The sequence below is a fragment of the Variovorax sp. RO1 genome, from assembly GCF_002849325.1.
Lineage (GTDB): Bacteria > Pseudomonadota > Gammaproteobacteria > Burkholderiales > Burkholderiaceae_C > Variovorax.
Genome location: NZ_PKMT01000001.1, coordinates 1,059,025 through 1,114,725, shown reverse-complemented (window position 1 = coordinate 1,114,725; position 55,701 = coordinate 1,059,025). Strand labels below are relative to the sequence as shown.

Annotated in this window: 58 protein-coding genes (2 of these 58 cut by a window edge); 28 read left to right on the top strand and 30 right to left on the bottom strand. The window is 67.7% G+C overall.

The window, feature by feature from the left end:
* Both CY658_RS05445 and fliE read right to left on the bottom strand, forming a co-directional pair.
* Positions 1-710, bottom strand: the start of a protein-coding gene (locus CY658_RS05445; protein ID WP_101489202.1) for a flagellin N-terminal helical domain-containing protein. The gene continues 943 nt to the left of window position 1, outside the view; 710 of the gene's 1,653 nt are visible here — the first part of the coding sequence; it begins with the start codon at positions 708-710; its stop codon lies beyond the left edge, outside the window.
* Positions 711-874: 164 nt separating this feature from the next.
* On the bottom strand, positions 875-1,195 hold the full coding sequence (gene fliE, locus CY658_RS05440) for a flagellar hook-basal body complex protein FliE (RefSeq protein ID WP_101489201.1): 321 nt from the start codon (positions 1,193-1,195) through the stop codon (positions 875-877).
* 282 nt (positions 1,196-1,477) lie between these two features.
* On the opposite strand from fliE, the gene fliF reads away from it, so the two are divergent.
* The 14 genes from fliF (at position 1,478) to CY658_RS05370 (ending at position 13,507) form a co-directional block, all read left to right on the top strand.
* Positions 1,478-3,163: a flagellar basal-body MS-ring/collar protein FliF gene (gene fliF, locus CY658_RS05435; RefSeq protein WP_101489200.1), complete on the top strand. Its 1,686-nt coding sequence runs from the start codon at positions 1,478-1,480 to the stop codon at positions 3,161-3,163.
* The gene (gene fliG / locus CY658_RS05430; protein WP_062469343.1) at positions 3,156-4,157 is read left to right on the top strand and encodes a flagellar motor switch protein FliG; all 1,002 of its coding nucleotides are present in this window, start codon (positions 3,156-3,158) and stop codon (positions 4,155-4,157) included. Before fliF ends, fliG begins: the two co-directional genes overlap by 8 nt.
* A complete protein-coding gene (fliH, locus tag CY658_RS05425) occupies positions 4,144-4,908 on the top strand; it encodes a flagellar assembly protein FliH (protein WP_101489199.1) in 765 nt (254 codons plus the stop codon). Before fliG ends, fliH begins: the two co-directional genes overlap by 14 nt.
* Complete coding sequence (gene fliI, locus CY658_RS05420; protein WP_374221087.1) at positions 4,874-6,337, top strand: flagellar protein export ATPase FliI; 1,464 nt, start codon at positions 4,874-4,876, stop codon at positions 6,335-6,337. The genes fliH and fliI overlap by 35 nt, the downstream gene beginning before the upstream one ends.
* Entirely contained in the window at positions 6,334-6,792 is a 459-nt protein-coding gene (gene fliJ / locus CY658_RS05415; protein WP_101489198.1) for a flagellar export protein FliJ, read from the top strand. Before fliI ends, fliJ begins: the two co-directional genes overlap by 4 nt.
* A 19-nt stretch (positions 6,793-6,811) precedes the next feature.
* The gene (locus tag CY658_RS05410) at positions 6,812-8,137 is read left to right on the top strand and encodes a flagellar hook-length control protein FliK (protein ID WP_101489197.1); all 1,326 of its coding nucleotides are present in this window, start codon (positions 6,812-6,814) and stop codon (positions 8,135-8,137) included.
* A 118-nt stretch (positions 8,138-8,255) separates the two neighbouring features.
* Entirely contained in the window at positions 8,256-8,771 is a 516-nt protein-coding gene (fliL, locus tag CY658_RS05405) for a flagellar basal body-associated protein FliL (RefSeq protein ID WP_101489196.1), read from the top strand.
* A gap of 30 nt (positions 8,772-8,801) precedes the next feature.
* Positions 8,802-9,803 carry a flagellar motor switch protein FliM gene (fliM, locus tag CY658_RS05400; RefSeq protein ID WP_101489195.1) on the top strand — a complete coding sequence of 334 codons (1,002 nt, stop codon included), beginning with the start codon at positions 8,802-8,804 and terminating at the stop codon, positions 9,801-9,803.
* Entirely contained in the window at positions 9,796-10,224 is a 429-nt protein-coding gene (fliN, locus tag CY658_RS05395) for a flagellar motor switch protein FliN (protein WP_101489194.1), read from the top strand. Before fliM ends, fliN begins: the two co-directional genes overlap by 8 nt.
* Positions 10,221-10,703, top strand: a complete 483-nt coding sequence (gene fliO, locus CY658_RS05390) for a flagellar biosynthetic protein FliO (RefSeq protein WP_101489193.1) — start codon at positions 10,221-10,223, stop codon at positions 10,701-10,703. The genes fliN and fliO overlap by 4 nt, the downstream gene beginning before the upstream one ends.
* A 23-nt stretch (positions 10,704-10,726) precedes the next feature.
* The gene (fliP, locus tag CY658_RS05385) at positions 10,727-11,458 is read left to right on the top strand and encodes a flagellar type III secretion system pore protein FliP (protein WP_370680129.1); all 732 of its coding nucleotides are present in this window, start codon (positions 10,727-10,729) and stop codon (positions 11,456-11,458) included.
* Positions 11,455-11,724: a flagellar biosynthesis protein FliQ gene (gene fliQ, locus CY658_RS05380; RefSeq protein ID WP_099792007.1), complete on the top strand. Its 270-nt coding sequence runs from the start codon at positions 11,455-11,457 to the stop codon at positions 11,722-11,724. Before fliP ends, fliQ begins: the two co-directional genes overlap by 4 nt.
* The gene (gene fliR / locus CY658_RS05375) at positions 11,721-12,518 is read left to right on the top strand and encodes a flagellar biosynthetic protein FliR (protein ID WP_101489192.1); all 798 of its coding nucleotides are present in this window, start codon (positions 11,721-11,723) and stop codon (positions 12,516-12,518) included. The genes fliQ and fliR overlap by 4 nt, the downstream gene beginning before the upstream one ends.
* A 110-nt stretch (positions 12,519-12,628) precedes the next feature.
* Positions 12,629-13,507, top strand: coding sequence for a hypothetical protein (locus CY658_RS05370; protein ID WP_143713612.1), 879 nt, complete (start codon positions 12,629-12,631; stop codon positions 13,505-13,507).
* A 76-nt stretch (positions 13,508-13,583) separates the two neighbouring features.
* On the opposite strand, the gene CY658_RS05365 is transcribed toward CY658_RS05370, so the two are convergent.
* From CY658_RS05365 to CY658_RS05355, 3 genes are all read right to left on the bottom strand, one after another.
* Positions 13,584-13,955: a hypothetical protein gene (locus CY658_RS05365; protein WP_101489190.1), complete on the bottom strand. Its 372-nt coding sequence runs from the start codon at positions 13,953-13,955 to the stop codon at positions 13,584-13,586.
* A 187-nt stretch (positions 13,956-14,142) separates the two neighbouring features.
* Positions 14,143-14,937: a LytR/AlgR family response regulator transcription factor gene (locus CY658_RS05360; RefSeq protein ID WP_257884712.1), complete on the bottom strand. Its 795-nt coding sequence runs from the start codon at positions 14,935-14,937 to the stop codon at positions 14,143-14,145.
* Positions 14,934-15,998, bottom strand: coding sequence for a sensor histidine kinase (locus CY658_RS05355; RefSeq protein ID WP_257884711.1), 1,065 nt, complete (start codon positions 15,996-15,998; stop codon positions 14,934-14,936). Before CY658_RS05355 ends, CY658_RS05360 begins: the two co-directional genes overlap by 4 nt.
* A gap of 238 nt (positions 15,999-16,236) precedes the next feature.
* On the opposite strand from CY658_RS05355, the gene CY658_RS05350 reads away from it, so the two are divergent.
* Positions 16,237-17,424, top strand: a complete 1,188-nt coding sequence (locus CY658_RS05350; RefSeq protein ID WP_180838875.1) for an alpha/beta fold hydrolase — start codon at positions 16,237-16,239, stop codon at positions 17,422-17,424.
* Between the two features lie 36 nt (positions 17,425-17,460).
* On the opposite strand, the gene CY658_RS05345 is transcribed toward CY658_RS05350, so the two are convergent.
* The 4 genes from CY658_RS05345 to CY658_RS05330 are packed head-to-tail and all read right to left on the bottom strand — an operon-like array spanning position 17,461 to position 22,234.
* Positions 17,461-18,588, bottom strand: coding sequence for an FAD-dependent monooxygenase (locus tag CY658_RS05345; RefSeq protein ID WP_101489187.1), 1,128 nt, complete (start codon positions 18,586-18,588; stop codon positions 17,461-17,463).
* A gap of 47 nt (positions 18,589-18,635) precedes the next feature.
* Positions 18,636-20,465 (bottom strand): gamma-glutamyltransferase family protein, encoded by a 1,830-nt coding sequence (locus CY658_RS05340; RefSeq protein WP_101489186.1) that lies wholly within the window; start codon positions 20,463-20,465, stop codon positions 18,636-18,638.
* Positions 20,466-20,471: 6 nt separating this feature from the next.
* Complete coding sequence (locus tag CY658_RS05335; protein WP_101489185.1) at positions 20,472-21,407, bottom strand: VOC family protein; 936 nt, start codon at positions 21,405-21,407, stop codon at positions 20,472-20,474.
* Positions 21,398-22,234 (bottom strand): alpha/beta fold hydrolase, encoded by an 837-nt coding sequence (locus tag CY658_RS05330; protein ID WP_101489184.1) that lies wholly within the window; start codon positions 22,232-22,234, stop codon positions 21,398-21,400. The genes CY658_RS05335 and CY658_RS05330 overlap by 10 nt, the downstream gene beginning before the upstream one ends.
* A 344-nt stretch (positions 22,235-22,578) precedes the next feature.
* On the opposite strand from CY658_RS05330, the gene CY658_RS05325 reads away from it, so the two are divergent.
* From CY658_RS05325 to kdsA, 4 genes are all read left to right on the top strand, one after another.
* A complete protein-coding gene (locus CY658_RS05325; protein ID WP_101489183.1) occupies positions 22,579-23,415 on the top strand; it encodes an IclR family transcriptional regulator in 837 nt (278 codons plus the stop codon).
* 160 nt (positions 23,416-23,575) lie between these two features.
* Positions 23,576-24,454 (top strand): Bug family tripartite tricarboxylate transporter substrate binding protein, encoded by an 879-nt coding sequence (locus CY658_RS05320; protein ID WP_180838874.1) that lies wholly within the window; start codon positions 23,576-23,578, stop codon positions 24,452-24,454.
* 118 nt (positions 24,455-24,572) lie between these two features.
* A complete protein-coding gene (locus CY658_RS05315; RefSeq protein WP_101489181.1) occupies positions 24,573-25,229 on the top strand; it encodes a dihydrofolate reductase family protein in 657 nt (218 codons plus the stop codon).
* A 98-nt stretch (positions 25,230-25,327) separates the two neighbouring features.
* On the top strand, positions 25,328-26,179 hold the full coding sequence (kdsA, locus tag CY658_RS05310; protein WP_101489180.1) for a 3-deoxy-8-phosphooctulonate synthase: 852 nt from the start codon (positions 25,328-25,330) through the stop codon (positions 26,177-26,179).
* Between the two features lie 15 nt (positions 26,180-26,194).
* On the opposite strand, the gene CY658_RS05305 is transcribed toward kdsA, so the two are convergent.
* The 18 genes from CY658_RS05305 to flgB form a co-directional block, all read right to left on the bottom strand.
* A complete protein-coding gene (locus CY658_RS05305) occupies positions 26,195-27,088 on the bottom strand; it encodes a DMT family transporter (RefSeq protein ID WP_101489179.1) in 894 nt (297 codons plus the stop codon).
* 133 nt (positions 27,089-27,221) lie between these two features.
* The gene (gene flgL / locus CY658_RS05300) at positions 27,222-28,433 is read right to left on the bottom strand and encodes a flagellar hook-associated protein FlgL (RefSeq protein WP_101489178.1); all 1,212 of its coding nucleotides are present in this window, start codon (positions 28,431-28,433) and stop codon (positions 27,222-27,224) included.
* Positions 28,434-28,467: 34 nt separating this feature from the next.
* Complete coding sequence (gene flgK, locus CY658_RS05295) at positions 28,468-30,420, bottom strand: flagellar hook-associated protein FlgK (protein WP_257884710.1); 1,953 nt, start codon at positions 30,418-30,420, stop codon at positions 28,468-28,470.
* 126 nt (positions 30,421-30,546) lie between these two features.
* A complete protein-coding gene (locus CY658_RS05290; RefSeq protein WP_101489176.1) occupies positions 30,547-32,265 on the bottom strand; it encodes a methyl-accepting chemotaxis protein in 1,719 nt (572 codons plus the stop codon).
* Positions 32,266-32,275: 10 nt separating this feature from the next.
* Positions 32,276-32,782 carry a chemotaxis protein CheW gene (locus CY658_RS05285; protein ID WP_101489175.1) on the bottom strand — a complete coding sequence of 169 codons (507 nt, stop codon included), beginning with the start codon at positions 32,780-32,782 and terminating at the stop codon, positions 32,276-32,278.
* A gap of 16 nt (positions 32,783-32,798) precedes the next feature.
* Complete coding sequence (locus CY658_RS05280; RefSeq protein WP_101489174.1) at positions 32,799-34,421, bottom strand: methyl-accepting chemotaxis protein; 1,623 nt, start codon at positions 34,419-34,421, stop codon at positions 32,799-32,801.
* A gap of 16 nt (positions 34,422-34,437) precedes the next feature.
* Complete coding sequence (locus tag CY658_RS05275) at positions 34,438-36,012, bottom strand: methyl-accepting chemotaxis protein (protein ID WP_101489173.1); 1,575 nt, start codon at positions 36,010-36,012, stop codon at positions 34,438-34,440.
* A 187-nt stretch (positions 36,013-36,199) separates the two neighbouring features.
* A complete protein-coding gene (locus CY658_RS05270; RefSeq protein WP_257884709.1) occupies positions 36,200-36,481 on the bottom strand; it encodes a hypothetical protein in 282 nt (93 codons plus the stop codon).
* Positions 36,482-36,488: 7 nt separating this feature from the next.
* Positions 36,489-38,054 carry a methyl-accepting chemotaxis protein gene (locus tag CY658_RS05265; RefSeq protein ID WP_101489172.1) on the bottom strand — a complete coding sequence of 522 codons (1,566 nt, stop codon included), beginning with the start codon at positions 38,052-38,054 and terminating at the stop codon, positions 36,489-36,491.
* A gap of 75 nt (positions 38,055-38,129) precedes the next feature.
* Positions 38,130-39,122: a flagellar assembly peptidoglycan hydrolase FlgJ gene (gene flgJ / locus CY658_RS05260; RefSeq protein WP_101489171.1), complete on the bottom strand. Its 993-nt coding sequence runs from the start codon at positions 39,120-39,122 to the stop codon at positions 38,130-38,132.
* 10 nt (positions 39,123-39,132) lie between these two features.
* Complete coding sequence (locus tag CY658_RS05255) at positions 39,133-40,254, bottom strand: flagellar basal body P-ring protein FlgI (RefSeq protein WP_374221084.1); 1,122 nt, start codon at positions 40,252-40,254, stop codon at positions 39,133-39,135.
* Complete coding sequence (locus tag CY658_RS05250) at positions 40,254-40,946, bottom strand: flagellar basal body L-ring protein FlgH (protein ID WP_101489170.1); 693 nt, start codon at positions 40,944-40,946, stop codon at positions 40,254-40,256. Before CY658_RS05250 ends, CY658_RS05255 begins: the two co-directional genes overlap by 1 nt.
* Complete coding sequence (gene flgG / locus CY658_RS05245; protein WP_101489169.1) at positions 40,946-41,728, bottom strand: flagellar basal-body rod protein FlgG; 783 nt, start codon at positions 41,726-41,728, stop codon at positions 40,946-40,948. The genes CY658_RS05250 and flgG overlap by 1 nt, the downstream gene beginning before the upstream one ends.
* A 24-nt stretch (positions 41,729-41,752) precedes the next feature.
* Positions 41,753-42,499 (bottom strand): flagellar basal body rod protein FlgF, encoded by a 747-nt coding sequence (locus CY658_RS05240; RefSeq protein WP_101489168.1) that lies wholly within the window; start codon positions 42,497-42,499, stop codon positions 41,753-41,755.
* Positions 42,500-42,512: 13 nt separating this feature from the next.
* On the bottom strand, positions 42,513-43,727 hold the full coding sequence (gene flgE / locus CY658_RS05235) for a flagellar hook protein FlgE (protein ID WP_101489167.1): 1,215 nt from the start codon (positions 43,725-43,727) through the stop codon (positions 42,513-42,515).
* A 79-nt stretch (positions 43,728-43,806) separates the two neighbouring features.
* The gene (locus CY658_RS05230) at positions 43,807-44,493 is read right to left on the bottom strand and encodes a flagellar hook assembly protein FlgD (RefSeq protein ID WP_101489166.1); all 687 of its coding nucleotides are present in this window, start codon (positions 44,491-44,493) and stop codon (positions 43,807-43,809) included.
* A 44-nt stretch (positions 44,494-44,537) separates the two neighbouring features.
* A complete protein-coding gene (flgC, locus tag CY658_RS05225) occupies positions 44,538-44,933 on the bottom strand; it encodes a flagellar basal body rod protein FlgC (RefSeq protein WP_070061526.1) in 396 nt (131 codons plus the stop codon).
* Entirely contained in the window at positions 44,930-45,337 is a 408-nt protein-coding gene (gene flgB, locus CY658_RS05220; RefSeq protein WP_101489165.1) for a flagellar basal body rod protein FlgB, read from the bottom strand. The genes flgC and flgB overlap by 4 nt, the downstream gene beginning before the upstream one ends.
* Positions 45,338-45,622: 285 nt before the next feature.
* Between flgB and flgA the strand changes: the two genes are divergently transcribed.
* The 5 genes from flgA (at position 45,623) to CY658_RS05195 (ending at position 48,498) form a co-directional block, all read left to right on the top strand.
* Positions 45,623-46,255, top strand: coding sequence for a flagellar basal body P-ring formation chaperone FlgA (flgA, locus tag CY658_RS05215; protein WP_257884708.1), 633 nt, complete (start codon positions 45,623-45,625; stop codon positions 46,253-46,255).
* Between the two features lie 96 nt (positions 46,256-46,351).
* A complete protein-coding gene (gene flgM / locus CY658_RS05210) occupies positions 46,352-46,648 on the top strand; it encodes a flagellar biosynthesis anti-sigma factor FlgM (RefSeq protein WP_101489164.1) in 297 nt (98 codons plus the stop codon).
* Positions 46,645-47,100 carry a flagella synthesis protein FlgN gene (locus CY658_RS05205; RefSeq protein ID WP_257884707.1) on the top strand — a complete coding sequence of 152 codons (456 nt, stop codon included), beginning with the start codon at positions 46,645-46,647 and terminating at the stop codon, positions 47,098-47,100. The genes flgM and CY658_RS05205 overlap by 4 nt, the downstream gene beginning before the upstream one ends.
* A gap of 8 nt (positions 47,101-47,108) precedes the next feature.
* Positions 47,109-47,540 carry a YadA-like family protein gene (locus CY658_RS05200; protein ID WP_101489163.1) on the top strand — a complete coding sequence of 144 codons (432 nt, stop codon included), beginning with the start codon at positions 47,109-47,111 and terminating at the stop codon, positions 47,538-47,540.
* A 121-nt stretch (positions 47,541-47,661) separates the two neighbouring features.
* Positions 47,662-48,498 (top strand): response regulator transcription factor, encoded by an 837-nt coding sequence (locus CY658_RS05195; RefSeq protein ID WP_101489162.1) that lies wholly within the window; start codon positions 47,662-47,664, stop codon positions 48,496-48,498.
* Between the two features lie 342 nt (positions 48,499-48,840).
* Here CY658_RS05195 and CY658_RS05190 read toward each other — a convergent pair whose 3' ends face one another.
* Positions 48,841-49,731 carry a LysR family transcriptional regulator gene (locus CY658_RS05190; protein ID WP_101489161.1) on the bottom strand — a complete coding sequence of 297 codons (891 nt, stop codon included), beginning with the start codon at positions 49,729-49,731 and terminating at the stop codon, positions 48,841-48,843.
* Positions 49,732-49,855: 124 nt separating this feature from the next.
* On the opposite strand from CY658_RS05190, the gene CY658_RS05185 reads away from it, so the two are divergent.
* Positions 49,856-50,857: a Bug family tripartite tricarboxylate transporter substrate binding protein gene (locus tag CY658_RS05185; protein ID WP_257884705.1), complete on the top strand. Its 1,002-nt coding sequence runs from the start codon at positions 49,856-49,858 to the stop codon at positions 50,855-50,857.
* 332 nt (positions 50,858-51,189) lie between these two features.
* A complete protein-coding gene (locus CY658_RS05180; protein ID WP_101489160.1) occupies positions 51,190-53,991 on the top strand; it encodes an ImpA family metalloprotease in 2,802 nt (933 codons plus the stop codon).
* A gap of 314 nt (positions 53,992-54,305) precedes the next feature.
* Here the strand turns inward: CY658_RS05180 and CY658_RS05175 are convergent, their stop codons facing one another.
* Both CY658_RS05175 and CY658_RS05170 read right to left on the bottom strand, forming a co-directional pair.
* Entirely contained in the window at positions 54,306-54,968 is a 663-nt protein-coding gene (locus tag CY658_RS05175) for an SOS response-associated peptidase (protein WP_101489159.1), read from the bottom strand.
* Positions 54,969-54,970: 2 nt separating this feature from the next.
* Positions 54,971-55,180: a hypothetical protein gene (locus tag CY658_RS05170; RefSeq protein ID WP_101489158.1), complete on the bottom strand. Its 210-nt coding sequence runs from the start codon at positions 55,178-55,180 to the stop codon at positions 54,971-54,973.
* Between the two features lie 86 nt (positions 55,181-55,266).
* Here CY658_RS05170 and CY658_RS05165 point away from each other — a divergent pair, with 86 nt between their 5' ends.
* On the top strand, positions 55,267-55,491 hold the full coding sequence (locus CY658_RS05165) for a hypothetical protein (RefSeq protein ID WP_101489157.1): 225 nt from the start codon (positions 55,267-55,269) through the stop codon (positions 55,489-55,491).
* Between the two features lie 16 nt (positions 55,492-55,507).
* Positions 55,508-55,701, top strand: the 5' portion of a protein-coding gene (locus tag CY658_RS05160; protein ID WP_101489156.1) for a hypothetical protein. Its footprint extends 127 nt past the window's final position; 194 of the gene's 321 nt are visible here — the first part of the coding sequence; it begins with the start codon at positions 55,508-55,510; its stop codon lies off the right edge, out of view.

The following is a 55,701-nucleotide window of genomic DNA, read 5'->3' as shown; positions in this document are numbered from 1 at the left end:
TAGGTGGCCGCACCGATGGCGACCGTGCCCTTGTCCTGCATCTTGCCGAGCACGTCGTTGGCCGTGGCAGCCACGGTGTTCTTCGTGTATGCGGTGTTGCCGTTGGTGGTGGCACCCTTGGCCCAGCCGGCGACCAGCAGGTCGGCTTCGGTGGCGGCCTTGTTGGTGGCGCCCTTGCCGTTCACGTTGAAGTTGTCCAGGCCCAGGGTCTTGGCGCTGATTTCCTTCAGGTCGATGTCGATGGTTTCACCATCGTTCGCGCCCACTTGCACCGTCAGCTTGCCGGCGTCGGCCGACAGGACCTTCACGCCGTTGAACTGGGTCTGTTCCGAGACGCGGTTGATTTCGTCCAAGCGCTGGCCGATTTCCGACTGGATCGAGTCCAGGTCGGTGGCCGAGTTGGTGCCGGTGGCGGCTTGCACCGACAGATCGCGGATGCGCTGCAGGTTGTTGTTGACTTCGGTCAGCGCGCCTTCGGTCGTCTGGGCGATCGAGATGCCGTCGTTGGCGTTGCGCGAAGCTTGCGTCAGGCCCTTGATGTTGGCGGTGAAGCGGTTGGCGATGGCCTGGCCGGCCGCGTCGTCCTTGGCGCTGTTGATGCGCATACCGGAAGACAGGCGCTCGATGGCCGTGTTCAGTGCCGATTGCGACTTGTTGAGGTTGTTCTGCGTGAGAAGAGAAAGGCTGTTCGTATTGATGACTTGCGCCATGTTCGACTCCTGATTGACAAAAGGTTGTGGACTCCGGCCATCGGCCGTAACGCTGGACCCGCTTCCACGGTGAGACTCAAGCCATCGTTGAAGGGGATATCGGCGGGTGTCCGCAAACCTTTAGGGCGACGACGAAAAAAGTTTGACGTCGCCACCCTGCCTCGTCATGCCTGCATGCTCATGATTTCCTGATAAGCCGACACCAGCCGGTTGCGCACCTGCAGCCCGGTCTGGAACGCCACGTTGGCCTTCTGCAGGTCGACCATCACGTCGTTGAGTGCCACGCCGGGCTTGCCCAGCTCGAACGATTCGGCCTGCGCATAGGCCTGCTGCTGCGCGCCGCTGATGTTGGCGAGCGAGCGCTGCAGCTCGGCCGCGAAGCTGCCCGCGCCAGCCGGCGCAGAGGTCGCAGGCCCCATGCCGCTGGCGAGCGCGGTGGCGCGCATCTGCTGCAAAACGGATTCGATGGCATTGATGGAGGACATGGGGAAAAGTTCACTTCCAGCTGACTTGACACGGAGCGCGCGAGCGCCCCAACCGGCAGGCAGCGTACCAAGGGACAACCCCGATTCAAACGCGCAACTGAGGGCAAAACCCCCGGCTGTTCGACCGATCGAATTTGGGGGTGCCTGCTGAAAATCGTTCGCGAAACGAACAGGCCTTGGCCGAGATCGCCGGCCCCCTGGAATGACATCCCCCTACCGAATCCTCTCTCTCACCCCGGCGCCGGCCCTGTACGGCGCGACGGCCGCAGCGAAGGCGCGCCGATGAGCACGGCCGCGCCCACGGGCAGCCTGCCGGCGGGCGGCAACGGCCTGCCTCCGATGCTGGAGCGCATGCGCGCGCAACCGCGCCTGCCGCTGATCATCGGCGCCGCGGCGCTGGTGACGGTGCTGGCCGCAGCCCTGCTGTGGAGCCGCGGCCCCGACTACAAGGTGCTCTACACCAACGTGTCGGACCGCGACGGCGGCGCGATCATCGCGTCGCTGCAGCAGATGAACGTGCCCTACAAGTTCGCCGAGGGCGGCGGCGCGATCCTCATCGCGGGCGACAAGGTCGCCGAAACGCGCCTGAAGCTCGCAGCGCAGGGGCTGCCCAAGGCCGGCGGCGTGGGCTTCGAACTGATGGACAACCAGAAGTTCGGCACCAGCCAGTTCGCCGAGCAGGTCAACTACCAGCGCGGGCTCGAAGGCGAGCTGGCGCGCTCCATCGAATCGATCGGCACCATCGAAGCGGCGCGCGTGCACCTGGCGCTGCCCAAGCCGTCGCTGTTCGTGCGCGACCAGAAGAAGCCTTCGGCCTCGGTGGTGCTCACGCTGATGCGCGGGCGCAGCATCGACGAGGGCCAGGTGAGCGCCATCGTGCACATGGTGTCCAGCAGCGTGCCCGACCTGGACGCCAAGAACGTGACGGTGGTCGACCAGCGCGGCAACCTGCTGTCGTCGGCGCGCGGCACCAGCCAGGGGCTGGACGTGAGCCAGCTCAAATACGCGCAGGAGATCGAGCAGGGCTACGTGCGCCGCATCGAAGCCATTCTTCAGCCGCTGGTGGGTGCGAGCAATGTGCGCGCGCAGGTCGCGGCCGACATCGACTTCTCGGTGGTGGAGCACACCGACGAAAAGTACAAGCCCAACCAGGACCCGACGCAGGCCGCGATCCGCAGCCAGCAATCGAGCGAATCGGCACAGCAGAACGGCGCACCGCCGGGCGGCGTGCCGGGCGCGCTGTCGAACCAGCCGCCGGTGAACCCGGCGGCGCCGATCACTGCGCCCAGGCCACCGAACGCACCGGGCGCGCCGAACACGCCCGCCGTGCCCGCCGCTGCACCAGCCGGTCCGAGCAACACACGCAAGGACGTCACGACCAACTACGAACTCGACCGCACCATCCGCCACGTGCAGCAGGCCGCCGGCGGCGTGAAGCGCCTGTCGGTCGCCGTGGTGGTGAACCACCGCGACACGGTCGATGCCGCGGGCAAGGCCGGCACCCACGCCCTCACGCCGGCCGAGCTGGAGCAGATCCGCAACCTCGCGAAGGAAGCGATGGGCTTCAGCACCGAGCGCGGCGACTCACTCAACGTGGTCAACAGCGCCTTCGCCCGCGACGCCGAGGCCGGCCCCGCGCCCGAGCTGCCGTTCTGGCGCGACCGCGACAACCTCGCGCTCGGCAAGGCGCTGGGCCCGTACCTGCTCATCGGCCTGCTCGCGCTGTTCGCATGGTTCGCCGTGGTGCGTCCGCTGATGCGCCGGCACCTGGCGCCGCTGCCGCCCGCACAACCTGCGACGCCCGTGGCCGCTGACGCCGCCGCGCCTTCCGCAGAACCCGAAGAAACACTGCAGCAGCGCGAGTCCACACGCCAGAAGGCCGACATGGACTACGCCCAGCAGACTGCCGACAAGGACCCCAAGCTCGTGGCCGCCCTGATCCAGCACTGGATGCACACCAATGACTAGCAGCGAGGCAGGAACCCGCAAGAGCGCCATCCTGCTCATGGCGCTGGGCGAAGACCGTGCCGCCGCCGCGCTGCACCTGCTGCCCACCTCCGAGGTGCAGGCGCTGGGCCTGGCCATGTCGAAGCTCAGCGCAGTCTCACGCGACGAGCTGGCCTCGGTGCTGGCCGAGTTCCGCCAGGAGACCGAACAACTGTCGGCACTGCACCTGGGCTCGACCAGCTACATCCGCGCCGTGCTCAAGAAGGCGCTCGGCGACGACCGTGCCAGCAACCTGCTCGAAGACATCCTTCAGCCCGACGAGCCGCACGGCGGCATCGAGCGGCTGAACGAACTCGAGGCCGGCGAGGTGGCCGAACTCATCCGCGACGAGCACCCGCAGATCCTTGCGACGCTGCTGGTGCACCTGGACCGCATGAAGGCGTCGGAGGTGCTCGAGAAGCTGCCCGCGCGCCTGCGCCACGACGTGATCATGCGCGTGGCCACCTTCGGCGGCGTGCAGCCGTCGGCGCTCAACGAGCTGACCGAGGTGCTGACCGAAATGCTCGCGGGCCAGGGCCTGCGCCGCAGCCGCCTGGGCGGCGTGCGCACTGCGGCCGAGATCGTCAACCTGATGAGCACCACGGTGGAAGAAGAAGCCATTGCCCACGTGCGCGAGCAGGACGAGGCGCTGGCCCAACGCATCGTCGACGAGATGTTCGTGTTCGAGAACCTGCTGGGCCTGGAAGACCGCAGCATCCAGCGCCTGCTCAAGGACATCGAGTCCGACTCGCTCATCATCGCGCTCAAGGGCGCACCGCTGGAGCTGCGCGACAAGTTCCTCAGCAACATGTCGCAGCGCGCGGCAGAAACGCTGCGCGAGGACATGGAGCTGCGCGGCCCCGTGCGCGTGTCGCAGGTCGAGACCGAGCAGAAGGCCATCCTGCAGGTGGCGCGCCGGCTGGCGGACGCCGGCGAAATCGTGATCGCGGCGCCTGGCACCGATGACTTCGTCTGACCCCGGCGCCTTCGGAGGCTCGCGCGAGCGCCTCGCCGCCATCCACGCCGCCGCGCGCCAGGCGGGTGCCGGCACGCCCGCGCTCTCGGCGTGGGAGCGCTGGGAGATGGGCACGCTCGATGGCAAGGCGCCGTCGGGCACCGCCCTCTCGCGCCAGACAGCCCAACGCCCTGCACCGCCGCCTGCGCCCGCAGCGCCCAAAGTCGACCTCGCCGAGCTGGCCCGCATCCGCAAGGAAGCGCGTGCCGCAGGCGAAGCCGAGGGCCGCGCCGCCGGGCTGGCCGAAGGCCGACAGGTCGGCCACACCGAAGGCCTGGCCACCGGCCTCGCCGCCGCCAGCGTGCACGCCGAACGCCTGCGCGCATTGGTCCGCTCGCTGCCCGAGGCATTGCGCGGCGCCGAAGCCGAACTGGCCGAGACCGTGCTGGCCCTCGCGCTCGACGTGGCGCGCCAGGTCGTGCACCGCACCTACCAGGCCGAGCCCGAGTGGGTGCTGCCGCTGGTGCGCGACCTGCTGCACGCCGAACCCGCGCTGCGCGGCGAACCGCGCCTGCTGCTGCACCCCGACGACATCGCGCTGGTGAAGAACAGCCTGGGCAGCGAGATCGAGGCGGCCGGCTGGCAACTGCGCGCCGACGACAGCCTGGCACGCGGTGGTTGCCGCGTGCAGTCGGCCACGGGCGAGCTGGACGCCAGCCTGGCCACGCGCTGGGCGCATGTGGGTGCGGCGCTGCATGGCGACGCCCCCTGAGCCGATGCAGACCGCCGACACCAATCCTCATCTGAACAGCGTGCGGGCCGCGCTGGAGCAGGCGCGCGCCGACGTCGCCCGCTGCACGACCACGACCGCCTCGGGCCGCCTCACGCGCGCCGTCGGCCTCGTGCTCGAAGCCGTGGGCCTGCAGCTGCCCGTGGGCAGCGACTGCCTCATCGAGCTGCCGCCCGGCCATCCGCAGCGGCATGCCGAAGCCGAAGTGGTGGGCTTCGCAGGCGACCGTCTTTTCCTCATGTCGCAGACCGAAGTGGCGGGCCTGCTGCCCGGTGCGCGCATGTTCGCACGGCCGGGTCTGCGCGAACCCGACGCGACCGGCGACGCGCACACCAAACGCCTGCCCGTGGGCGAAGGCATGCTCGGCCGCGTGGTCGATGCGGCCGGCCGCCCGCTCGACGGGCTCGGCCCGCTCGACGTGGCGCGCCAGGTGCCGCTCGCAGCGCCGCCGATCAACCCGCTGTCGCGCGCGGCCATCGACTCGGTGCTCGACGTGGGCGTGCGCGCCATCAACGCGATGCTCACCGTCGGCCGCGGCCAGCGCATGGGCCTGTTTGCCGGCTCGGGCGTGGGCAAGAGCGTGCTGCTGGGCATGATGGCCCGCTACACCAGCGCCGAAGTGATCGTGGTCGGCCTCATCGGCGAGCGCGGGCGCGAGGTGAAGGACTTCATCGAGAACACGCTGGGCGAAGAGGGCCTGGCCCGCGCGGTGGTCGTGGCCGCGCCGGCCGACAACTCGCCGCTGCTGCGCCTGCAGGGCGCGGCCTATGCCACCTGCCTGGCCGAGTACTTTCGCGACCAGGGCAAGGACGTGCTGCTCATCATGGATTCGCTCACGCGCTATGCGATGGCGCAGCGCGAGATCGCGCTGGCCGTGGGCGAACCGCCTGCCACCAAGGGCTACCCGCCTTCGGTGTTCGCACGGCTGCCCGCACTGGTCGAACGCGCCGGCAACGGCGCGCGCGACGCGCAGGGGCGCGGCGGCTCGATCACGGCCTTCTACACCGTGCTGTCCGAAGGCGACGACCAGCAGGACCCGATCGCCGATTCGGCGCGCGCGATTCTCGATGGCCACATCGTGCTCTCGCGCACGCTGGCCGAGGCCGGGCACTACCCGGCCATCGACATCGAGGCGTCGATCAGCCGCGCGATGACGTCGCTGATTCCGTCCACGCAGTTCGACACCGTGCGCCGCTTCAAGCAGATGCTGTCGCGCTACCAGCGCAACCGCGACCTGATCAGCGTGGGCGCGTATGCGCCCGGGCACGACCTGCAGCTGGACCAGGCGATCGCGATGTACCCGCGCATCGAGGCCTTTCTGCAGCAGTCGATGCACGAACGCACCGGCTACGAGGAGGCCATCGCCCACATGGACAGCCTGTTCACCACCCCATCTCACGGACGCCCATGAGCAGCAGCAAGCTCCCCCTCGGCATGCTCATCGACCTGGCGCAGAGCCAGACCGACGACGCCGCGCGCCGACTGGGCGCACTGCAAAGCGCGCACCTGAGCGCGCAGCAGAAGCTCGATCTGCTGCTGCAATACCGCCAGGACTACCACGCGCAGCTCGACGCGCTGATGCGCGGCGGCCTGCCGTCGTCGCAGTGGCGCAACTACCGTAACTTTCTCGGCACGCTCGACCACGCGATCGCACAGCAGCGCGCCATCGCCGAGCGGGCCGGGCACCAGCTCGATCGGGGCCGCACCGACTGGCAGCGCGAGAAGCGCCGCCTCAGCTCGTTCGACACGCTGGCCGATCGCGTGCGCACGCAGGAGCTGATGGCCCAGGCCAAGCGCGAACAGCGCGACAGCGACGAACGCGCCGCCCGCCAGTTCTTCGACCGCGCCTCGCACCCCACCCACTGAATCTCCTCCAGGAACCGACATGCCTCCCATGATCCCACCGTCCGTCACGCCTGCCGCCACCTCGCCGGTGGCGCAGGCCGGCGCACGTGGCCGCAGCAGCGCCGACGAGACGCAGGGCCGCGCGTTCGGTGCTGCGCTGGAGCGTTCGCGCGCGAGCCAGGCCGAGAAGACATCGGATGCCGACACCGTGGTCGCAGATGCCAAGCCGGCGCGCAAGACCGAGCTTGCGGAAGAACTGCGGGATGCGCAGCCTGCGGAACCGGATCTCGCTTTCCTCGCTGCGGCTGTCACGCCGCAACAAGCGTTGACTCTTGCGGGACGCGCCACCACGCAGAGCAGCGGTGCGCCAGAAACTGTCCTGACGCCCGATGCGCAAGTCGCCCAGCCTGCGGGCCCGGCTCGCCCGAGCAGCGACGCAGCAACCGCGCCCGAGCCAGCCCTCGCCACTGGAGACGCTTCCACTCCCACGGCAACCGCCGCCGCGCAGAGCGCAGCGCCCGAAGCCGACAACGCAGCCCCACCCTCGCTGTACGAGATCGTGCGCGCCGCGGTGGCCGCGCAGCCGATGGCTGTCGATGGAAAGAAGCCGGCTGCTGCACCTGCAGGCCCACCCGTCGGCACCGCCGCACCGGGCCGCGCAGGCGCACCGCGCACCGTGAGCACCACCACCACCGAACAACTCGCAGCCGCTGCGCAAGCCCAGCCCGCTGGCGACGCGAAGCCCGTGACAGCAGAAACCGCACCTGTCGCCGCAGTGCCCGCCACCGCTTCAAGCGACGACGCGGCAACCCCCGCAGCTTCTTTCGCACTTCAACAACCCGCCGCCGCTTCCACCGAACGCACGGCCGAGAGCCCCGCCGCACGTCCCCTCGTGCATACGCTCGCCCCCGAAGTCGGCAGCGAGAAATGGGCACCCGCGCTCGGCCAGCAGCTCGCGCGCATGAGCCTCACCGGCACGCACACGGCCGAGCTGAACCTCAACCCCGCAGGCCTCGGCCCGCTGAAGGTCACGCTGTCGATCGGCGAGCACCAGGCGCAGGCCGCGTTCGTGTCGGCGCACGAGAGCGTGCGCAAGGCCGTCGAGGCTGCGCTGCCGCAGCTGCGCACCAGCCTGTCGGAGCAGGGCATCACGCTGGGCCAGACCTCGGTCGGCGCGGACACGCGCGCACCGTTCGGCCAGGACGCCGCGTTCGCGCAGCAACAGCAGCAGCAACAACACCAGCGACAGGGCGCGTGGCGACCGCAGGGCACAGCCGCCGCAACCGACATCGCCCGCACGACCACGGCAGCACCCCGCCCCGTTGCCACCCCACGCACGGGCCCGGGCGTCGACACCTTCGCCTGAAACCGCCCCCGCCCGCCTCTCGCAATGAACGGATGTGAAGCGCCTTTGTGCGCTTGTTCGGCCGTTCGCTCGCGGGGGACTTCGCAAAGAATAGATCGGACCCGTCCACCGTTTCACCATGGCTACCTCTTCTCCTGCCGCCACCGCGGCTGCGTCGGTCGCGACCGACCCGCCGGCCTCGCGCCGCACCTCGAAACTGCTGATCGGATGTGTGGCCGCCCTCGGCCTGGCCGCGGCCGGCGCGGCTGCGTACGTCTTCGTGCTTCCCCGCTTCAACGACCACGCCGCCGCCGAGACGGCCAAGGCGCCGGTGCCCGAGAAGCCCATCTTCCTCATGCTGGAGCCGCTGACCGTCAACCTGCAGTCCGAAGGCCGCTCGCGCTTCCTGCAGATCGGCTTGGCGCTGAAGCTGCGCGACGAGCAGGCCAAGACGCAGATCGTGGAGTTCATGCCCGAGCTGCGCAGCCGCCTGCTGGTGCTGCTGTCGAACCGCCCGCCCGAATCGCTGGTCACGTCGGAAGACAAGGCCCGGCTGGCCACGGAGATTCACAGCGCCCTGAACGCACCGCTGGCCGAGGGCCTGCCCGAGCTGGGCATTGCGAGCGTGTCCTTCAACTTCTTCGTCGTGCAGTGACGACGATGCCCGTTTGCGGACCCGCGATCCATGGCGTATGAACAGGTGCTCTCCCAGGACGAGGTCGATGCGCTGCTGCAGGGCGTCACCGGCGGCGACCTCGACCAGGCCGCCGCGCCCGCGCCGCCGCCCGACGGCTTGCCGGCCTACGACCTCGGTGCGCCCGACCGCGTGGTGCGCAACCGCATGCACACGCTGGAGGTCATCAACGACCGCTTCGCGCGCGGCCTGCGCAGCGCGCTGCTGAACTTCATGCGCCGCAGCCCCGACATCTCGGTCGGGCCGGTACAGATCCAGCAGTTCGGCGAGTTCGTGCGGCACCTGCCGGTGCCCGCGAACATCAACATGATCCACATGAAGCCACTGCGCGGCACCGCGCTCTTCGTGTTCGACCCGAAGCTCGTGTTCCTCGTGGTGGACAACCTGTTCGGCAGCGACGGGCGCTACCACGTGCGCGTGGAAGGGCGCGACTTCACGCGCACCGAGCAACGCATCATCAAGCGCCTGCTCGACCTGTCGCTGCAGTGCTACGGCGACGCGTGGCAGCCCGTGTTCCCGCTGGCCTTCGACTACGTGCGCGCCGAGATGCACGGCAAGCTCGCCAACATCGTCGCGCCCAACGAGGTGGTGATCAACACCACGCTGCAGATCGAGTTCGGCCCCATCGGCGGTTTTCTGCACGTGTGCCTGCCCTACTCGATGATCGAGCCGATCCGCGACCTGCTGTCCAACCCGATCCAGGACGAGGTCGAGGTCGACAAGCGCTGGGTCACGCAGATGTCGCGCCAGATGCAGGCCGCCGACGTCGAGCTCACCGCCGACTTCGTGACCATGCCCTCGACGCTGGGCGACGTGATGAAGCTGCGCGTGGGCGACGTCATTCCCATCGAGCTGCCGTCGACGGTGGTCGCCAAGGTCGGCGGCGTGCCCGTGATGGCTTGCGGCTACGGCACCTCCAACGAGCGCTACGCCCTGCGCGTGCAACACATGATCTCCCACCAAGACAGCGATTCGAAGAACGACCATGACTGACAACACCTCTGCCGCCAGCGACGCGGACGACTGGGCCAGCGCACTGGCCGAGCAGACCGCGGCCAGCACGCCCGCACCGGAGCCGGCCGTGGCGCCGGCCACCGCGCACGTCTTCCAGCAGATCCAGGACGCACCAGCCGCTTCGTCCACCACGCCCGTGGACATCGCGCGCGTGCTCGACGTGCCGGTGCAGCTCACCGCCGAGATCGGCCGCACGCGCATCACCATCAAGAACCTGCTGCAGCTGTCGCAGGGTTCGGTGGTCGAGCTCGACGGCCTGGCTGGCCAGCCGCTGGACGTGCTGATCAACGGCTACCTCATTGCGCAAGGCGAGGTGGTGGTGGTGAACGAAAAGTACGGCATCCGCCTGACCGACATCGTCACGCCCTCCGAGCGCATGCAGAAGCTCGCGCGCGCATGAACCTGGCGCGGGCGTCTTCGCTGTTCGCGCGGGCCATCGCGCTGCTCGCACTGGGCCTGCATGCGGCCCATGCCGCGCTGCCCACCGTGCCCACGCCGGTGCGCGAAGCCGCGCCGCCGTCCGCGGTCGGCGGTGCCGGTCTGCTGCAGGCGGGCTTCGGCATGGCGGCGGTCGTCGGCCTGATCTTCCTGTGCGCGTGGCTGGCGCGGCGCTTCGGCCTGCAGCGGCTGGGCGGCGGCCAGGTGGTGAAGGTGGTGTCCACCGCCATGGTCGGTCCGCGCGAGCGCGTGGTCGTGGTGGAAGTGGCCGGCCAGTGGCTGGTGCTGGGCGTCACCGGCAGCCAGGTCAACACGCTGCACACGCTGCCGGCGCAAGCAACGCCTTCAGTTGCAACGCCCATGTCTGCACAGAACCCGATGGGCCTGTTTGCACAGAAGCTGCGCGACTCCCTCGCCGGCAAGGCCCGCACCGCCCCATGACGCGCCCTGCCCTGCACCGCGGCCTGCGCACCGCCCTGCTGTTGCTCGCCGCCACGCTGCCCGCCGCCGCGTGGACGCAGGGGCTGCCCGGCCTCACGAGCACGCCCGGCCCCGGCGGCAGCCAGACCTGGTCGCTGAGCGTGCAGACGCTGGTGCTGCTGACCTCGCTCACCTTCCTGCCCGCGCTGCTGCTGTCGATGACCAGCTTCACGCGCATCCTCATCGTGCTGGGCCTGCTGCGCACCGCCATCGGCACGCAGACCTCGCCGCCCAACCAGATCCTGGTGGGGCTGTCGCTGTTCCTCACCTTCTTCGTGATGTCGCCGGTGTTCGACAAGGCCTACACCGAGGCCTACGTGCCGTTTTCCGAGAGCAAGCTCAGCGCCGAAAAAGCATTGGAGCGCGGCATCGCGCCCTTCAAGACCTTCATGCTCAAGCAGACCCGCGAGACCGACCTGGCGCTGTTCGCGCGGCTCGCCAAGGCGCCCGAAATGCAGGGCCCCGAAGACGTGCCGCTGCGCATCCTGCTGCCGGCCTTCGTCATCAGCGAGCTGAAGACCGCGTTCCAGATCGGCTTCACCATCTTCATTCCCTTTCTCATCATCGACCTCGTGGTGGCGAGCGTGCTGATGTCGATGGGCATGATGATGGTGCCGCCCGCATCGATCGCGCTGCCCTTCAAGCTGATGCTGTTCGTGCTCGCCGACGGCTGGCAGCTGCTCATCGGCGCGCTCTCGCAGAGCTTCTATTTATGACGCCCGAAGCCGTCATGACCATGGGCCACCGGGCCATGGAAATCTCGCTGCTGCTGGGCGCGCCGCTCTTGCTGGTGGCGCTGGTGATCGGCCTGGTGGTCAGCATCTTCCAGGCGGCCACGCAGATCAACGAAGCCACGCTGTCCTTCATTCCCAAGTTGCTCGCCGTGTTCGCGACGCTGGTGATCGCCGGGCCGTGGATGCTCGACCGCATGCTCGACTACATGCGCGCCCTGTTCGCCAGCATCCCGCAGATGCTGGCGTGACGCCCTCGGTTTTCTCCGTCACCTCGGGCCAGCTCGAAGCCTGGACGGTCGCCTTCCTCTGGCCTTTTGTTCGCATGCTGGCCATGATCTCCACAGCGCCGGTATTCGGCGAGCCCTGGGTGACGCGGCAGGTGAAAGTCGGCATCGCCGCCGTGCTGACGCTGGTGATCTCGCCCACCATCGGACCGCTGCCCGCAGTGCCCGTGGTGTCGGCAGGCGGCCTCTGGATTCTTGTGCAGCAAGTGCTGATCGGCGCCGCCATGGGCTTCTCGATGCGCCTGATCTTCACCGCCGTGCTGGCCGCAGGCGAGTACATCGGCCTGCAGATGGGTTTGTCGTTCGCGTCGTTCTTCGACCCCATGAGCCACGGCAGCACGATGGTGGTGTCGCGGCTGTTGAACATGCTGGCGATGCTGATCTTCATGGCGCTCGACGGCCATCTGCTCATGCTGGAAGCGCTGGCCGCGAGCTTCCACACACTGCCCATCGCCGACGCGCCGCTGGCGGCCGGCGGCTGGATGTTCCTGGTGCTGGCGGGCGGCGACATCTTCGCGACCGGCCTGCTGCTGGCGCTGCCGCTGATCACCGCACTGCTCACACTCAACCTCGCCATGGGCATCCTGAACCGCGCCTCCCCGCAGTTCAGCATCTTCGCGGTGGGCTTTCCGCTGACGCTGCTGGCGGGGCTGGTGATGCTGCAGTTGTTGATGCCGCACTTGGCGGCGTTTCTGGAGCCGCGGTTTGCGGAGTCGCTCTCGAACATGCTGCGATTCACGCAGGGGCTGCGGCGCTGAGGGCTGGACGTCTGCTTGCGGCCGGTCGGCGGTTTTGAAGAACAGCAGGGTCACTTGATGAAAAGCCACTCCCCCTGAGATCATTCCGGTCGCAACACGGAAGGTCGCGCATGTCACACCCTGTTTACCTGTCCAGCTCCTCCCTGCCCCGGATGCCGGAAGGCAGCCGCAACGAATGGCGCAGCTTCTTCGGCCATGGCGTCGAGCTGGAGGCCAACGCGTTCTTCCCGCTGTTCTGGCGGGCCCTCTTCAGCACCAGCGACCTCCGGTATGCGCGCTTCATCGACGAATACGACATGGATGACGAAGCCTCGGCCGTCGACCGCGAGGAATGCATGGACGATTTCGGCGCCGACGCAACCTATCCCTACCTCGTCATTGACAAGGCCGCGGCGGTTGCGCGGCTGACGGAACGGCGTGAAGCGATCCTCGGCGCCATTGGAGAACGCTACCGGCCGATCTACGCGTCCTTTGAAGCACTGATTGCGCAGCACTTCGGGGACTACCTCCTGCTGCGCACCTCTGGCTTGCCGGATGCGGCCGACGCCGAGCCATGGCTGCGCGCTGATCTTGATGGCATCGACGGTCTCCACGACAGCAAGGCGCTCGCAAGCCTGATGTCGGATCTTGCAAGGCACGATGCGGACCCGGTCTGGACCTTGAGCGGCATCGCGTCATCCAGCGATGGCGCGTGGCCCACGTCGGCGTTGCGAGAACACTTTCCCAACCCGCGACAAAGGAAGGCCCGCAGACCACCGACACCACAGCAGATCGACGAGCACGATCGCGCATTCGCGGAACCCAAGGCGCACGCGGCCAAGAGCTGGCTCGACCCCGCCCTGGAATGGCTGGGCGCCTTCGTGGCTGCGGGTGCGGCCTTGGGCGCCTATTACTTCACCCAATCCACCTGGCTGGCCGTGCTGGCCTTTTTGTGCGTCGCCGTGGCATTGGGCTTTGGCATCGCGAAATTGCGCGCCCCGAGGCGCTGACCATGCGGGAAGCAGGCCGTCGGTTTCGCGATGCGAACTTGCGCGTCGATCCACTCACGGACAGCCGTTGCCGGCATCAGTCACGCTCTTCGTAGTAGCGCTGGTGCTGCTCACGCTCCCATTGGCGGCGACGCCATTCACGGCGCTCCGCGCGGCGCTCTTCCCAGCGTTGCGCGCGACGCTCCTCCCAACGAGATCCAGGCTCGTAGTAGACAGGTGCCGGCACGGAGTAGACCGGCTGGGCAGGCTGGTAGTAGGTCGGGGCCGGCCGCGAGTAGACCGGCGCCGGCTCGTAATAGACCGGTGCGGGCTCGCTCACGACCACGCCGGGCAAGTTGACGCCAATGGACCAACTGGTGGCCGCGTTGGCCGATGCGGCGGTGAACAAGGCGCCGGCAGCCACGAGACCTGCGGCACCCAGCTTGAGAGCGGTTCGGGAAAAAGTCATTTCATCTCCAAGAGGGCAAGAAATCGCCCTGATGCATCACCAACGCCCGGCCTTGCGGCACCGCGTACATCGCCACGGTGAAGAACGTTCCCAAATGTCACATTCCCGACTGGCCGGGCGGGGGCCGGAAGCCCCCTGCGTGCAGGCGGTCGGCACCACGTCCGGCAACGCGGCCGTCGGGCTGCCGCTACATCGCGCGGAACAGGTGCCCGAACGCACGGCTGACCTTGAGCGATCGCGCCAGGCCCCGCACGGACAGGCTGTAGCGCCCGTTCTCGTCGCGGGTGGCGCTCACTATGCAGTGGGTGTTGACGAGCACGCCGCGATGCACCTGCGTGAAGTCGGCGGCGTCGATGCGCGACACCAGATCGCGCAGGCTCATGCGCACCAGCGCCTCGCCCTGGGCCGTGACGACATTGACGTACTTCTCGGCGGTTTCCAGACAGATCACCTCCGAGACCGGAATCATCCGCACGGTGTTGCCGACGCCGGCGCGGATGACCTTGATCTTTTCAGGCGCATCGGCCGGTTCCGTGATCGACTGAACGCGCTGCATCAGGGCCGCCATGCCACCGGCAGCCGGTGTCCGCGCGCGCTCTTGCAACCTCTGCTTCAGACGTTGCACGCAGACCTGCAGGCGTTCGAGCGTCGCCGGCTTGAGCATGTAGTCCATCGCCGCATGCTCGAACGCCGAGATCGCGAAGTTGTCGTACGCGGTGATGAAGACGAAGAGCGGTTCGGCCTGATCGTCGGGCCACTCGTCCGCGACGGCCTCGGCGACTTCCAGGCCGGTTTTGCCCGGCATCTTGATGTCCAGGAACATCACATCGGGCGCCAGGGTCTGCGCCAGCTCGATCGCCTTCAGGCCGTCTTCGGCGACGCCCGCAATCTCCAAATCGGGCCAGGCTTCGAACAGCAACCGCTGCAGTGTTCTCGACAGCACCGGTTCATCTTCGGCAATCACGGCACGCCACGCGTTCACGATGGAATCCTCACGACGGCGCGAACGCCGCATGGCGATCGCGCTTGCAAAGTCAGGGACGCGCGCACGCCATAGAGGGCCTGGAGGCGGTCACGCACATTCTTCAGTCCGGAGCCGCAGACCTCGCCACCGTCTCCACTTGAGGCGAGCGGGTGCGGCGACAAGCCCAGGCCGGAATCGTCTACCGCGACTTCGATGCCGCCCTCGATCGACCGCGCCAGCACGTCGATGCGTCCTGCGCCCAACTTCGGTTCCAGGCCGTGCCGGATCGCGTTCTCGACCAGCGGCTGCAACAGCATCGGCGGGACGGCGATTCGCGCCAGTTCGGCGGGCAGGTCGAGCCGGTAGGCCAGCCTGGGCCCCATGCGCAAGGACATGATGTCGAGGTACGCCCTCAGCTGGGCGAACTCCGACTGCAGCGTCGTCACTTCGTCGCGCGACGCTGCATGCGTGCTGCGCAAGTAGACGATCAGCTGGTCGATCATGCGCTCGGCCTGCGGCGGGTCTTCGCTGACGAGCGAGCGCAGGTTCGCCAGCGTGTTGAACAGCATGTGGGGTTCGAGTTGCGCGCGCAGCAGCCGCAGTTCCGATTCGGTGGCGAGGCGCTGGGCATCGGACCGGGCGATCGCCTCCTTGGCAAGCTGGTCACGCGTCGCGGCAACGTAGAGGACGAACACGGCCAGCACCAGGCCGAATGCGAACGCCACCATGTAGTCGCTTTCATGCCCCACGACGCGGCCGATCGGTTCGCCCAGGATCAGGAGCGCGACCAGGTGGCCCCCGAAGTACCCCGTCGGGATGGCGGTCGCGCCGGTCAAAAGCCAACGGGGCAGCGCCTGCATTTGCCGCAGCCGTCCTGAGCGGCCAAGCAGCGCGATGCACGCGATGAACACCATGCCGACGCATTCGATAAAAACGAACAGGCGCGCCGGCGTTCCGAGCGCAGGCGCGGCCCAGAAGAGCAGCCCCGTCGCGATCGCGCACAGCAGGAACGCGCCGGCCGTCAGCCGCGCTGCGCCCATCCAGCGGGCGGGAAGGGAGGACGAATCAACGCGGATCACGGGCGGGAGTCGGCTGCATGCATCGCGGCACTGTAGAGGTTGGCACGCCATGCCGCTACTGATGAAGGGCCCGTGGGGACGGGTTTGTCCTCGAACCGTCGTTTGGGCCGACCGAACGGCGACCGCTCGATGCCGCCTCACGACCGTTGGCACCCTCGGGCGAGCGTTTGGGCGCCAAACCGGATGCGCGCCTGGCAACGGCGGCCGACAGTGCGTGCCTCACCACTCGAGAGTCCCCATGCAACGATCTTCTTTTTCTCTTTCGAACACGCTGCTCTGCGCCGCGGCCGCCGTCTGTGCAGCCCTCGTCACGACGAACGCACAGGCCTTCGACGGCATCGTGGAAAAGCAGGTGTTCACCCTGCCCGCCTACACGACCGTGAACGGCCAGGCCATCAAGGGCGTGCGCATCGGCTATGAAACCTATGGCCGCCTGAATGCGGCGCGAGACAACGTGATCCTCATCAATCACTTCATCACCGGCACCTCGCACGCCGCCGGCCGCTATGCGGCGAGCGACGCCGCGCCGGGTTACTGGGACACGATCATCGGCGCCGGCCTGCCGATCGACACCGATCGGTTCTTCGTCATCGCGACCGACGCGTTATCCAACCCGAATCGCGCATCGGCCACCGTCATCAGCACCGGCCCCGCCAGCATCGACGCCGCCACCGGCAAACCGTATGGCCCGCGCTTCCCGGTGCTGGCGGCGCGGGACACGGTGGAGGTGCAGAAGGCCCTGCTCGATTCGTTGGGCATTCGAACCCTCTACGCCGTGGCAGGCGCGTCGGCCGGCGCCTGGATGTCGGTGGAATGGGCCTCGGCCTATCCGGAGCGCGTGCAGCGCCTGCTGTCCATCGTGGGACCTGGCGTCGACAGCCCGGCCTACGCCATCGCCAAGATGAGCTCGTGGGGCGCAGCCGTGAAGCTGGACCCGAACTGGGCCAACGGCGACTACCACGGCAAGGCCGAGCCGCTGGCCGGCATGACACAGGCCATGCGGCTGGTCACGCTCGACGCGCTCAGCTTCGCCTGGGCCGACAAGGCCTTCGGCCAGAAGTGGGCAGACCCGGGCAAGAACCCCGGCGAGGCGGCTGCGAATCAGTTTGCGGTCGATGCCACCCTCGAGAAGATCGGCGAAGCGCGTGCCAAGGGCATGGACGCCAACAGCTGGCTGTACACGCTGAAGGCCTTGCAGTTGCCCAGCGCCAAACCAGAACGCATCAAGGCCAGGTCGCTGTTCGTGGGCATCAGCTCGGATCAGATCTTTCCGCCGCTCCTGTCAAAACGCGCCGTGGAGATCCTCAAGGCGCAAGGCACGCCGGCAGAGTATGTCGAGATGAACAGTCCCAATGGCCATGCCGATGCACTGGGTGCCACCATCGGTCAGGCCGGGCCGGCGATTGCGGCACTCCTGGCGAAGTAGGCATGCGGTGAGGGGCTGCCCCCCCTCGAGGAATGACTAGGCGGTTTCCGCGAACTTCGCCGCGCAGTCACGAAGATTCTGATTGCGCTCGTCCAGCGCTTCCTGCGTGGCGGGCACCATCAGCGGCGCGCCGACCGTGGCGAATTGCTGGCAGTGCTCGACATAGGGGCGAAGGCGCTCGTGATACAGCGGGCTCGCCTGCGCCATCTGGCCGCCGCACTCGGTCCACGTGGTGGCCAGGATCTCTGCAGACACCATCGCCAGCGTGGTTCCCAGGCCGGACAGCAGTGCGGCGCAGTGACCGGCGTCGCCGATCACCGCCACGTTGCCGTTGATCCAACTGGGCATGCGCGTCTGGCTCACGGAATCGAAGTAGAAGCCCTCGGCGTCGGGCGCAGTGAAGGCGGCACGCATCTGCGGCACCTGCCAGGCGTCGACGCGCGACATGAAACGGTCCACCAAGCGGCGCTGCGATTCGATGTCGCGGAAGTCGTAGTCGACCTCCTCGCTCGCGACGATCATCATGCCCTGCGGGCCATCGCCCGAATCCCGCACCGAGATCTTCAGGCCCGGAACGTTCAGCATGGCCCGTTGCCACGTCCTGTCCTTCGGGAGGTCCACGAGCGCCACGTAGTGCCCGAAGTGCTTCACGTAGTCGCGCTCGGGTCCGAATGCCAGCCTGCGCACGTTCGAATGGAGGCCATCGGCACCGACGACGAGGTCGCAGTGGTGCTGCGTGCCATCGGCCAAGGTCACGTCCACACCGGCGCCGCTGTCGTTGATGGAAGCAATGGAAGACGCGAAGTGGAACGCGACGTCTTGCGGAATCGACCGCCGCAGAATCAGGTTCAAGCGATCTCGCGAGATTTCGACGTCGTCATCGGTCTGGTTTCCGAACCACCGCATGTCGAAGGTGGCGACCTGCGCACCGTTGCCATCCAGAATCGGCGAGGGTTCGCCCGGCACCACGCGCTCCGCGAGGATCTGCGGCAGGATGCCCATGCGCTCGGCCGCTCCGATCGCTTGGCCGCGCACATCGATGGGCGCGCCGCCGGGGCGCAATCCGTTCGAACGCTCGACCACGGTGACCTTGTGGCCCAGGCGGGCAAACCAGTGGGCGGCGGAAAGGCCAGCCATGCTGGCGCCAGAAATCAGGACGTTCATCGAATAGCTCCAGATGCAGTGAATCGTTGTTGTTGTGCCAGAGGGAATCAGCGCGCCGCGGCGTAGCCTTGCATGCCGCGCGGATTGGCTGCGGCCTTGAACATGAAGCGGCCGGGGCCGATGCGTTCACGCGCGCAAGCCGACAGTCGCCCTTCGGACCAGGCATCGCCGACGACCACCTCATGCCCACGGCGGCGCAACGCGTCGATGCTCTGCTGTGGAAATCGGCTCTCGACGGTCAGGCGCTGTCGTTCGACCAGGCGCGGCCAGAAGGACGCGGTGAAATGATTCATGTGCCAGGCAGGCGCGTCGATGGCTTCCTGCATGGTCATGCCCATGCGCAGATGGCGCACGGCAAATGCGGTTTGCCATTGGTCCTGCTGATCGCCGCCCGGCGTGCCGAAAGCCGCATAGGCCTGGCCTTGCTTGAATGCCAGGGACGGGCTGAGTGTCGTGAGCGGCCGGTAGCCCGGCCGCAGCGCGTTGCGCATGCGCCGATCGAGCCACGTCATCTGCAGGCGTGTGTTCAAGGAGAACCCCAGCCCCGGAACCACGGGGCTGCTGGACAGCCACCCGCCGCTGGGCGTGGCCGCGACCAGGTTGCCCCATCGGTCGGCGACGTCGATGTGGCAGGTGTCGCCCACGACGATCTCTTCGGTCGGTTGCCAGGCATGCGCTGGCAGTGCCGCGAACGTGGGTTCGCCGGCACCGAAGAGGAAGCCGCCTGCAGCCAATGCGCGCGAATGGTCTTCATGGAGCGACAGCTGCGGGGCCAGGCCACCCGGCCTGCCGGGACGGATCAGGGACGACGCCCTGTCGTCGATCAGTGGGCGGCGCGCAGCCGCGTACGGCATCGAGAGCAGTTCGTCCAGAGGAACATCGATCGCACGGGGATCGGCATACCAGGCATCGCGATCTGCAAAGGCCAGCTTGGCCGCCTCCACCATGCGGTGCACGAGCTCGTCGCCCATCGGGTCCAGCCCCTCGAGGGCATCGGCCTGCAGGAGATTGAGCTGCTGCAGCATCACGGGCCCCTGGCTCCAAGAGTCGCACTTGGCGATCGCGAAGTCGCCGTAGTCGCAGATGCGCGGCGCTTCATAGGTGGGCCGCCAACGCGCCATGTCCTCCCCGCGCAGGAGCCCCCGTTGCCGCTCGCCCGAGGAGTCCATGACTTCCGTTCGGTAGAAGGCGTCGATGCGATCGGCCACGAAGCCCTGGTACCAGCCGCGCAGTGCCGAATCGATCTGCTGCTCACGCTGGTGGCTCGCCTTCTCGGCCTCCTCGACCAGGCGCAGGTAGGTGTCGGCCAGCGCCTTGTTGGAGAACAGTTTTCCCAGCGAAGGCACGTCGCCCCCCGGCAGGTAGATTTGCGCCGACGACGGCCATTGGGTCTCGAAGAGCGTGCGCACCGCGACGATCGCCTGCACGATGCGGGGCACGAGCGGATAGCCGTCGCGCGCGTATTGAATGGCCGGCTCCAGCACCGTGCGCAAGGGCATCGTTCCGTGATCGCGCAGCAGCGTCATCCAGGCACCGAACGCGCCGGGCACGCACGCCGGGAGCAGGCCAATGCCGGGGACCAGCTGCAGGCCCAGCGACTCGAAGTGCTCGATGGTGGCAGCCGCCGGCGCCACGCCCTGCCCGCACAGCACCTGGGCGCGATGGCCCGACTCGTCCCAGAACAGGATCGGCACTTCGCCGCCCGGGCCATTCAGATGCGGCTCGACGACCTGCAGCACAAAGCCTGCGCAGGCGGCCGCATCGAAGGCATTGCCGCCGCGTTCAAGAATGGACATCGCGCTGGCCGTGGCCAGCCAGTGCGTTGACGAGGCAGCGCCAAACGTGCCCTTGAGTTCAGGGCGGGTGGTAAAGCTCATGGTGCGTCAGGCGGGGTCTGAGTCGGGCGCGGGCGCGGAATGCAACTGAAGCCCCGGGGCCAGAACGCCAGCCAATGTCTGCATGAGTTCGACTTGGTGCGCCAACACGGTGGGCTCGCGCAGCACGGCGTTCAGCACGCCGATGCAGATGCCGTCGGCGATGACGGGAACGTTGAGCAGCGACATTCCGCCGAGGTCCAGGATCCTCTCGTGGTCATCGAAGTTCTGCCGAATGGCCTCGGCGCCCTCGCTGCGCAAGACTTGTGCGCCCAACAGCACGGTCTCGCCGAAGTAGGTGCCCTCCTTGTTCTTCGTACCGCCCACGGGATACGCCTGTTCGTCGCTGGCGTACACACGCTGCAAGCGCATGGAACTGCCGACGCGCGCATTGATGCTGAACAGCACGGGTCGCAGATGCTCGTGCACGACCTCGGCGATCTTCCGATACCGGGTCGCCGGATCTTCGGCTTCGCTGAGCGCGGCCTTCAGATCGTCGTATTCACGGTCCGACAGCGTGCCTTGGGCACTGCCGAGCGCATCGGCGGGGAAATTCAATTCGATCGTGACCCCATCCGGATCGGTGACGAAGATCTGCTCCAGACTGGATTTCGGGATGCTTCGACGTCGGTAGGGAATCGACTGCTGCGTGAGCCGCTGTTCGAACTCCTGCAGGTCGCTGGCGAAAAAGGCGATGTGGTCGACGGCGCCGCTGCCATGCAGCGTCTCGCCAGGGCTGCGTCCGAAGTGATGAAGCATCGCCGGATCGTCATTGGCCTGCGCCAGGTGCAGGCAGACCTGCGAGCCAATGGCCAGCCACGCCCCCGGAAAGGGTGCCCATGGCCTGGGGGCATCGCGCATGCCCAGCGCCTCGATGTAGAAGCGCCGGGAAGCCTCGATGTCCTTGGTGAGCACGAGGAAGTGGTTCAGGTCGGTCAAGGGCATGTGACTGGTCCCTGGGAGTCGTCGGACGGAAGAAGAAACTGCGTGAGCGCCGCGGCGAGCTGCGCGGGGGCTTGCATGGCCGTGGCATGCCCCACGCCAGGCAGGACGACGGAACGGCAATCGGGAATCTCGCGCACGATCGAGAGCGCGACCTCCGGGGGAACCACGGCGTCGGCATCGCCCGTGAGGACCAGGGTGGGCGCGGCGATCGCATCGAGATTGGCATCGAGGCTCGACGCGACGGCTGCGGCGCGTCGCCGCGTGCCGTCATCCGCCGGTCTGACCTTCGAGAAGAAGCCGCGCAGCTCGGGGCGCTCGGCCAGCAAGGGCGCGGTGAAGAACAGGATCGCGAGCTCTTCGGCGCTCTCGGGCAAGGCCGCGCGCAATTGCGACAGCCGGGCCACGCCCGCAGGGTTGAGTTCTGCCATCGCATGAGGCAGCGGCCAGGTGCTTCCCAGCACCAGCCGATCGACCACTTCAGGATGCAGCAGCGCGAGCGCCTGCGCGACCCGGCCGCCGAACGAGGAGCCAAACACATGGGCGCGCTGGAATCCGAGATGGACGATCAGGCGATGGGCATCGTGAGCCAGCGCTTCCAGGCTGGCGGCGTGTGCGGGTGCCGTTGTCTCTCCGCACTCGCGCTGGTCGTAAGAGATGACCGTGAAGGCGGGGCTCAGCAGGGGCACCAGCTCGGCGAACATCTGCCGCGTGGCCTCGGCGCCATGCATCAGGAGGAGTGCCGGCCCCTGCCCTTGCAGCGCGTAGGCCGTGCGCACGCCCTCGTGATCGAAGAAGCCTTGCGTGGATCGTTGCAGGGGGTCGGCCATGGAGACAGTCTTTCAGCGAATTCAGTGCAGTGGATGTGTGCGTGGCGCATTGCGTCCTTGCAATGAAGTCTAGGCACGAACGCGCACCCGCAGAAGCCTGTTTTCTCCTGGATCGATCACATCGTGAGAATCCACGGCGCACGAGTATCGGCCCGACCTCCTCGCTCGTTCTTCATTCGGAACAACGGTCAGAATTTGATTCTCACCATGTGAGCCGACACGGATGACTTCGGGTGCCCTTCGACCCTAGCATTGCCACAAGTTCAACGACGTCCTTGCTGGATGCCTGGGTTCATCTGCCTGTCTGCATCACGACCTGATCTCTGAACGAAACGGACCTGCCCATGATCGACGCCCCTAATGAGCCATCGGATGCGCGCAGCGGCGCGCAAGCCGTCGAGCGAAGCCTGTCGATCCTTCGGCTGCTGGCGCTTCGCCCTGCCGATGGCTTGCGCATCAAGACCATCTCGCAAGCCACGGGACTTCACGTCGCGACCTCGTCGCGCATGGTGCGCGCGATGCAGCAGCTGGGGTTCGTGGAACAGGACCCGGTCACGCGGCGCTACAGGCTGGGCTTCGGTGCGGCCCTGCTGGGCGCGGCCACAGCGTCGCGCCTCCAGGTGAATGCCGAGATTCGCGGACTCATCGACGACCTGGCGGACAAGACCGGCGAGTCGATCTACCTGTGCGTGCGCCAGGGCCTGTCGGCTGTGTTCGTGTACCGCGCCTCCGGCTCCTTTCCCATCCGAGCGGTGACGGTCGACGTCGGCACGCATGTGCCGCTCGGCGTGGGCGCCGCGGGCATGGCCATCCTGTCGACGCTGCCCGACGAGGAGCGCGAGCAGGTGCTGCAACGCGTCGCGCCGCTGGTGCCCGAATACCGGCTGAAGATGAGCGATGTGATGGAGCTGATGGCCCGCGCGGAGGAGCAAGGCTACGCGCTGATGGACGGCCGCACTTTCCCCGGCATTCACAGCGTGGGTGTCGCCGTTCCTGCCAACCGGCAGCACGTTCAGGCGGGCCTCAGTCTGTCCGCCATCGCCGAGCGACTGGACCCACAAAGGCAGGCCACGGTCGCCAAAGATTTGCGCACGGCAGCGAGCCGCATCGCCAGGCTGGAATTCTTCAAGCACCTGCACGCACCGGCAAGCCAACGCCCGGGCGGCGCCGTGTTCTGGTGATCCGTTTTTTCTCACCCCACCCCATCCACTGCAGGAGAGCCTTGTGAAATCGATCCCCCACCGGAAGCTGTCGTCCACGAATCGCCGAGCCATGCTCCAAACACTGGGTGCGGTGGCCCTGGCAGCACCGTCGCTGTCCTTTGGGCAGGATCGCCCCGCCGTGACCCGCATCGTCGTGCCGTTCGCACCCGGGAATGCCGTGGACGCTTCCGCACGCCAGCTGGCCGAGGCGCTGCGACGCACCACCGGTCGCAACCACATCGTCGACAACAAACCCGGCGCCGGCGCGATCATCGGCACCTCCGAGGTGGCGCGCGCCAAGCCCGACGGGTCCGTTTTGCTCTTCACCACCGGGGGCCACGCGACCAATGCCGTGCTCTATGGCAAGCTGCCCTACGACTCGCAAAAAGACTTCACCCCCATCTCGCAGGTGACGAGTTCCCCGGGCTTCGTCATGCTCGTTCGCGCCGACGCGCCGTACCGGACCCTCAATGAACTGATGGCGGCGGCGCGTGCCAAGCCGGGAACCATCACCTTCGCCTCCTACGGCACAGGCAACACCACGCACCTGGTGGGTGAGTTGTTCGCGCGCGCCGCCAACCTTCAGCTCGTGCATGTGCCGTACAAGGCCTCGCCGATCCCGGACCTGCTGGGCGGCCATGTGGATTTCCTGTTCATCGGCACTTCGAGCGGCCTGCCCTTGATTCAGGAGGGAAAGACGCGCGGCCTGGCGATCACATCGGCCTCCCGGATCTCTTCCCTTCCCGAGGTGCCCAGCGTCTCGGAGTTCGGCCTCAAGGGCGTGGACATCCCGGCGTGGTCAGGACTGTGGGGGCCCAAGGGCATGTCGCCGGCACTGGCCACGGCCATCCGGGACGACGTGGCCAAGGCGGTGCTGGAGCCCGCGTTCCAGGCATCGCTGAAGACCTTCGCCAGCACATCGATCGTGACCACCCCGCAGCAGTTCTCGGACACGGTGTCTGCGGAGATCGTGAGCTACAAGCGGCGCCTCGAGCCGCTGGGCATCAGGCTCGACTGAGCACGTTCTTCGGGCAGATCTCGTCGTTCGAACAGGCGCACCAAGGCCCGACCAGCCGCCCTTCCCCGGCGGGCGTACCCAGCGCTAAACTGCGGCTCCGTTTTTCAGGAGACCCGCCATGACCCGATTGCTCGTGCGCAGCTTCGGCGTTTCGCTCGATGGCTTTGCCGCCGGCCCGGACCAGAGCCTGGCGCATCCGCTGGGCGTTCGCGGCCCGGAACTCATGGACTGGTTCGTTCCCACACGCGTCTGGCAGCAGATGCAAAAGACGGGCGAGGCCAACGGCGAGACCGGCATCGACAACGAGATGGCCGAACAGGGCTTCGCCGAGATGGGGGCCTGGATCCTCGGGCGCAACATGTTCGGCCCGGTGCGCGGCCCCTGGCGCGATGACAGCTGGAAAGGCTGGTGGGGTGACGAGCCCCCGTACCACGTGCCGGTCTTCGTGCTGACCCACCATGCCCGCGCGCCCCTGACGATGCAGGGTGGCACCACCTTCCACTTCGTCACCGGCGGCATCCACGACGCGCTGGCACAGGCGAAGGCGGCCGCCGGTGCGCGCGACGTGCGCGTGGGCGGCGGCGCGGCGACCGTGCGCGAGTATCTGAAGGCCGGTCTGATCGACGAACTTCACCTGGCCGTGCGACCGGTGCTGCTGGGAAAGGGCGAGCCGCTGTTCGCAGGCCTGGACCTGCCCGCACTGGGCTACCGCTGCGAGCGGCAGGTCGCAGGCGAGCGCGCCACGCACATGCTCCTGCGCCGCGACGCGGCTTGACGCCAGCAAGGCAGCCCTCGCCCGCTCGATCGATCGACGGCTTCTGGCCAGATGCCGAACCGCGAGAATGCACCCCACACCGTACAGAGGAGCTCGCCTTGACCACCGTCGCCATCAACCCCGCAATCCACGTCAGCAACAACAACGGCTTTGTCCTGTTTGGCGGCGTGAACGTCCTCGAATCGAAGGACATGGCCCTGCGTGCGGCCGAGGAGTACGTCCGCGTCACGCAAAAGCTCGGCATTCCCTACGTCTTCAAGGCCAGTTTCGACAAGGCGAACCGCTCGTCGATCCACTCCTACCGGGGCCCCGGCATGGAAGAGGGCCTGAAGATCTTCGAGGCCGTCAAGGCGGCGTTCGGCGTGCCCGTTCTCACCGACGTGCACGAGCCATGGCAGGCGAAGCCCGTCGCCGAAGTGGTCGACGTTCTGCAGCTGCCTGCGTTCCTCGCCCGCCAGACCGACCTGGTCGTCGCGATGGCCCAGACGGGCAAGGTCATCAACGTCAAGAAGCCCCAGTTCCTGAGCCCGACGCAGGTGCTCAACATCGTCGAGAAGATCCAGGAGGCGGGCACCTCCCCCGTCATCCTGTGCGACCGCGGCACCTGCTTCGGCTACGACAACCTGGTGGTGGACATGCTCGGCTTCGGCACCATGAAGAAAGTCACGGGGAACCTGCCCGTCATCTTCGACGTGACGCATGCGCTCCAGCAACGCGAGGCGAACGCCATCGCCTCTGGCGGGCGACGCGAGCAAGTGGCCGAGCTGGCGCGTGCGGGCCTGGCGGTGGGCCTGGCGGGCCTCTTTCTTGAAGCGCATCCTGACCCGGCACAGGCCAAGTGCGACGGTCCCAGCGCCCTGCCGCTGGACCAGCTGGAGCCGTTCCTCACGCAGCTGAAGGCGTTGGACGACCTGGTGAAGTCGTTCGCGCCCCTGAACATCCCCGCCTGAACCAGGCGCCGCAGTTCAGGCCGCCTTCCGCCTTTTCTGCGCAGACCGTGGCGCCTCGCTTCGCGCCAGCCACAGCCCGCTCGCGATGATCAACGCGCCGCCGCCCAGCGTCCATGCATCGGGCGCGGCCTGCCAGAACACCCAGTCCAGCACGAGCGCCCACGCGAGGGCGCTGTACTCGAAGGGCGCGATGGCCGCGGCCTGGCCGTGGCGGAAGGCCTCGGCGATGGCCAGCTGGCCCAGGAAACCGCTGACGGCCAGGCCGGCAAGCACCCACGTGTGCTCGGCCTGGAGCGGCACCCATTGCGGCGCCGCCAGCAGGCTTCCGCCAAGCGCCATGCCGGCCGTGGTCCAGAAGACCAGCGCGGTGCTCGGTTCGGTGCGGCTGATGAGCCGGCCCAGCATGTTCGACAGCGCATAGCAGACGGCGGCCACCAGAATCGCCACGGCGCCCGTCGAGAGAAAGGCGCCCTGCTCGGGCCGCAGCGCGATCACGACACCGGCGAAGCCCAGCCCGATGGCGATCCAGTGGCGCGGAAGAATCGACTCGCCCAGCAGCGGCACGGCGATGAGCACCATCAGCAGCGGTGCAATGAACGTGAGCGTGTAGGCCTCGGCCAGGCCCAAGGACTTCAAGCCGTGCACGAAGAGCACGAGCATCGTCATATTCAGCCCCGTGCGCAGCAGGTGCAAAGGCCAACGCAGCCGGCGATTGAAAACGCCGGCGGCCTCGCGCCGCCAGGCGATGTACAGGCACACCAACGGCAGCGCCGTGAGTCCGCGCAGCGCCATCACCTGCACCGGCGGATAGTGCCCCGCGAGGTTCTTGAGCAGCGCGTCCATGCAGGCGAAGAAGGCGCAAGCCAACAGCATCGCGGCGATGCCGCGCAGGGTTCCGGTCGGGTGCATGGTGACGTTGTCTCGCGGCAGTGGCCGGCAGAGACGGGGCTTGTTCTTGACCGCCAAGCATAGGCCCTGCGAACGCCTGGTGCTGCATGGGCCACCGTCGTGACGCAAGTCACCACGGTCGCCCCTTCCACCCTTACAGGTAGTTGAAGAGCGAAATGCTGTTCAACCGCGCAAACGTCATCTGCGTCGCCTGCAACGACGACTGTCGCTGGTAGAAATCAGAAATCGCGGCGTACGGATCGAGGTCCTCGATCGACGACAGGTAGCTTTCTTCCTGCAGCTTGTTCATCGCACCCGCACTGTCGAGCGCCTCGAGTTCGACCTGGCGCGAGCCCACCGACGACAGCACGGTGAGCACGTTGTCGTGCGCGTTCGTGACCTTCACGTTGGCGGTGCTCAACGCGTTGCGCAGCTGCGCCTGGGCCGCCTCGCCGCCGCCGTTGAGCGGCGCACGCAGCGCGGTCACCAGCTCGCCCAGGGCCGCGAAGATGTCGGTGCCGGCGTTCTGCGCGGTCGACACGTCGAAGCTGTCGCCGTTGGCCGGCGTGCCGCTGATGGCGATCTGCACGCCACCGAACGTGATCGGGCTTCCGGCGGTGAACGTGCCGCTCGCGGCCACGACCGGCGGCGTGTCCTTGGTCATCACCGTGTAGTCGGTGCCGGTGAAGCGGATGGTGAAATCCTTGCCGTAGTTCGGGGCGGTGGCGTCGGTGGTGCTCACCGCGCCGAACACGCCGGAGCCGGTGTTGGCGGGCGCGCCCGAGGCCACGTAGCCCGCGCCGCCCTGCACCGTCTGGAAGATGCTGCGGCCGTCGTCCGAGGTCGACATCTGGCGCGCCACGTCGATCTGCATCAGCCGCTCGCCCTGGTCGCCCACGTACTGCACGCCGCCGCCGTCGGCCATCACGAAGGGCGGGCTGCCGCTCTTGAAGCCGGCGAACAGGTACTGCCCATTGCCGTTGTCGCTGTTGGCCACGCCCACGAGCTGCTCCAGGCTGCTCTGGATGGCGGTGGCGAGCGAGCCGCGGTCGGCGTCCGACAGGCCACCACCGCCGGCCTGCACGACCAGCGTCTTCACGTGCTGCAGGATCGACGTCACCGAGTCGAGCGCGTTCTCCTCGGTCGACAACGCCAGCGCCGCGCGTTGGCGGCTGGTGGTGAACTGGGCGCCCTCCGCCAGCGTCTGGCTCACGCCGAGTGCGCGCGCCGCGCCCACCGGGTCGTCGCCGGCCGACAGGAACTTGGAGTTGGTCGCCAGCTGCTGCTGGACCCTGAACAGCTTCTGCTGCTGCAGGCCCATCGACTGCAGGCTCTGTTCGAAGAAGGATTGGGTGCTGATGCGCATCGCGGGTCCTGAAATCTGTGCGGGGGTGTGGGGATCAGTTGCTGATGCCGAGGATGGCGTCGAACATCGCCGAGGCGGTCTGGATCACCTTGGCATTGGCCTGGTACATCTGCTGGAACATCAGCAGGTTGCCGGTTTCCTCGTCCTGGTTGACGCCGGAAATCGCGCGCTGGCTGGCCTTGATCTGGCCGGTCACGCTGTCCTGCGTGACGGCGGCCACCTTGATCGACATGGCGCGGTTGCCGACGTCGCTCACCAGCTGCGAGTAGGCGCCGTTGAAGGTCGCGGTGCCGTTCGACATGGTGGTCTTGCGCTGCAGCGCGCCCAGCAACAGCGCGTTGCCGCCGTCGGACACACCACCGGTGTTCTTGCCGATGGTGAAGGTGTCACCCTGCGCGGGCGCGCCCGTCATGCTCACGGTGATGCCGTCGAAGCTCATCTTCGCGCCCGCCGTGTACGGCACGGGCGTGCCGGCCGGATAGCTGGTGGCGGTGCCGTCGGCGCGCGTGACGGTCACGGCCGAGCCGGCCGGAAAGCCCGACAGCGTGCCGGTGCCCGTGTTGAAGCTCAGTGTGACGTTGCCGGCCAGCGGCGAGCCCGGGTAGGCGGCGTCGACCGTGGCCCCGCCCAGTGCGCCGCTGCCCTTGTTGCCTGCGGTGTTGCCGGTGATCACGGGCGACGCGGCGGCCACCTTGGCCGGGTCGCGCACCAGCACGTCGACGTCGCGCGCGCCGGTGCGCGTGGGCTGTACCAGGAACGAATCGCCGGCCTGCGCCGTGCCGCTCGCGGCCGTGAGGCTCACGCCGTCGAAGCTGATCGGAAAGGTCGTGAAGCTGCCCATCGGCGTCCTGTCCGAAAGCCGCGTGACCGTGTAGGTGAGCGTGCCCGCCACGTCGGTCACGCTCACGTTGTAGTCGCTCGTGGTGAGCTTCGACGCGTCGGTCAGCGTGGCGCCGAATTCGAGGGTGCCGGTGTTGCCGGCATTGGCGATCGTGCCCGGCACGGCCTGCGAGAAGAAGTTCTGGCCCAGCACGCCGTTCAGGTCCACGCCCAGCTTGTGCTGCGCGTTCACCGCGTCGGCCACCGACATGGCGAGCCGGCCGATGGCGTTCTGCGTGGGAATCAGCGTGTCCTTGCGAAAGGCCATGAGGCCGCCGAGCACGCCGCCGGTGAAGGCGCTGTCGTCGAGCTCGACGGTGTTGCCGGCAAAGCCCGACAGCGCCACCACCTGGCGCGTCGGGTCCGACGACGACGCCACCGCCGCCATCTTGGAGGCGTGGTCGCCCACCACCAGCGACTGGCCGGTGGCGATGAACACGTTGTACTTGCCGTCGTCCTGCTGCAGCACGCGCACGTCGACCACCTGGCTCAGCTCGCTCACCAGTTGGTCGCGCTGGTCGAGCAGGTCGTTCGGCGCCTGGCCGCCGGCCACGGCGCTCATCTGGCTGATCTGCTGGTTCAGGCTGGCGATCTTGGCGGCGTAGGTGTTGATCTGGCTCACGCTGCCCACGATCTGCTCATTGACCGAGGTGTTCAGGTCCGACAGGTACTGGTCGGTTGCGCGGAACTTGCTGGCCAGCGACTGCGCCGCACTGATCATCTGCTGGCGCGCCGCCGGGTCGGCCGGCGTGTTGGCCACGCCCTGCACGCTGGTGAAGAAGCTCTGCATCAGCGGCGCGATGCCCGAGGTCTTGTCGGCCAGCAGCGTGTCGATGCGGTTGACCTGCACGCCGTTGGTGGCCAGCGCGGCCGACTGCGACTGCGCGGTGGCCAGCTGCGCCGTGAGGTAGCGGTCGTAGCTGCGCGCCACGGTCGTCACGTTGGCGCCCGAACCGATGAAGCCCGAGCCGCTGGCAATGCCGCCGGCCGTGGCGATCTGCGCGATCTGGCGGCTGTAGCCGGCCGTGTACACGTTGGCGGTGTTGTGGGCCGTGGTCATCAGCGCGGTGCGGGCGACCGCGAGGCCGCTCAGACCTGTGTAGAACATGCTTCCGGACATAAGGCTTTACCTGTCAAAGGGGTGTGTGGGAGCGGCATCGCGCGCGATGCCTCCCCGTAGTTATCGGCAGCGCGCGCCCGAAGTTGAGGGGCGCGTACGTTCATGCCGTCTTTCTCAGAACTCCGACCAGTCGCCCTTGGCGTCGCCGGCCATCGCGAGCTGCGGCGTGCCGGTCGGTTCGCGGCGCGTGGGCAGCGCCTTGGCGCGCGGCTTGGGCGTCGGCTTCGGCGGCTTGGGAATCGGCGTGATGCGCGTGAAGCTCGCGCGGGTCGTCGCGACCGCGTTCGCGTCGAGCTTGAACACGCTCACGGCCTGCACGAGGCTGCCGGCCTGCTCCTGCAGCGACTGCGCGGCTGCCGACGCTTCTTCGACCAGCGCCGCGTTCTGCTGCGTCACCTGGTCCATCTGCGTGATCGCCTGGTTGATCTGCTCGATGCCCGAGGTCTGCTCCTGGCTCGCCGCCGTGATCTCGCCCATGATGTCCGTCACGCGCTTCACGCTGCCCACGATCTCTTCCATCGTGCGGCCCGCCTCGGCGACTTGCTTGCTGCCTTCTTCGACCTTCTCCACCGAGTCGCCGATCAGCGTCTTGATTTCCTTGGCGGCTGCGGCAGAGCGTTGTGCGAGGCTGCGGACTTCCGAAGCCACGACCGCAAAGCCTCGGCCTTGCTCGCCGGCGCGTGCCGCTTCCACAGCAGCATTCAACGCAAGGATGTTGGTCTGGAAAGCGATGCCGTCGATCACGCCGATGATGTCGACGATCTTCTTGGACGACGCATTGATCGAACCCATCGTGTCCACCACTTGCGACACGACCGCGCCGCCCTTGACCGCGACTTCCGAAGCCGACACCGCCAGCTGGTTCGCCTGCCGCGCGTTGTCCGCGTTCTGCTTCACCGTCGAGGTCAGCTCTTCCATCGACGCTGCCGTCTGTTCCAGCGAACTCGCCTGCTCTTCGGTGCGCGACGACAGGTCCTGGTTGCCCGAAGCAATCTGCCCCGAGGCCGTGGCGATCGTCTCCGTGCCCGTGCGCACTTCGCCCACCACCTTCGCCAGGTTGGCGTTCATGTCCTTCAGCGCCTGCATCAGCTGGCCCGTCTCGTCGCGGCTGTCCACGCGGATGTTCGCGCTCAGGTCACCCGCCGCCACGGTCTCGGCCACGCCGACCGCCTTGGCCAGCGGACGCACGATGCTGCGCGAGATGAAGAAGGCGAACAAGCCGCCCAGCAACACCGTGAGTGCCGTCAGCAGCAGCCGCAGGTTGAAGCTCTTCGCATTCGCCGCGTCGATGGCGTGGCTCATGTCGTCGATGGCGCGGCGTTCGATGGCCAGCAGTTCGAGCACGCGGTTTTCATAGGCCTTGGCGGCCGGCTGGAACGACAGCTGGTAGGCGCGCACGGTCTCGACCGTGTTGCCGCTGGCCTTGGCGCGGGTCACGTCGTCCTTGGCGGACTGGTACTTGGCGCGCAGCTCGACGATGGACTTGTAGGTCGCTTTTTCTTCGTCGGTGACCAGCAGCGCCTCGACCTTGGCCATGGTCTCGGTGCCCTTCTTCACGCTCTCGGAGATCACGTCGGCGAACAGCATCGGCAGCGCCTCGTCGGTGGTGCGCGCGATCATCGAGGTGCGTGCAATGGCCGAGTAGGTCAGCACGTACCAGTCGGCAATGAGCCGCTCCTTGGCCAGCGGGCTCTGCATCATGATGCGCGTGGCTTCGGCGTTCTTGTGCGCGGACATCAGCCCCACGGCGCTGGAGATGATCGACAGCCCCAGCACGATGGCGAACGCGAGGGTCAGGCGGGTGCCGATGCGAAGGTTCGAAAAGAATGTCATGGGGTGGTCCTCAAACGGTGGCGGCGGATTCGATGAGGCCCATTTCTTCGCTGGACATCAGCCGGTCGATGTCCACCAGGATCAGCATGCGTTCGTCCAGCGTGCCCAGGCCGATCAGGTAGTCGGTGTCGAGCACCGAGCCCATCTCGGGCGCCGGCTTGATCTGCTCGGCCGTGAGCGTGATCACGTCCGACACGCTGTCCACCACCATGCCCACCACGCGGCCCGAGATGTTCAGCACGATCACCACCGTGAACTGGTCGTAGGTGGGTGCGCCCAGCTCGAACTTGATGCGCATGTCGATGATCGGCACGATGATGCCGCGCAGGTTGACCACGCCCTTGATGTAGTCGGGCGCGTTCGCGATGCGCGTCACGGCGTCGTAGCCGCGCAGCTCCTGCACCTTCTGGATGTCGATGCCGTATTCCTCGTCGCCGAGCTTGAAGGTCACGACCTCCAGGCGGTTGGCCGCGGCGGATGCGGACGGCGATGTGTTGTCTCTGGTGTGGTTCAGCATGTGTTCTTCTCCTCGTTCAATACGCATCCCGGACGCCGGCACCCTCGCCCGCCCCGGTCCTGAATACCCCTGCGGCCCGGACCAGGCCCTCGGCCTGTTCCTGCAGCGACTGCGCCGTGGCCGACGCTTCTTCGACCAGCGCGGCGTTCTGCTGCGTCACCTGGTCCATCTGCGCGATGGCCTGGTTGATCTGCTCGATGCCCGAGGTCTGCTCCTGGCTCGCCGTCGTGATCTCGCCCATGATGTCGGTCACGCGCTTCACGCTGCCGACGATCTCCTGCATGGTCCGGCCGGCCTCGGCCACCTGCTTGCTGCCCGCCTCGACCTTCTCCACCGAGTCGCCGATGAGGGTCTTGATTTCTTTCGCGGCAGCGGCCGAGCGTTGCGCCAGGCTGCGCACTTCCGACGCAACCACCGCGAAGCCCTTGCCCTGCTCGCCCGCGCGTGCGGCTTCCACGGCCGCGTTCAGCGCGAGGATGTTGGTCTGGAACGCGATGCCGTCGATCACGCCGATGATGTCGACGATCTTTTTCGACGAGGCGTTGATCGAGCCCATCGTGTCCACGACCTGCGACACCACGGCGCCGCCCTTCACGGCCACCTCCGACGCGGAGACGGCCAACTGGTTCGCCTGCAGTGCGTTGTCCGCGTTCTGCTTCACCGTCGAGGTCAGCTCTTCCATCGATGCGGCCGTCTGTTCGAGCGAGCTGGCCTGCTGCTCGGTTCGCGACGACAGGTCCTGGTTGCCCGAGGCGATCTGGCTCGACGCCGACATCACGCCCGCGACATTTGCACCCACGTCCGCGACGATCGCGAAGAGGTTGGCGCTCATCTGGTTCAACGCGCGCAGCAGCCCCGCGATCTCGTCGCCGGGCCGCACCGTGAAGCGCACCAGGTCACCACCCGCGATGGTTCGCGCGACCTCGATGGCGTCATCGAGCGGACGGAAGACCGTGCGACCGAGGAACGCACCGAGGCCCAGCCACGCCAGCGCAGCGCCAATGCTGCCCGCCGCCACGGCAGTGGGCAGCCAGCTGTGCGCGCCGGACGCCGCCGTCAAGCGGGATGCTTCCATCCAGCCCATCGCGCCCAGGCCCGCTGACAGCGCCGCCGCCGCGACGGTCACGCCGAACACGCGGCGCCGCACCGGGATGCGCCGCAGTCGCGCCAGCGGACGCACCCAGCCACTGCGCACCACTTCGCCCTGCAGCAGTTCGAGGCCCTTGGCTTCGCCCTCGCGCATGCGGCGGTAGAGCGCATCGGCGGCTGCCACATCCTCGCGCGCGGGGCGGCTGCGCACAGACATGTAGCCCTCCACGCGGCCCTGGTGGCGGATCGGCGTGACGTTGGCGAGCACCCAGTAGAAGTCGCCGTTCTTGCGGCGGTTCTTGATGAGGCCGGTCCAGGGCAGGCCTTGGTCGAGCGTTCGCCAGAGGTCGGCGAAGGCCTCGGGCGGCACGTCGGGATGGCGCACGATGTTGTGCGCCTTGCCCAGCAGTTCGCCGGCAGCGAAGCCACTGGCCGCGACGAAGGCGGGGTTGACGTAGGTGATGCGGCCCTTGAGGTCGGTGCGGGACACCAGGGCCTCTTCCTTCGAGAGTTCGTATTCGATGTCGGTGACGGGCAGATTGACGCGCATGGCCGGTGCGTCGCCTTCAAGCTAATGCCAAGGCGTTGCTGCGGCTGCCGCCGAGGCGGAACACGCCGACGACTTGCGACAGGCTGCCGGCCTGTTCCTGCAGCGACTGCGCCGCCGCCGACGCTTCCTCGACCAGCGCCGCGTTCTGCTGCGTCACCTGGTCCATCTGCGTGATCGCCTGATTGATCTGCTCGATGCCCGAGGTCTGCTCCTGGCTCGCTGCGGTGATCTCGCCCATGATGTCGGTCACGCGCTTGACGCTGCCCACGATCTCCTCCATCGTGCGGCCGGCTTCTGCGACCTGCTTGCTGCCTTCTTCGACCTTCTCTACCGAGTCGCCGATCAGCGTCTTGATTTCCTTGGCGGCTGCTGCCGAGCGTTGGGCCAAGCTGCGAACTTCGGAAGCGACTACTGCAAAGCCTCGGCCTTGTTCGCCGGCACGTGCGGCTTCCACGGCCGCATTCAGCGCGAGGATGTTGGTCTGGAACGCGATGCCATCGATCACGCCGATGATGTCCACGATCTTTTTCGACGAGGCGTTGATCGACCCCATCGTGTCCACCACCTGCGACACGACCGCGCCGCCCTTCACCGCAACTTCCGACGCAGAGACCGCCAGCTGGTTGGCCTGCCGCGCGTTGTCGGCGTTCTGCTTCACCGTCGAGGTCAGCTCTTCCATCGACGCCGCCGTCTGCTCCAGCGAACTCGCCTGCTCTTCGGTGCGCGACGACAAGTCCTGGTTGCCCGAGGCGATCTGCCCCGATGCCGTGGCGATCGTCTCTGTGCCCGTGCGCACTTCACCCACCACCTTGGCGAGATTCGCGTTCATGTCCTTCAGCGCCTGCATCAGCTGGCCCGTCTCGTCGCGGCTCTCCACGCGAATGTTCGCGCTCAGGTCTCCTGCCGCCACCGTCTCGGCCACTTCGAGCGCATGGCCCAGCGGACGCACGATGCCCAGCGTGAGGCGCCAGGCGAACAGCGCGCCCAACACCAGCGCGATGGCCGACAGCGCGAGCAGCGCGGTGCGGCCTTCGGTGTGGTCGGCCGCGATGCCCTTGGCGGCGGCGTCGATCTTCTCGCGCTGGTGGTTCGCCAGGCTCTCGACGGCGTTGGCGTAGACGGAAAGCGCCGCGCTGAACTTGGTGTCGACCAGCACATTGGCTTCGTCGAGCTTCTTCTCGTCCTTCAGCTTGTTGAGCGTGCCCACGGTCTCGAGCACGACGACGCGCGCCGCGACCACCGCCGCATAGAGCGCCTTTTCTTCCGGGCTGGCGAGCATCGCCTCCAGCTGCTTCTGCGCCGGCGTGATGCGCGCCGATCCGGCCGCCTGGAGCTTGGCGAAATACGCCGCGATCTCGGGATCGGTGGTTTTGACCATCGCGTAGTTGGCGACGGTGTTCGACTTGAGCAGGCTCAGCCATTCGGTCGCCAGGCGCTCCTTGACCAGCGCGCCCTGCACCATCTCGTCGGTCGCCTGGCCCACGTTCGTGAGGCGAAGCACTCCGGTGCCCGCAATGAACGCCATCAGCAGCAGCAACGCCGCGAAGCCGAGCCCGAGGCGGGTGCCGATTTTCAGATCCTTCAAACTCATTGCGCTTTTCTTCCTTCAATAACGGGGAGCGGTGGCCGCATCGCGCGGCGGGCCACCGGCATGACATGGCTTCATGTCGGGGCGGCCTGCGCCACCCCGTCTCCCTGTTATCGGCAGCGCGCCGCCAGACTTGAGTCTTTTTTCTGAATATCGGTGCGGATCGGGGCGCGGGCGCATGCGTTCTCTGTCAGGCGTCGGTGGCGTTGACGTGCTGGAACACCCGGTCCAGCCGCTCGGCGACCTTCGCGTCGTGGCGGGTCGAACGCGCCCGTGCACGTGCCGCAAGACCCGCGAGGCCAAGGCCGGTCAGGCAGGCGGCGCCGGCCAGCGCCCACACGGCATGAAGTGCCCAAGCGCAGCCGGTACCGACACGGAAGCCGAGGAAGAGCGCCACGGCCAACAACAGGAGCAATGCAGCGAAGCCCATGCCGACGCGGCGCAAGGCTTTCGGATGGAAATGCGTAGACACGGGGCGTTCAAGCCACGACGGCTTCGTCGGCGTCGAGCTTGAAGGTGCTGACAGCCTCTACGAGGTTGCTCGCCTGCTCCTGCAGCGACTGCGCCGCGGCCGACGCTTCTTCGACCAGCGCTGCGTTCTGCTGCGTCAGCTGGTCCATCTGCGTGATCGCCTGGTTGATCTGCTCGATGCCCGAGGTCTGCTCCTGGCTGGCCGCAGTGATCTCGCCCATGATGTCCGTCACGCGCTTCACGCTGCCCACGATCTCTTCCATCGTGCGGCCGGCTTCGGCAACCTGCTTGCTGCCTTCTTCGACCTTCTCTACCGAGTCGCCGATCAGGGTCTTGATTTCCTTGGCGGCTGCGGCGGAGCGCTGTGCGAGGCTGCGAACTTCAGAAGCAACCACCGCAAAGCCTCGGCCTTGCTCACCGGCACGCGCTGCTTCAACGGCCGCATTCAGCGCGAGGATGTTGGTCTGGAACGCGATGCCATCGATCACACCGATGATGTCGACGATCTTCCTGGACGACGCATTGATCGAGCCCATCGTGTCCACGACTTGCGACACGACAGCGCCACCCTTGACGGCGACTTCCGAAGCCGACACCGCCAGCTGGTTCGCCTGTCGCGCGTTGTCCGCGTTCTGCTTCACCGTCGAGGTCAGCTCCTCCATCGACGCTGCTGTCTGCTCCAGCGAACTCGCCTGCTCTTCCGTGCGTGACGACAGGTCCTGGTTCCCCGCCGCAATCTGCCGTGACGCCACCGCGATCGAATCGGTCGAGGCCTTGATGCGCGTCACGAGGTCGGTGAGCGTGTCCTCCATCTCGCCCATGCCACGCAGCAGCCGGCCGAAGTCGCCGCCACGGTCGGTCTCGAACTCCTGGCTCAGGTCGCCGGAGGCCACGGTCTCGGCGATCAGCAGCGCCTCGGCGATCGGCTGGGCGATGCTGCGCGTGAGCAGCCACGCGAGCACCGCGCCCAGCGCGAGCGCGGCCGCGGCCAGCGCGACGATGTAGAGACGGCCTGCGCGGTACTGCGCGTCGATGGCGGCGGCCGTTCTGTCGATGTGCTTTTGCTGGTGCGTCACCATCGCGCGGATGCTCGCGTCGTAGCCGTCGAGCATCGGCAGCAGCTGCGTGTCGGTGCGCGTCGCGGCCTCGTCCTTCTGGCCGTCGGCCTTCAGCTGGAGGATCTGCTTGCGCAGCGCGATGTAGTCGCCGCGCCGCTTCTGGATGTCGGCGCTCAGTGCCAGTTCTTCGGGCGTGCTGAGCAGCGCCTCGAGCGCCGTCTGCGTCTCGGAAATGGTGGCGCTGGTCGCGGCGATCTGCTTTTGCAGATAAGCCTGCACCTGCGCGTCGTCGCTCTTGAGCAGCGAGAAGGTGCGCACGCTGTTGGTGGCGGTGCCCAGCTGCCAGGCCGTGGCCAGGCGCTCCTTCGACAGGGTGCGCGAGGCCAGGTCTTGCGTGGCTTCGCCCACGCCCTGCAGCCGCAGCACGCCGATGCCCGCCACGGCCACCAGCAGCGCCAGCACCAGCGCAAAGCCGGCGCCCAGCCGCATTCCGGTCGTCCAATTCTTGATCGTCATTCGCTTGTCTCCTCTCGGGGCCTCTCGTGTCGTTGTTCTCGGGTCCGGGCAGTCAAGTCAGGCTGTGCGAGCGGCTCAGCCGAACTTCTGCATGATGCGAACCAGCTTCTCGCCGTACTTCGGATCGGTGGCGTAGCCCGCGCGCTGCAGGCCGTGCGCGGCCTCGGCCGGATCGGCGGTCGCCAGCACGTTCGCGTAGCGCGGGTTGCGCGTGATGAAGCGCGCGTGGTCGGTGAAGGCCTCCTCGTACGAGGCATAAGCCCGGAACTTGGCGCGCACCTTCTGCGGCTCGCCGTCGATGTATTCGGTGGTGGTGGTCTCGACCGTGGCACCCTTCCAGCCCTTGTCGGCCTTGATGCCGAAGAGGTTGAAGCTTTGCGTGCCGTCGTCGGCGCGGATCTCGCGCTTGCCCCAGCCGGATTCGAGCGCGGCCTGCGCCAGGATCAGCGGCGCGGGCACACCGCTGGCGGCGCTGGCCGCCTGTGCCGAGGCGCCCATGCGGTCCACGAACGCATCGACCTGGCCTTGCAGCGAGGCGTTCGCGGCCGGTGCAGGGCCGCTCTTCATTTGATAGACACCGAGGTCGGCTGCAGTCGACACGCGCGCGCCAGGCGCCGAGCCGATGGGAATGCCCGCGCGCGGACCGTACGGCAAGCCGGCGGGCGGCTCGAGCGACATCGGGCGCGTGCCGATGCCATGGTCGGCTTCAGGCGCCGCCGAAGGCATCTGCCGCCGCAGCTGCGCCAGCATCGCTTCGGCAAGCCCCACGCCGCGCCCCGAAAGGTTCTGCGTGAGCTGCTGGTCGAACATCGACAAGTAGACCTTCTGGTCCTGGCTGTCGAGCAGGCCGCTCGAGGACGTGGCCTCGCGCATGCTCTTGAGCACCATGTTCATGAACAGCGCCTCGAACTGGCGCGAGACCTGTTGCAGGCCCTCTTCGGGCGAAGTGCGCACGGTGCGCCGCAGCGCATCGACGCCCTGCACGTCGAGCGCAAAACGCTGGTCGAGCGCACCGCTGCGGCTGGCCGCGTCGGTGCCGGTCCATGCGGTGTTGGCGGAGATGGTCATGCCGTCGTCCTCAGATGATCTCGAGTTCGGCGCTCAAGGCACCGGCCGACTTCATGGCCTGCAGGATCGACACCAGGTCCTGCGGGTTCGCGCCCAGGCTGTTCAGCCCCTTCACCACATCGGCCAGCGACGCACCGCCGCGCACCATCTGGATCGCGCCGCCGCCCTGGTTGACGGAAATCTGCGAGGTCTGCGCCACCACCGTGCTGCCGCCCGAGAACGCGCCCGGCTGGCTGATCACCGGCTCGGTGTTGATCACCACCGACAGGTTGCCGTGCGCCACGGCGCAGTCTTTGACGCGCACCGCCTGGTTCATCACGACCGAGCCCGTGCGCGCATTCACCACCACCCGCGCGCCCGCCTGCGTGGGCGTGACTTCGAGCTCCTGCAGCTGCGCGAGAAAGCCCACGCGCCGCTGCGGCTCGGGCGCCTGCACGCGGATCACGCGCGCGTCCATCGCCTCGGCGGTGCCGGCGCCGAACTGGCGGTTGATCGCGTCCATGGCGCGCTGTGCGGTGCCGAAGTCGGAGCGGTTCAGCTCGATGGTGAATGAACCCTCCGCGCCCACCGGCGCCTCGACCGTGCGCTCCACCAGCGCGCCGGCGGGAATGCGCCCCGAGCTCAGCTGGTTGACCTGCACCTTGCTGCCGTTGGCCGCGGCGCCCGCACCGCCCACCACCATGTTGCCCTGCGCCACGGCGTACGTTGCGCCGTCCACGCCCTTGAGGGGCGTCATCAGCAGCGTGCCGCCGCGCAGGCTCTTGGCATTGCCCATCGACGACACCGTGACGTCGATGTTCTGGCCCGGCCGCGCGAACGACGGCAGCGTGGCCGTCACCATCACGGCCGCCACGTTCTTCAGCTGCATGTTCACGCCCTGCGGGATCGTGATGCCCAGCTGCTGCAGCATGTTGTTCAGGCTCTGCGTGGTGAACGGCGTCTGCATCGTCTGGTCGCCCGTGCCGTCCAGCCCGACCATGAGGCCGTAGCCGATGAGCGGGTTGTCGCGCACGCCCTGGATGCTGGCGAGTTCCTTCAGGCGCTCGGCGTGCGCGGGCGCGATGAACAGGAGCGCGCACAACGCCGCCATGCGCCAGCGATTCGAGGTGCGCGAAAAGGGGAGGTGTGTCATCAGAATGGCATCACGTTCAAGAAGATGCGTTGCATCCAGCCCATGTGCTGGGCTTCATCGATGTAGCCCTTGGCCGAGTACTCGATGCGCGCATCGGCCACCAGTGTCGAGGGCACGGTGTTGTTGCCCGACACGGTGCGCGGGTTCACCACGCCCGAGAAGCGGATGTACTCCGTGCCCTGGTTGATGCCCATCTGCTTCTCGCCGCTCACCAGCAGGTTGCCGTTGCTCATCACGTCGGTCACGGTGACGGTGATCACGCCGTTGAAGGTGTTGTTGGCGTTGGCGCCGCCCTTGGCGTTGAGCGTGTTGGTGCCCGACAGCTTGGTCTCCTGCCCGTCGAGCAGGCCGCCGATGAGCTTCGGAATGGCCGCGAACACGCCGGTCGTGTTGCCTGTGCGGCTGGCGTTGGCGCCCGAGTTCTTGGTCGCGTTGACCTTCTCGCTGATGACGATGGTGAGGATGTCGCCGACGTTGCGCGGGCGGCGGTCTTCGAACAGCGCGTTGGCGCCGGGGCCGTCCTGGAAGATCGCACCGGGGGCGCGCCGCGCCTGCACGGCCGCGTACTGGTCGGCGCGCGCGGTCATCGGCTGGTGCACCAGCGGCTCGCGCGGCACCTGCGCGCAACCGGCGGCCAGCGCGGCCACGAGCAGCAGCGCCGCACGGCGAAGAAGACGCTCCCCCGCACGCATCACAACTGGGCCAGGCGCTGCAGCATCTGGTCGGACGTTTGGACCGCCTTGCTGTTGATCTCGTACGAGCGCTGGGTGGCGATCATGTTGACCAGCTCTTCCACCACGTTGACGTTGGAGGCCTCGACATAGCCCTGGCTCAGCGTGCCCGCGCCGTCCACGCCGGGGTTCACCTGGTTGGGCGCGCCCGACGCATCGGTCTCGGCGTACAGGTTCTCGCCCTGGCTCTGCAGGCCCGTGGGGTTGACGAAGGTCGCGAGCTGCAGCTGGCCGACCTGCACGGTGTTGGTGGCGCCCGCCTGCACCACCGACACGATGCCGTCGCGGCCCACGGTGATGCTGGTGGCGTTGGCCGGGATGGTGATGGCCGGCTGCACCGGGAAGCCGCTGGCCGTGACCAGCTGGCCGTCGCGGTCGGTCTGGAACGAGCCGTCGCGCGTGTACGAGGTGGTGCCGTCGGGCATCAGCACCTGGAAGAAGCCGCCGCCGCTGATGGCCACGTCGGTCGGCTTGTCGGTCTTGGTGAGGTTGCCCTGCGAGTGGATGCGCTCGGTGGCGACCACGTGCACCCCGGTGCCGACCTGCAGGCCCGAGGGCAGGCGCGTCTGGTCGGAGCTCTGGCCGCCGACCTGACGCAGGTTCTGGTAGACCAGGTCTTCGAACACGGCGCGGCTGCGCTTGAAGCCGGTGGTGCCGACGTTGGCCAGGTTGTTCGACACGACGTCCAGCTGCGTCTGCTGCGCGTCCAGGCCGGTCTTGGCGATGTAGAGGGAGCGGATCATTGGAGGGGAATTCTTGGGATGGGGTTAGCCGTAGGCCAGCAGCTTGTTGGCGGTCTGCGCGTTGATGTCGGCGGTCTGCAGCGACTTCATCTGCATCTCGAAGCTGCGCGCGTTGGCGATCATTGCGACCATCGCATCGACCGGCTGCACGTTGCTGCCCTCGATGGCGCCCGAGATCAGCGTCACGGCCTCGTCGGCCTCGGCCGGCGGCAGGTCGGCGCGCATGCGGAACAGGCCGTCGTCGCCGCGCACGAGGTCGGTCGTCGGCGGGTTGACCAGCTTGAGCCGGCCCACTTCGGCGATGCCGGTGAGCACGGTCGAGGCCGCATCGCGCGAACCCACGAGGCCGTTCGACGCAATGCTCACAGCCGAACCCGGCGGCACGGTGAGTGCGCCGTTGTCGCCCACCACGGGGCGCCCGCCCATCGTCGTGAGCTGGCCGTCGGCGCCGATCTGCAGGTTGCCGACGCGCGTGTAGGCCTCGCCGCCGTCGGCCGCCTGCACCACCAGCCAGCCCTCGCCGCCCACGGCCACGTCGAGCGCGCGGCCGGTCTGCGTGAGCGGGCCGTGGGTGAAGTCGGCGCCGGGCGTTGTGGCGGCCACGAAGGCGCGCGTGGGCGCTTCCTCGCCGACCACGGGCACGGCGCGAAAGGTCGCGATCTGCGCACGGAAGCCCGGCGTCGAGACGTTCGCCATGTTGTTGGCGACCACGGCCTGCTGCTCCATGGCCTGCTTGGCGCCGCTCATGGCGACATACAGCATTCGATCCACGCGATGCTCCCGGTCAGCGGATGTTCATGAGCGTCTGCATGACCTGGTCCTGCGTCTTCACGGTCTGCGCGTTGGCCTGGTAGTTGCGCTGCGCGACGATGAGGTTCACCAGCTCGGAGGTCAGGTCGACGTTGGACGACTCCAGCGCGCCCGAGGCCAGCGAGCCGGCCTTGGTGCCTTCGCCCGGCGTGCCGGTGAGCGCATTGCCCGAGGCCTGCGTCTCGGCCCACACGTTGTTGCCCTTGGGCTCCAGGCCGTTCGGGTTGGCGAACGACGACAGCACGACCTGGCCCAGCAGACGCGTCTGCTCGTTGGAGAACTTGCCGGTGATGGTGCCGTCGGGGTTGATCGAGAACGCGGTGAGCTCGCCCGACTTGTAGCCGTCCTGGCCCAGCTTGCTCATGCCGTTGGCGCTGCCGAACTGCGTGGTGCCCGTGAGGTCGACCGAGGTGGTGAGCGGCGAGGCGCCGTTGGTGAAGGTGAGCGGTCCGATGTTGAACGCGCCCGAGGCCGGTGCGGTCATGACGCCCTTGGCGTCGAAGGTCACGTTGGACAGCGCGGCGCCGCCGTTCAGCGGTGCGCCGTCGGAGGTGCCGTACACGTTCCAGGTGTTGGCCGCCGTCTTCACGAAGTACACGGCCACGTCGTGCGGGTTGCCCAGCGAGTCGTAGATAGGCCCGATCGCGTTCGGGTAGTTGTAGGTGGCGGCGTCGGTGGGGTTGAACGGCGTCTTGGCGGGCACCGTGCTGCGCGCGTCGAGGTTGAACTGCGCGTCGACGTTGGCCGTGGGCTTGGGCGGCATCATGCCGCCCTGCACCTGGATCGGCCCCGGCGTGCCGCCGCTGATGCCGCCGCTGGCGTTGGCGCCGTAGCCGGTGAGCTGCAGGCCCTGCGCGTTGACGATGTAGCCGTCCTTGTCGCGCGTGAACTGGCCGTTGCGCGAGTAGAAGACCTCGCCGCTGGTGCTGGCCAGGCGGAAGAAGCCGTCGCCGTTGAGGATGGCCACGTCGAGCGGGCGCGTGCTCGACTGCGTCACGCCCTGCGTGAAGTTCTGCGTCACGCCCGACACCGAAGCGCCCAGGCCCACGCGCGAGCCGGCGTACACGTCCTGGAAGGTGGCGGCGGCCGACTTGTAGCCCACCGTGCCCGAGTTGGCGATGTTGTTGCCGATGACGTCGAGGTTTGCCGCGGCCACGCCGAGTCCGCTGATGCCTTGGGAAAAACTCATGAGAGGGTCCTTGTTCGATGCGAGGAAAAGATGCGCAGCCCACGCGGGCCACGGCGAAAACGAAGACGAAGATGAAAGCTCAGAGGAACAGGCGCACGTCGCCCAGGCCGATGCTGGCGCCCGAGGCCAGCTCGAGCGTCACGCCGTCGGCGCCCTGCTTCACGGCGGCCACCTGCGAGAAGGTGAGCGCGGTGGCCTTCACCGTCGTGCCGTTGTTGCTGGCATCGACCGTGAAGCGGTAGGCGCCCGGCGGCACCGCGACGCCCAGGTCGTCCTTGCCGTCCCAGGTGACGGCGTTGACGCCTTCCTTCATGGCGCCCGCATCGAGCGTGCGGATCACCTTGCCGGTGCTGTCGACGATCTTGATCTCGACATCGGCGGCGGTGCCCGGCAGTTGCACCGCGAAGGCCTGCGTGGCGGGGTCCTTGCCGTCTTCGGGCTTCTTGGTGGTGAGCACGTCGCCGGGCGACAGCACGTTGTAGCCAATGAGCGAGGTGGCCTGCAGCAGCTGGTTGGCGCCGGTCTGGTTGACGAGGCCGGAGAGCGTGGCGTTGAGCTTCTCGATGCCGCTCACGGTGCTCATCTGCGCGAGCTGCGAGGTGAGCTCGGCGTTCTGCATCGGGTTGAGCGGGTCCTGGTTGTTCAGCTGCGTGACGAGCAGCTTGAGAAAGCGCTGCTCGCTGTCGGCGCTGGACACGTTGTTGTTGCTGTTCGCCGCCGTGGGCGCGTTCAGCCCGCTGATGGACGAGGTGTCGGAAAGGGCCATGGGGTCGGGGTTCTTCCTGCGGGAGGTGTGCGTGCGTGCGTGGGTTACTGGCCGATGGTCAGCGTCTTGACCATCAGCGTCTTGGCCGTGTTGAGCACCTCGACGTTGGCCTGGTAGCTGCGCGAGGCCGAGATCATGTTGGTCATCTCTTCGACCACGTTGACGTTGGGCATCGCCACGTAGCCCTGCGCATTGGCGTGCGGGCTCTTGGGGTCGAACACCAGCTTGGCGGGCGACGGGTCTTCGATGACGCCGGACACCTTGACACCGCCGATGTCGCGCCGACCCGAAGCCGCCACCTCGAACACCACCTGCTTGGCGCGGTAGGGCTGGCCGTCGGGGCCGGCCACGCTCTCGGCGTTGGCGAGGTTGCTCGCGGTCACGTTCATGCGCTGCGATTGCGCGGTCATGGCGGAGCCCGCCACGTCGAAGATGTTCATGGCTGTACCGCCGACAGGAGCGATTTGATCTTGGCGTTGATGAGGGTGAGGTTCGACTCGTAGCGCAGCGCGTTGTCGGCGAAGGCCACGCGCTCGACGTCCATCTCGACCGTGTTGCCGTCGAGGCTGGACTGGTGCGGCACGCGGTACTGCAGGTCGTGGCCGGCCGTGGCCTGCGCCTGGCCCGCGAGATGGCGCGACGAGGTGGTGGCCATCGACACCGACGACGATGCACGACCGCGCTCGACGGCTTCGCTCAGGCGCGCGCCGAAGTCGAAGTCGCGCGCCTTGTAGTTCGGCGTGTCGGCATGGGCGATGTTGGCCGCGAGCACCTCCTGGCGTTCTGCCCGGAGATGGAGCGCTTCGCGGTGGAAGCGAAACGCCGCATCCAGCTTGTCGATCATCTTTGTTCCATCTGTTGAGGCGTCGCCAGTGCACGGGGCGCAGCGACCGATGGAAAGCGAGTCTATGCATGCCGCGCGTTGGCAATCGCCCGAACAAAGGGGGGTTTCGCCTGCTGCTCGCACCTTCGCTCGCAGGGCAAATTCATAAAAATCCAGGGGCGCCGGTTCGGCTTCCTTGCACCGGTGCCTTCGATTTTTCGCCCCACTTCTTCGCCTTCGATGACCCTCTCGCCGCTTCGCCGACACCTGCTGCGCACCGCCTGTGCGATGGGGATGGCGTGCGCGATGTCGTCCGCTGCGGTCGCAAGCGATGCAGCCGAGAAGGCCGTCGAAACCTACCTCCAGGTGCAAAGCGCCGGCCTGCCGGGCCAGGTGACGGTGAGCCTCGAAGGACGTGGCACGTCGGCGCTGCCGCCGTGCGACGCGCCCGAGGTGTTCCTGCCGCCGGGCGTCACGCCGTGGGGCCGTATCTCGGTGGGCGTGCGCTGCCATGCCGAGCGGCCATGGACGCGCTTCGTGCAGGCGCGCGTCGCGGTGCAAGGCCGCTACCTGGTGGCTGCGCACGCCATCGACGCGGGCCGCCCGCTGGGTGCCGGCGACGTGGTCGAGCGCACCGGCGACCTCACGCGGCTGCCGCGCTCGGTGGTCACCAGCGCGGCCGAGCTGGCCGGCATGGTGAGCGCCAACCGCGTGGCGCCCGGCGCGCCGATCCGCAAGGAGCTGCTGCGCGGCGTTGCCGTGATCCAGCAGGGCCAGGCCGTGAAGGTGGTGGCGCAGGGGCCGGGCTTTGTCGTCAGCACCGAGGGCAAGGCCCTGAGCGGCGCCGCGGTGGGTGCGGTGGTGCAGGCCAAGACCCTGGACGGCCGGGTGATTCGCGGCGTGGCCGACGAGGAAGGACAGGTCCGGCTGGTGCAGTAGCGGCCGCCGCGTCCGCGCAGGCTTCACTTCATGCACGCCCTTCCTAAAGTTCTTGCACCGGCTGCCGATATACGGGTCAGCCCCTGAGGAATCACCTTGAAAATCGATCCCACCGCCCCTTCGGCCACGCCCCTGCACCGCACCCCCGCCCCGGGTGCGCCGGCTCCGTCGACGTCCGCCGAGGCCGTGCAGCGCCCGAAGGAAGCGACCCCCGTTTCTGCGCTCGTCCATGCGATGCCCGCCGCCGTGGGGGGCAGCGATTTCGACGCGGCGCGCGTGGCCGCCATCCGCGAGGACATTCGCGCCGGCCGCTACGAGATCCGTCCCGAGCGCATCGCCGACGGCCTGCTGGCCAGCGTGCGCGAGCTGCTCGCACCGAAGGGCGAGGCATGACGACCTTGCTGGCACAGCTGCGTGCGGAAGCGGGCTGCATCGAGGAATTTCTCGCGGTGTTGGACGAGGAGGCCCAGGCCATGTCGGACAGCGCCTTCGACGCGCTGAACGCCATCGCCGGCCGCAAGACCGCGCTGCTCGACCGCATGGCCGAACTCGACCAGCAGCGTGAATCGCTGCAGGCGGCGCTGGGCTTCGGGCCCGGCCGCGCGGGTGCGGATGCGGCCGCTGCAGCGGGCGGTGAACCCACGCGCCAGGCCTGGCGCGAGCTGCTCGCGCTTGCCGAAGAAGCACGCAACCGCAACCTGCACAACGGCACGCTGGTGTACGCGCACCTCGACTTCACGCAGCAGGCGCTGCACTTCCTGCAGGCCCGCGCCCAACCCTTCTACGGCCCCGACGGCGTGCGCAAGACGCAGGCCGGCGCGGGCACCCGGCTGGCGGCCGGCTGAGCAGTCTCGTGAACGCGTCCGCACGTTTCGCACCCGCACGCACAGCGATCCCGCTGGTGCTGCTGTGGCTCGCGTGCGCCGGCGCCCATGCCTTCGAACTCGCGCCCGCCGTGCGGTCGGACGACGCCATCAACCTCGGCCAGCTGCACCCGGTGCGCACGGCCGTCGGCGACACGGCGCGCATCGCGTACTCGGGCGCGGCCATGGCCATTGCCATGTCCTCCGCCTACGTGCCGTCGTACCGGCCCGGCGAACAGGCCGTCGGCCTGGCCTTCGGTACCTACCGGGGCTACACGGCCGCGTCGCTGGGCTTCAAGCGCACGTCGGGCGACGGCGACACGGCCTGGGGCATGGCGGTGTCCAGCACGGGCCGGGAGTGGGGCTTCAACGCGGGCATCGGCTGGAAGCTGCCGCGCAGCACCGCCGCCGCCCGCCCCTGACCGCCATGCCATCAACCCGGGACGCCCTTCACCACCTTCGCATGGATGCCACCGACATGAAGACGTCTCCTTCCACCCCAATTCCTCGCCACCAGAAGGTCGCCAGCCCGGGAGCCCGCGCATGATGGCCGCGCAGCAAGGCGCGCGGCGCATCGCGCTGGTCGGTTGCGACGAAGCGCAAGAGGCCGGCTGGGGCAACCGCCTGCGCCTGATGGGCTGCGACCCCGTGTGCTTCGGCGACAGCACCGACTTTTTGCTGGCCATCACGCAGGGCCAGCAGTTCGGCCTGTTGCTGGTCGTGCTGAAAGACGAAGGCGCGTGGCCGATCCTCACGGCGATGTGCCGCGCGCTGCGCATTCCGATTTTTCTGGTGGCGCGCGCGTCGCAGCGCGATCTGCTGGTCGATGTGCTGTCGGCCGCGGGCGGCGAGACGCAGGGCGCGAGCATCGACTTCGCGGTGCTGCCCGTCGACGAGTTCGAGCTGGAACTGCGCGTGCGCGAATCGCTGCGGCGCAACCGCACCTTGCTGCAACCGCAGGCCGCGGCCGCGTGCTTCGGCGACTACCAGTTCCTCGGCGAGCGCCGCGTGGTGGCCTACGGCGGCACCGAGGTGCGCCTGAAGCCGCGCGAGTTCGAACTGGCACTGCTGCTGTTCCGCAACGCGGGCCGGCTGCTGGAGCGCGACTGGCTGCTGGCCTCGCTGTGGGTGGACGCGCGCATCGAACGCACGAGCCGCACGCTCGACTGCTGCGTGGCCAGCATCCGCCGCAAGCTGTCGCTGCACAAGGGCGGCGAGTTCGTGCTGGTCTCGGTGTATGGGCGGGGCTACGAGCTGCGGCACATGGCGCCGGTGGCGCGGCGCGTGTCTGAAGTTGATGAAGCGCCGCTGATCGACACCGCCGATTTTCCCGACACGTCGAACGAGCCGGTGTGGCTCGGCGAGAGCGCGCGGGCCTGAGAGCGCATGGCCCGGCGATGAAAACTGTGACGACCTCCGGCCTCGAGGAACCACCCCGAAGGGCGGGTGCCGAAGCGTCCTCTACCAACGCCAGAAGACCGTCGCCGCCAGTATCGGCGGCCAACCTGAAGCCTGGCTGAAGCCCCGCACAAAACCCTTCTTGCTTCCGCACTCAGCCGCCGGTCAGCGAACTTGCGTTCAATGACAGGCCACACCGTGAGGGGGAGATTCATTGCAGGACACCATGAGACTACTCGCAGAGGCATCGCTGATTCTTGCCCTGGCCATCGTCCTAGGCGGGTTGGTGCTCGGGCTGCTGGCCGGGCCTCAGGACCCTGACGATTAAGGTTGGCCGTCCGGCGCCATGGCGGCGAGGAACTGCTGCGCCACGGCCGCAATGATTTCTGCGCGTGGCGCATTGCGCAGCTGCACCAATGCGAGTTCGCGGCGCTCGGCGGCCTGTGGAATGGGCAGCAGCCGCAGCATCGGGTCGGCGCCCCAGTCACGCTCCGCCAAGTGCGGCAACACGGCGACGCCCAACCCGTCACGCACCAGGTCGACGATCGCCTCGATCGAGTTCAGCTCCAAAAATTCCTGCGGCTTGGCGCGCAGCCGGCGCAACGTGCGCTCCACCAGCTCGCCGGTGTGCTCGCCGCGGTCGAAGCGGATGAAGGGGTAGCGCTCCACCATGGCACGCGGGCTGGCGGGGCGCGAGGCGGCCGGCGTGAGCAGCACCATCGGTTCGGCATACAGCGGCGTCCAGATGAGCGACGGCCGGTGGACGGCCGGGTTGTGCACGACCACCGCGGCATCGAGGTCGCGGCTTTCGACCTGTGCGATGAGCGGGTTCGACTTGCCCGAGACCACGTGCAAGTCGACCGCCGGATGGCGGCGCTTGAGTTCCAGCGTGGCGCGCACCAGCTGCCCCAGCCCCGACACGATGGCGCCGAACTGCACGGTGCCGGCCAGCGGCGCGTCGGCCTGCGTGCCGTGGCGGGCCTGCTCGTACAGCGAGACAATCTGCGTGGCCACCGGCACCAGCGCACGCCCCTGCTCGTTGAGCGCGACCAGCTTGCCGCGCCGCGCGAAGAGCGGGCGCTTGAGGTCGCTTTCGAGGGTGCGCATCTGCAGGCCGACGGCCGCCTGCGTGAGCGCAACGCGCTGCGCGGCCGCGGTGAAGGAGCCTTCGGCGGCCACGGCAAGGAAGGTGCGAAGCACGCGCAGGCTGGGCATGATGAGAAAGCATTTCTTTCAAGTTGACGAAGAAATTATCGCTTTCTCAAAAGCTTTTCCATCATCAGAATCGCTGCTTCCGCTCGCGCGCCCGCGGGTGCCCTTCCCTGTTTTCGGACTCACCTTGACCACGCACCCCACCCGCCGACTGTTCGCCGCCCGCACCACGCTCGCCTTGCTCGTTGGCGCGCTGGGCCTGGTGAGTACTGCCGCCACCGCCGCCGAAGCCTGGCCCACGCAGCCGCTGAAGATGATCGTCGGCTTCGCGCCCGGCGGCGGCAACGACATCCTGGCGCGCATCCTCGCCAAGGAGCTGCAGCAGAGCCTGGGGCAGACCGTGGTGGTCGAGAACCGTGCAGGCGCCGGCGGCCTCATCGCCAGCGAGTTCGTCGCCAAGGCACCGAAGAACGGCCACACGCTGCTGCTGGGCTCCATCGGCGGCAACACGATTGCACCGGTGCTGGCCAAGAGCCTCAGCTTCGACCCGCGCAAAGACCTCGCGCCCATCTCGCTGGTGGCCGAGTCGGGCAACGCGCTGCTGGTCAACGCCAAGCTGCCGTACAAGAACGTGAAGGCCTTCATCGAGGCCGCGCGCAAGGAGCCGGGGCTCATCAACTACGCGTCGTCGGGCACCGGCTCGACCTTGCACCTGGCGGGCGCGCTGTTCGCGCAGCAAGCCAACGTGAACATCGTGCACATCCCGTACAAGGGCAACAGCCAGGCCCTCACCGACGTGGCCGGCGGCCAGGTGCAGGCGATTTTTTCGGGCATCCCACCCGCCATCGTCTCGGCCAAGACGGGCCAGACCCGCATCCTGGCCGTTACCAGCAAGCAGCGCGTGAAGTCCCTGCCCGACGTGCCCACCGTTGCCGAGGTCGGCCTGCCGGGCTACGCCTTCACGTCCTGGTACGGCCTGTTCACCACCGGCGGCACCGACCCGGCCATCGTCGAACGCTTGGCGCGCGAGGTGCACAAGATCATCCACAAGCCCGAGGTGCGGGCGCAGTTCGACATGCAGGGCGTGGAGCCGGTCACCAGCGAGCCCAAGGCTTTCGCCGCGCAGATCGACCGCGAACTCACGCGCTGGGGCCGCGACGTGAAGGCCATGAACATCACGCTCGATTGAGCGTTCGCATGCCGCCGCCGCGCGGCATGCACAAGGCCTTGGCGACCACGGCAGCGCCAGGCCCACAGCGCTCGACATCGGCGCTGTCGCTACATGCTCCACGCGTGCACGGCGCGGACTTTTCCGTGCCCGAGCTCCAAGTGTTTGATCGAGCCAACGGTCGCTGAAAGACCTGTCGAAAACCTGTCAGCGCTGGCGACAATCCGTCGCCCGCCGCCGGCAGTACACACACGCCGCAGCAGCGCGTCGCGTCTCATCGCGACAGGGAGGTACGACCCCGCTCGCACCTCCGGCCTCATGTCCAAAAAGTCAGAACTACAAGGAGAAGAACCATGACGCACGCGCGCAAGCTCGTGACCCTGATCGCCTGCCTCGCCCTGTCCGCCTGTGGCGGCGGTGGCGGAGACTCCGGCGGCGCCGGCTTTGCCGGGATCGGCATGCCCGGCACGCCGGGCACGTCCGCCGGTGCGCCGGACGATGGCGCCACACCGCCGGTGAGTCGCGTCGACGCGGCACTCGACAGCGGAGACCCGAGCGGCCTGCAGCCCGAGGACCGCGCCACGCTGCTGGAGCGCGCGACGCGCAAGGCCATCGAACTGCGTGCGCGCCCGCAGCAGGTATTGGCCGACATCTACAACACGAAGGGGCAGGTGCCGAACCTTGCGCTCGACATCAGCAAGAACAGCGCCGAGCTGACCCCGGCCAGCCTCACGCAGGCGATTCCATTCATCGTCGCGGATGACGGCTCAGGCATCGCGGCCATCGCCGAACTGGGCGACGGCCGCGCGCTGGCCTACGGTGCCGACGTGCTGGGCTGGATGGCCGGCACGACGAAAGAGCAGCAGCACCTGCCACTGTTCACGCGCGCCTTCACCTGGGTGATGACGGGGCAAGCCGACGGCACGCTGCCGGCCACGCTCAAGTTCAGCCAGGCGGGCTACAACGCAGGCGCCATCAAGAACTTCGCGACCCGCCTGCAAAAGAAGACGCAGGAGATCGCGTGCGACATCGCCTCGCCCACCAACACCTGCTGGCGCGACGCCGACCTGCTCGTCTTCGGCGCCAACGTGGCCGACAACCCGGCCCTGGGTGAGCTGGTGCGAAGCTACGTGAAGGCCGGCAAGGCCGTGATCTACATGCACAGCAGCTGGTGGACCGCCCCGGGCGGCACGCGGTTGCTGTCCAGCCTGGGCATGAACCTCGCCGCCGACCCCGGCAACTTCTTTGCGGCAGCACCGGGTTATTCAGTGGGCGCGAGCCGCACCGCTGCAGACGCCCTGGCGCGCGCCGACCAGCTCGGCAGCCTCGTGCACACGCTCGAGTGGCTCGCCAGGGACAAGTACACGCAGGACTTCGCCGTCGACAACGCCCCCATCGTCGGCATCGACGCGGCGCGCAAGGACCTGTCGAGCACCGAGCTGGCCGGCCGGTCGCTCTTCAAGACGGAGAACACCGAACTGCAGCGCCTGCTGGTGCTGTGGGCCGATGAATGGCGCCGCGACATCGCCTACGGCAAGATCAACCGCACCAGCGATGCGGCCAACTTCCTGCGCGCCTATGCGTCCGATTCGTGGCAAGCCTATGGCCGCACCGCGACCACGACGCAACCGGGCGGCCAGGGCGACTACATGCCCGCCGGCGCGCAGAAGCTCGCCACGAGCACGGACTACGAAACCATCGAGCTCACCTTGCCGCAAGGCAGCGGCAAGACCGCGATCGGCCGCGGCGCGATTCCGGCCAAGGCCCTGGCACTCGAGATTGCCGAAGCACCCGCCGGCGTGATCCTCGGCGTGCAGACCAGCCATGTCCGCACCTACGGCAACCCGCTGACGGACGCCGGCAACTACATCCGCCCGCGCCAGGCACCGTCCTGGACCGTGCCGCTGCAGCGCGATGCCGCCAACGACTTCGTCACGCCGTTCGGAGGCCCGCTGTTCCTGAGCTACAGCGGCGCCACGGCCGGGCAGAAGGTCAAGCTGCGCGTCAAGGGCACGATCAGGTACGCCCACTTCGACTTCAGCCAGGGCACGCCCGCGCAGGCCGAGCTGGACGCCACCATGGCCGCGCTGCAACGCCAGGACTACGGTTGGTCGACCTTCAAGTTCCGCGGCGGTGAACTGCAGCAGACGATTGCCGTCGCGCTCAAGAGCTTCAAGTCGGGCATGCCGGCGGGCACGCTGCGGACGCCGCAGGACCTCGTCACGCGGCGCATCGAAGGCATCCTCATGGACACCAACCACATGTCCAACGGCTACAACGACATGAAGATGCCCAGCACCGTGTCGACCTTGTGCACCAGCTTCGCGTGGGCCTGCGACGACGCCGTGCACAACGCGCCGGGCGTACAGCACTTCGTGAGCTGGCTGCCGAGGTGCGGCAGTGGTTGCTCGGGCAACCCGATCGACTCCGACAACTGGCCGATGGACATCGGCTGGGGCTGGCCGCACGAGCTGGGCCACAACACCGTGCAGCCCTGGATGCACATCGTGATCGACGACAAAGGCTGCAGCACCGAGTGCGACAACAACACGCTGTCCAGCGCCCACATGCTGCGCCGCTATGCCGTTCTCGGCGAGGACGACAGCGGCACCCGCACCGCCCACGCGGCCCTGTACAAGATGATCCAGGACAACCGGGCGCTTGCGCTCAGCGGTGAGCCACAGCGCGCGGACATGCAGGCCCGCCTGTGGGGCGGCCCGGAGCAAAGCCCCATGCTCGCCATGTACTTCCAGCTGGCGTTTCTCTACACCCAGGCCCGCCACAGCGAAGCCCAACCCACGGCCGCCAGCACGATCGAGTTCCTCACGCTGCTGTCGAAAGGCGGGCGCCTGGTCGCCAAGAAGTGGAGCACCAACACGGCGGGCAACTACGGCATGAGCGGCTACGCCAGCAACGACATTTCGAACCACGAACTGCTGTACGTGCTGAGCTCGAAGATCATCGGCCAGGACCTGCGCAACGTCTTCTCGATGTACGGCGTTCCGCTCACGCAGACTGCGCTGAATTCGGTGGCGGCGCTGACGCTTCCGCTGGCGCCGCAGCGGTTCTATGCCTTGGGGGCCGGCAAGGCCAACCAGTTGTCGACGGGGCAGTGGTTGTCGGTGCAGGGGCAGACGCCCGTTTATCCGTTCTGAGCGGGCGGGGGGATTGGTCACGGCGTTCCGTCGTGACCATGCCTCGTCTTCGACATCGCTCGAAAACTGCAGGTCTTGGGGTGAATCCGCCCAGGACTGCAGCGGCGGAACGGCCGAGGCCTCAATGCTGCGAGGCGCTGTTCAGGAACAAACAGGCAAAAAAATAGCCCCTTGCGGGGCCATTCTTGGAGGAGAGGGAGGCAGTCACATCGCTAGGATTCATGCGGCTTGCAGGCTCATTTTCTGCAGGATGCCTACTGCGATGCCTACTCACCGATTCGAATCCGCGTCTCCCTGGCGCAACGGAAGATCGCTCAGGCCGCTAGCGGCGCGGCGTCGAACAGCTCGACCGGCGGCACCTTCAGCAGCGCCCTCGCCTCTTCGACCGTGCAGGTCAGCCACCGGTCGAAGTCGTGCGCCTCGAGCGGGATCACCGAGCGCTTGTCCTGCTGGTCGGCCGGCAGCTTCGGATCGGGCTTGTGCATGCGGCCCATGAGCGGATGGCCGTCGGCGTTGATCGTCAACATCGTGTAGCTCTCGTGGATCTCGCCCGAGGCCTTGTCGGTCCAGGTGTTCCACAGCCCGGCGAGGCCCCACGGCGCACCGTCGGCGCGGCGGAATTGCCACCACACGTTCTTCCCGGTCTCCCAGTTCGGCTCGTCGAAGCTGACGGCCGGGATGATGCAGCGCTGGCCGCGCTTCCACGGGTCCTTGTAGCTGGCCTTCTGCTCGAGTTCTTCGCTGCGGGCGTTGTTGGTCGGGAACTTGAGCTTCGGCTCCTTGGCGAACCAGGGGATCAGGCCCCACTGGCCGGTCACCAGCTCGCGCTCGTAGTCGGTCACGTCCTTGGCTCGTCGGATGAACGGGCCAGGCGAGCGCGGGAACACGGCCTTCACCCACCGCGGCGGCGAGTTCTGGTGAACCTGCCAGAAACGCTCGACCTCGAGGTCATCAGGGGCGATGTACCGGTTGCACATCGTCAGCCCCTCAGGCCGTCACGCCAGTTGACCATGCGACGCAGCTCCTGGGCGCCGGCCTCGAAGGCTTCCATGTAGGTGCCGAAGGCTTCCTGAGAGGCCTTCAACTCCCCGTAGATCCTGGCGTCATCCTTCGATTCGATCATCACCCAGTAGTAGCGGCCCGGGTCCTGCTCGTCGACCGTCAGGGCGATTTGGCGTAGGTGGCTCATGCCCACATTCTGCACTCGGGCACCGGTTGACGGCTGGAAACCCCGGGGAGAAACTGTATATCCATACAGCATTTGAAGGGGAAACCATGCCAAAGAGAAAGACGAAACCAGAGCGCTCCTGGACCAACAGGTTCGTTCGGGAGTGGATCAGACTGGCCGACGGCGAGGCCGGGATCGAAGAGCTCTACGACCGGGCCGGCGATCTGGAGTTCAAGAACCGCCATCGAGACCCGCTCAAGGTCGCTGCGAAGGACTTTGCGGACGCAATCCGCCCGCGGCGCGAGCTGATACCGGGTTTCAACGCGCCATGACCTCGGGCCCACGACCATGAAAGAAGTCGAGTACTTCACCTTCATGATGCCGCCCAGCATCTGGAAGAAGAAGCCGCACCCGTCGAGCGTCAAGATGACCGTGGAGCATGCCGCAGAGAGCCACCCGGGCGCCGTTCCAATTCTGTCGTCGCGTGAGGTTCGCCGCGTGCTGGAGACCACCGAAGAAATGTTTAGGCACACCATCCCCCA

Coding starts and splice junctions, on each gene's coding strand:
- fliE (WP_101489201.1), bottom strand. CDS start 1,195: ATGTCCTCCATCAATGCCATCGAATCCGTTTTGCAGCAGATGCGCGCC.
- fliF (WP_101489200.1), top strand. CDS start 1,478: ATGAGCACGGCCGCGCCCACGGGCAGCCTGCCGGCGGGCGGCAACGGC.
- fliG (WP_062469343.1), top strand. CDS start 3,156: ATGACTAGCAGCGAGGCAGGAACCCGCAAGAGCGCCATCCTGCTCATG.
- fliH (WP_101489199.1), top strand. CDS start 4,144: ATGACTTCGTCTGACCCCGGCGCCTTCGGAGGCTCGCGCGAGCGCCTC.
- fliI (WP_374221087.1), top strand. CDS start 4,874: ATGTGGGTGCGGCGCTGCATGGCGACGCCCCCTGAGCCGATGCAGACC.
- fliJ (WP_101489198.1), top strand. CDS start 6,334: ATGAGCAGCAGCAAGCTCCCCCTCGGCATGCTCATCGACCTGGCGCAG.
- CY658_RS05410 (WP_101489197.1), top strand. CDS start 6,812: ATGCCTCCCATGATCCCACCGTCCGTCACGCCTGCCGCCACCTCGCCG.
- fliL (WP_101489196.1), top strand. CDS start 8,256: ATGGCTACCTCTTCTCCTGCCGCCACCGCGGCTGCGTCGGTCGCGACC.
- fliM (WP_101489195.1), top strand. CDS start 8,802: ATGGCGTATGAACAGGTGCTCTCCCAGGACGAGGTCGATGCGCTGCTG.
- fliN (WP_101489194.1), top strand. CDS start 9,796: ATGACTGACAACACCTCTGCCGCCAGCGACGCGGACGACTGGGCCAGC.
- fliO (WP_101489193.1), top strand. CDS start 10,221: ATGAACCTGGCGCGGGCGTCTTCGCTGTTCGCGCGGGCCATCGCGCTG.
- fliQ (WP_099792007.1), top strand. CDS start 11,455: ATGACGCCCGAAGCCGTCATGACCATGGGCCACCGGGCCATGGAAATC.
- CY658_RS05370 (WP_143713612.1), top strand. CDS start 12,629: ATGTCACACCCTGTTTACCTGTCCAGCTCCTCCCTGCCCCGGATGCCG.
- CY658_RS05365 (WP_101489190.1), bottom strand. CDS start 13,955: ATGACTTTTTCCCGAACCGCTCTCAAGCTGGGTGCCGCAGGTCTCGTG.
- CY658_RS05350 (WP_180838875.1), top strand. CDS start 16,237: ATGCAACGATCTTCTTTTTCTCTTTCGAACACGCTGCTCTGCGCCGCG.
- CY658_RS05345 (WP_101489187.1), bottom strand. CDS start 18,588: ATGAACGTCCTGATTTCTGGCGCCAGCATGGCTGGCCTTTCCGCCGCC.
- CY658_RS05340 (WP_101489186.1), bottom strand. CDS start 20,465: ATGAGCTTTACCACCCGCCCTGAACTCAAGGGCACGTTTGGCGCTGCC.
- CY658_RS05335 (WP_101489185.1), bottom strand. CDS start 21,407: ATGCCCTTGACCGACCTGAACCACTTCCTCGTGCTCACCAAGGACATC.
- CY658_RS05330 (WP_101489184.1), bottom strand. CDS start 22,234: ATGGCCGACCCCCTGCAACGATCCACGCAAGGCTTCTTCGATCACGAG.
- CY658_RS05325 (WP_101489183.1), top strand. CDS start 22,579: ATGATCGACGCCCCTAATGAGCCATCGGATGCGCGCAGCGGCGCGCAA.
- CY658_RS05315 (WP_101489181.1), top strand. CDS start 24,573: ATGACCCGATTGCTCGTGCGCAGCTTCGGCGTTTCGCTCGATGGCTTT.
- CY658_RS05305 (WP_101489179.1), bottom strand. CDS start 27,088: ATGCACCCGACCGGAACCCTGCGCGGCATCGCCGCGATGCTGTTGGCT.
- flgL (WP_101489178.1), bottom strand. CDS start 28,433: ATGCGCATCAGCACCCAATCCTTCTTCGAACAGAGCCTGCAGTCGATG.
- flgK (WP_257884710.1), bottom strand. CDS start 30,420: ATGTTCTACACAGGTCTGAGCGGCCTCGCGGTCGCCCGCACCGCGCTG.
- CY658_RS05290 (WP_101489176.1), bottom strand. CDS start 32,265: ATGACATTCTTTTCGAACCTTCGCATCGGCACCCGCCTGACCCTCGCG.
- CY658_RS05285 (WP_101489175.1), bottom strand. CDS start 32,782: ATGCTGAACCACACCAGAGACAACACATCGCCGTCCGCATCCGCCGCG.
- CY658_RS05280 (WP_101489174.1), bottom strand. CDS start 34,421: ATGCGCGTCAATCTGCCCGTCACCGACATCGAATACGAACTCTCGAAG.
- CY658_RS05275 (WP_101489173.1), bottom strand. CDS start 36,012: ATGAGTTTGAAGGATCTGAAAATCGGCACCCGCCTCGGGCTCGGCTTC.
- CY658_RS05265 (WP_101489172.1), bottom strand. CDS start 38,054: ATGACGATCAAGAATTGGACGACCGGAATGCGGCTGGGCGCCGGCTTT.
- flgJ (WP_101489171.1), bottom strand. CDS start 39,122: ATGACCATCTCCGCCAACACCGCATGGACCGGCACCGACGCGGCCAGC.
- CY658_RS05255 (WP_374221084.1), bottom strand. CDS start 40,254: ATGACACACCTCCCCTTTTCGCGCACCTCGAATCGCTGGCGCATGGCG.
- CY658_RS05250 (WP_101489170.1), bottom strand. CDS start 40,946: ATGCGTGCGGGGGAGCGTCTTCTTCGCCGTGCGGCGCTGCTGCTCGTG.
- flgG (WP_101489169.1), bottom strand. CDS start 41,728: ATGATCCGCTCCCTCTACATCGCCAAGACCGGCCTGGACGCGCAGCAG.
- flgE (WP_101489167.1), bottom strand. CDS start 43,727: ATGAGTTTTTCCCAAGGCATCAGCGGACTCGGCGTGGCCGCGGCAAAC.
- CY658_RS05230 (WP_101489166.1), bottom strand. CDS start 44,493: ATGGCCCTTTCCGACACCTCGTCCATCAGCGGGCTGAACGCGCCCACG.
- flgC (WP_070061526.1), bottom strand. CDS start 44,933: ATGAACATCTTCGACGTGGCGGGCTCCGCCATGACCGCGCAATCGCAG.
- flgB (WP_101489165.1), bottom strand. CDS start 45,337: ATGATCGACAAGCTGGATGCGGCGTTTCGCTTCCACCGCGAAGCGCTC.
- flgA (WP_257884708.1), top strand. CDS start 45,623: ATGTCGTCCGCTGCGGTCGCAAGCGATGCAGCCGAGAAGGCCGTCGAA.
- CY658_RS05205 (WP_257884707.1), top strand. CDS start 46,645: ATGACGACCTTGCTGGCACAGCTGCGTGCGGAAGCGGGCTGCATCGAG.
- CY658_RS05195 (WP_101489162.1), top strand. CDS start 47,662: ATGATGGCCGCGCAGCAAGGCGCGCGGCGCATCGCGCTGGTCGGTTGC.
- CY658_RS05190 (WP_101489161.1), bottom strand. CDS start 49,731: ATGCCCAGCCTGCGCGTGCTTCGCACCTTCCTTGCCGTGGCCGCCGAA.
- CY658_RS05180 (WP_101489160.1), top strand. CDS start 51,190: ATGACGCACGCGCGCAAGCTCGTGACCCTGATCGCCTGCCTCGCCCTG.
- CY658_RS05175 (WP_101489159.1), bottom strand. CDS start 54,968: ATGTGCAACCGGTACATCGCCCCTGATGACCTCGAGGTCGAGCGTTTC.
- CY658_RS05170 (WP_101489158.1), bottom strand. CDS start 55,180: ATGAGCCACCTACGCCAAATCGCCCTGACGGTCGACGAGCAGGACCCG.
- CY658_RS05165 (WP_101489157.1), top strand. CDS start 55,267: ATGCCAAAGAGAAAGACGAAACCAGAGCGCTCCTGGACCAACAGGTTC.